Origin of the sequence: Streptomyces sp. CAU 1734 (genome assembly GCF_039888735.1) — a bacterium.
Taxonomy (GTDB): domain Bacteria; phylum Actinomycetota; class Actinomycetes; order Streptomycetales; family Streptomycetaceae; genus Streptomyces.
The window spans coordinates 57672-115342 of record NZ_JBDQQP010000014.1 but is presented as its reverse complement, the minus strand read 5'-3'; the positions used below and the strand labels follow the sequence as shown (position 1 = coordinate 115342).

Below are 57671 nucleotides of genomic sequence, written 5' to 3'. Positions count from 1 at the left end.
CCAGCCGGTGGGGCTTGACGACCGCGGTGATGAGTTTCATGCGTCCACCTTCGTGTTCCGGGCCGGTGCCGCCGCGGTCTCGCCGGAGAGCGGCGCGGCCTTGCGGGAGCCGGTGCCGCCGCCCGCGCCGCTGAAGTCGTAGGCGGTCTCGGCGTGCTCTTCCCGGTCGATGCCGGAGATCTCGGTGTCCTCGTCGACCCGCATCCCCATGGTCCTGTCGAGCAGGAAGGCGAGGGCGGCGGAGACCACCAGAGAGTAGGCGAACACCGCGCCGACACCGATGGCCTGCTTGCCGAGCTGTTCGAGTCCGCCGCCGTAGAAGAGGCCCCTGGCCTCGGACTGGACGCCGCCGGTGGCGAAGAAGCCGACGAGGAGGGAGCCCACGACACCGCCGACCAGATGGACGCCGACCACGTCGAGGGAGTCGTCGTAGCCGAAGCGGAACTTCAGTCCCACGGCCATGGCGCAGAGGACTCCGGCGATCGCGCCGATGGCGATGGCGCCGAGCGGGGAGCAGGAGCCGCCGGCGGGGGTGATGGCGACCAGGCCGGCGACGGCGCCGGACGCGGCGCCCAGGGTGGTGAAGGCGCCGTGCCGGATCTTCTCGTACGCCAGCCAGGCGAGCATGGCGGCGGCGGTGGCGACCTGGGTGTTGACGAACATGACCGCGCCGACGCCGTCGTCGTTGCCGAGCCAGGATCCGGCGTTGAAGCCGAACCAGCCGAACCAGAGGAGTCCGGCGCCGAGCATGACCAGGGGAAGGCTGTGCGGGCGCATCGGGTCCTTCTTGAAGCCGACGCGCTTGCCGATGACGAGGATCACGCCGAGGGCGGCGGCGCCGGCGTTGATGTGGACGGCGGTGCCGCCCGCGAAGTCGATGACGCCCATCTCGAAGAGCCAGCCGCCGGCGCCCCAGACCCAGTGGGCGACGGGGAAGTAGACGACGGTGGCCCAGAGGGCGATGAACAGGGCCCAGGCGGAGAATTTGACCCGGTCGGCGAGGGCGCCGCTGATCAGGGCCGGGGTGATGACGGCGAACATCAGCTGGAAGACGGCGAAGACATAGACGGGGATGGTGTAGCCGTCCCAGAGCTCGGTGAGGCCGATCCCGCTGAGGCCGGCGTAGTCGGACGACCATCCGATGACGGAGCCGTAGTCGGTGCCGAAGGCGATGCCGAAGCCGTAGAGCACCCAGAGGATGGTGACGATGCCGAGGCTGATGAAGCTCATCATCAGCATGTTGAGGGTCGATTTGACCCGGACCATGCCTCCGTAGAAGAAGGCCAGGGCCGGTGTCATCAGCATCACCAGGGCGGAGCAGATGAGCATGAAGCCGGTGTTGGCGGCGGACAGGGCGGGGGCTTCCGCGGCTAGCGTCGAGATGCCTGGGGGCATCGGCGTCTCCTCGTCGTCGGTGCGGCCTCGTGCGGGTGGAGCCTGAGCGGATCGGGCGGGGCCTGAGGGTTTCGGGCGGAAGCCTGAGCGGATCGGGCGGCGGGCCGGTTATGCGCCATGAGATTGGCGGAGCGCGGTTTCGGCCAGTGCCGCCCCGTGTTTCGCGCCGGTGACGAAGACATCGCGTGTGTTACGCGGCCATGAACCGGGGGCGCGGCGGGCGGGGCCGGTCATATCGTCCGTCCGCCGCGCGGAGGGCGGTACGGGAACCGGCCGTGACGCCACCCGGCTGACCTGGCTGGGGGAGCCGAGTCGGACGTGTTGGGGTGGGCGTCACGGCCGGGGTACGGGGTGGCCGGCGGGCGGCCGGGGTGGCCGGTTCCGAGCGGATCCGCGGGCCGGGCGCGGAGAGGGATTCAGCGGTGCCGGGCCCTGGCGCGCGGGGTCAGACGGCCTCCGCGGTCTCGGGAAGCTGCGCGGTGAGCAGATCGGTGAACCGTACGACCTCGGCCACATCGCCGAAGTCGCGGGCCGCGGTGTCGACGGTCTTGCGGAGCCGGGTGTTGACCCGCTCGGAGCGGACCCGCTGGGCCACGACGAGGGCCTTGGACGCCAGGGTGGTGGCGGGCACCGGCTCGCGCTTGAGCAGATGGACGGTGGCCATGCCGATGAGGTTGAGCGCATACGACCGCTGGTGCACCTCGTCGGTGCGGAAGAGCTCCACGGCCCTCGCCATCACCGGCTCGGCGAGGGAGGCGTAGGTGGGGCTGCGGCCGGCGACATAGGCGAGGTCGCGGTAGGAGTGGGCGTTCTCGCCGTTCAGTTCCGCCTCGGAGAAGAAGCGGATCCAGTCGGGCTCGGGCTCGCCGTCGATCCCGATGTCCTCGAAGGTGTCCTCGGCCATCCTGACCGCCCGCTTGCACTTGCTGGGGTGGCCCATGTTGGCGTAGGCGCGCGCCTCCATCGCGTACAGCATCGACTGGGTGCGCGGGGTGGCGCAGTCCCGGCTGCCGTACTGGGCGAGATGGATCAGCTCCAGGGCGTCCTCGGGCCGGCCGAGATGGATCATCTGGCGGCTCATGGAGGAGAGGATGTAGGAGCCGAGCGGCTTGTCCCCCGACTCCTTGGCGGCGTGGAGGGCGAGGACGAAATACTTCTGCGCGGTGGGCTGGAGGCCGACGTCGTAGCTCATCCAGCCGGCGAGCTGGGAGAGCTCGGCGGCGCAGGTGAAGAGGCGGCGGCGGGTGGCCGGGGGGTGGTTCTCCTGGAGCAGGTCGGTGACCTCGTGGAGCTGGCCGACCACCGCCTTGCGCCGCAGCCCGCCGCCGCATTGGGCGTCCCACTGGCGGAACATGGCGGTGGTGGACTCCAGGAGGTCCAGTTCGATCGGGGAGAGCCGGGCGGGCCGCTGCGCGCCGGCCGGGGCGGTGTGGTCGGCGGGGCCCGGCGCGGGCGGTTCGCCGCCGGGGGCGGGCACCAGCCAGCGCTGCATGGGCTCGACGAGGGCCGGTCCGGCGGCCAGCGCCAGCGAGCTGCCGAGGAATCCGCGCCGGGCGAGCATCAGATCGCTGCGGGAGAACTCGCTGATCATGGTGACGGTCTGCGGACCCGCCCAGGGGAGGTCGACCCCGGTGAGGGAGGGGGACTGGTGCGCGCTGCGCAGCCCCAGGTCCTCGATGGCGATGACACTGCCGAAACGTTCCGAGAAGAGCTCGGAGAGGATGCGCGGGATGGGCTCGCGGGGCTGTTCGCCGTCGAGCCAGCGCCGTACCCGTGAGGTGTCGGTGCTGATGTGGTGCGCGCCCAGCTCCCGGGCGCGGCGGTTGACCTGACGCGCCAGCTCGCCCTTGGACCAGCCACTGCGCACGAACCACGAAGTCAGCCGGTCGTTCGGGCGCTTGCCGGTATTCGCACCGGCGCCGCTGCCGTCCACTGGAACGCCCCCATCCATCAGAACCTGACGCTCGAACCCTTATCAGAATGCCGTGAGTTGAGGCCATCCGTCCCCCGGGACGCGCGCCCGTGACGAACACGAATCCCCGCACAGGAATACGAGTTGCCTCCGGCATACCCATGAGTGCGGAGAAACTCACCGGGCTCACACACCGAAAGTAATCCTACGATCACCCATCCAGGGTGGCGGATTCAGGAAACGCCACCATTCGCCACCCCTTCGGATGAACTCCCCGGTGGCCGGGCGCGATTCACTTGACACACAACGATCAGGAGGGCGGCGGAGCGGTGTTCGCACAGGCGCGCAACGCCACCCGCACTCCCCCTCGCGCCACCGTGCGCCATCGGACCTTCACCGATAGCGACACTCCGTCACGAGGAGACTTCGGGTCGTAACCACCGGCGAACACGACCCGTTGGAGGGGGCATGGGCATGGGCTTCACAATCGGCGGCAGTCGGGGGATCAGGGACATCCGGTCCGGCTCACGGCGCCGCAACCGTACCGCGGAACGCACCGTGGTGGCCGAGTACACCGGGCTGTGGGGGTGGGCCGTGGTACCGGGAGCGCGGGCGGCGTCCGGCGGCCACTCCTGCTCCTGCGGGAAGGCGGGGTGCGCGGCACCGGGGGCGCACCCGCTCCCGGGCGCGGCGGAGATCCCGGCGGGGGCGACCCTGGAGCAGGTCTCCAAGGCGTGGGCGGAGGTGCCGGGGGCGGCGCTGCTGCTGCCCGCCGGGCGGACCTTCGACATCCTGGACGTGGCGGCCCCGGCCGGGCGCCGGGCGCTGGTGCGGCTGGAGCGGATGGGGCTGCCGCTCGGCCCGGTCTCGGCGACGCCGGAGGGCCGCTGCCAGTTCTTCGTGGCGCCGGGCGCCACCGCCGACCTGCCGCGGCTCCTCTACCGGATGGGATGGGACGACGCCGATCTCGATCTGCGCTGTCTGGGACCGGGCGACCACATCACGGCGCCGCCGTCGGACCGCGGCGGGCTGGGGCCGGTGAGCTGGCTGCGGCCGCCCTCCCTGGACACGGCGACGGCACCGCCGGAGGCCCGGCTGCTGCTGGGGACGCTGGCGTACATCTGCCACCGTTCCGCCGCGTAGGGGTCCCGGACACGGAAGCGCCCGGTCGCGCCGCTGGGGCGCGCCGGGCACTTTCCGGTCCGCGGGGGGCGGGGCGGGGGCTCAGTCCCCGATCAGCGCGTCCACGAACGCATCCGGCTCGAACGGAGCCAGATCGTCCGGGCCCTCGCCGAGACCGACCAGTTTCACCGGTACGCCGAGCTCCCGCTGGACGGCGATGACGATGCCGCCCTTGGCGGTGCCGTCCAGCTTGGTGAGGACGATGCCGGTGATGTCCACGACCTCCGCGAAGACCCGCGCCTGGACCAGGCCGTTCTGGCCGGTGGTGGCGTCCAGGACCAGCAGGACCTCGTCGAGCGGGCCGTGCTTCTCGACCACCCGCTTGACCTTGCCCAGCTCGTCCATGAGGCCGGTCTTGGTGTGGAGCCGGCCCGCGGTGTCGATGAGCACCACATCGGCGCCCTCCGCGATGCCCTCCTTGACCGCGTCGAAGGCGATCGACGCCGGGTCGCCGCCCTCGGGTCCGCGCACCGTGCGCGCGCCGACCCGGTCGCCCCAGGTCTGGAGCTGATCGGCGGCGGCGGCCCGGAAGGTGTCCGCGGCGCCGAGCACGACCGAGCGGCCGTCGGCGACCAGGACCCGGGCGAGCTTGCCGGTGGTGGTGGTCTTGCCGGTGCCGTTGACGCCGACGACCATCACGACGCCGGGCGTGTCCAGGCCGCTCTCGGTCTTCACGGCGCGGTCGGCGTCGGTGCCGATGAGGGCGAGCAGTTCCTCCCGGAGAAGGGCGCGCAGCTCGTCCGGGGTACGGGTGCCGAGGACCCGGACCCGCTCGCGCAGCCGCTCCACCAGCTCCTGGGTGGGGGCGACGCCGACATCGGCGGTGAGGAGGATCTCCTCGATCTCCTCCCAGGTGTCCTCGTCGAGGTGTTCCCGGGACAGCAGGGTGAGCAGCCCCTTGCCGAGGGTGTTCTGTGAACGGGCGAGCCGGGCACGGAGCCGGACGAGCCGGCCCGCGGTGGGTTCCGGCACCTCGATCGCGGGCGCCTCGGGCGCGGCGACGACGGGATCCTCGACAGCGACCGGGGAGGCGGCGGCCTCGTCCGCGGCCGGGAGACCGACCTCCTCGATGGTGCGGCGCGGTTCGTCCCGCGGGGTCTCCGCCTCGTCGCCGACATGCGGCTCGGCGGGCGGAGCGGTGATGGTCGGCGCGGACGGCGGGGCCGTGGGCGGCAGCTGCTTCTTTCTGCGGCCGCTGATCACGAGCCCGCTGATCGCGCCGACGGCGACCAGGGCGATGACTACAGCAAGAATGAGGATTTCCATAACGGACCCAGTATCGGTCACGTCCCCGGGGGGCCGGCGGCCCGTGCCCCGGACGACACGCGGCGGCGCGGTGAAAGGCCGGGGAACTCCCGGCGGGAACGGCGCGCGAACGGAACGGGAACACCGCGGGAACACGGCCGGGAACACCTCGGTGGTGACGCGGTCCGGAACACGGTGAGAATCCGGGAGCGCCGCACGGAATCCGCCGGAGATCATGCGGAGAAGAAGAAAGGATTTCGTGAAAAACGGGCGGCGTCATCGATCCGGTGCGTGCCGGGAACTCTCCGGTAACCGTCCGGGAATGACTTCCGGCGGCACCCGGGGAGAACCGCCGGGAAGCGGGCCGCACGGCTCCGCGAGGCCGTTGGAAAGAGCACCGAAAGGCCGTGGCGGAGTGGCCGGCGGGAGTGCCGGGGATCCGGCGGCCGATACCGGAAAACCCGGATGACGCGCGCCCGGGGTGCGGGCTAGCGTCGCGATCATGACCGTTGTGGAATTTCGGACCATCCCCGAGGCGCATCTGGACCGCGCTCTTGACCTGCACTATCTCGTATTCCTGGACAAGGACTGCGAGGACGGGACACGGAAGCGGCATCGGGAGATCCTGACGCACTGCGACCGGATCGGCGCCTATCAGGGAGACCGGCTCGTCGGCCTGCTGGCCGCGCATCCGCTGTCGCTGTCGGTGCCCGGCGGCGAGCTGCCCTGCGCGGGGGTGACCTTCGTCTCCGTGGCGCCGACCCACCGGCGGCGCGGGGTGCTGACGGGCATGATCACCGAGCTGTACCGCCGGTGCGCGGCGGCCGGGCAGCCGCTCGCGGCGCTCTGGGTGTCGGAGGCGGCGATCTACGGCCGCTTCGGCTTCGAGCCGGCGACCCACTCGTACACGGTGACGATCGACACGGACCGCCCGCTGGGGCTGCGGATCGCCCCCGACGGGCGCCCGCTGCGGCTGGTCGATCCCGAGGAGGCCCCGGAGGTCATCGGCGCCTCGCACGCGGCGGCCCGCGCCGGGCGCGCCGGGCGGGTGGCCCGGGACGGCTTCTGGTGGCGTACGCACATCCTGCCCGAGGAGAACGAGGAGGACGAGGACCACAGCGCGCCCCGGGTGGTGGTGATCGGGGACGAGGGCGAGGACCCCGCGGGGTATGTCCTCTACCGCACGGCGTCCGACAGCGAGGGGCGCGGCACGGTCCATCTCCAGGAGCTGGAGGCGGACTCCCCCGCCGTGGCGGCGGCCCTCTGGGAGTACGTGACCTCGATCGATCTGGTCGACCGGGTACGCGCCTGGGGCCGGCCGCCGGACGATCCGCTGCTGCGGTTCGCCGCCGACCGCGACCAGGTGCGGGTCACCCAGGAGTTCCCCGCGCTCTGGCTGCGGCTGGTCGACGTGCCGGGCGCGCTCGCGGGGCGGCTCTGGTCGGCCCCGGTCGACCTGGTGGTGCGGGTGACCGACACCCTGCTGCCGGAGAACGACGGGCGGTACCGGCTGACCACGGAGCCCGCTCCGGGCGGTCACCGGATGACGGTCACCCCGACCGGGCGGGCGCCCGACCTCACCTTCGGCGCGGCGGAGCTGGCCGGCTGTTATCTGGGCGGGTCGGACCCGGCCGGGCAGGTGCGGGCGGGGCTGGCCGCCGAGCACACCCCGGGCGCTGCCCGGCTGCTCGGCGACGCCCTGCGCACGGAGCTGCTGCCGCACACCACGGACGAGTTCTAGGACCTCTCGGTGCGGCCGTCCGCCCCCGCGGCGGGCGGCGGCGCCGGAAAACGGTTCGACGGCCTCTCCGTGCCCTGGCACAGTGGCGCTCCATGACCGACGCCGAACCGATGACCGACGCGGAGCTGGAACTGATGCAGGGGCTGGCGCTGCGTGTCACCGCCATCCGCCCGGAGCTGGTCAACGGCGACGCCTCATACGGCGAACTGGCCTGGAACCTGGGCAGGGAACGCCCCGGCCGGGACGCGTCCCGGCCGCACCGGTTCTGGTTCCGCGGCGGAGAGCTCGCGGCATGGGGCCGGGCCCGCCGCCGGCACCGGACCGGACCGGCCGGCGGGCCGGTGCGGGAGATCACCGGCGCCTCTCTCGCGTATCAGGTCCACCCCGGTCACGCCGGGCTGCTCGACGAGGTGATCGGCTGGTACGAGGGTGTCGCGGCGGGCGTCGACCGCACGGTGGTGCCGAGCGCCGCCGACACGTTCGCCCTGGAGCGCTGGGCCGCGCACGGCTACCGGACCGACCCGGCCTCGCTCGGCGACACCGGTTCCTGGATGCGGATCAATGTGCGGTCCCTCACCGATGTGGAACAGCCGGTGCTGCCGGACGGATTCCGCTTCCGCACCGCCGGCGAGGCGGGCCCGGAGGCAGCCGTACGGGCCCATCTGGACGCCTGGAGCTCCTCGGCGTACACGGCCGAGAGCTACCGGGGCGTCAGACGGACGGCGGCGTACCGGGATGACCTGCACATTCTCGTGGAGGCCCCGGACGGGACGATGGCGTCCTCCACCGTCATATGGCTCGACGAGGTGAACCGGACGGCTCAGTTCGAACCGGTGGGGACCCATCGGGCGTACCGGCGGCAGGGGCTGGCGAGGGCGATGCTGCTGTCCGGGATGCACCGGGTGCGGGCGGCGGGGGCCACTCGGGTGACGGTCGCCTGTCTGGGCGCGCCGGGGCATCCCGGGGCGCGCGGGCTCTATGACAGCGTCGGTTTCCGGGAGTTCGCCCGGGACGCGCCGCTCATCAGGACCGCGGTCGCCGGCTGAGGGCCGCTCCGGCACTCCGAGCCGCACACCGCACACCGCACGGCGGACGGCCGGCCCGGGCCGCCGTCGCCTCCCGCCGCGCTCTCCGCCCGAGCCGGAGAGGTACCACCGCGCACCGGCACCCGCAGGGCCGCCGGTGTTCAGCCCATCTCCTCCAGCGCCTTGCCCTTGGTCTCCTTCACGAAGAGCAGGACGAAGGGGATCGAGAGCACCGCGAAGGACGCGTAGATGACATAGGTGGCCGAGAGATTCCAGTCCGAGAGGGTCGGGAAGGTCACGGTGATGGCCCAGTTGGCGATCCACTGCGCGGAGGCGGCGACGCCCAGCGCGGCGGCCCTGATCCGGTTGGGGAACATCTCGCCGAGGAAGACCCAGACCACCACACCCCAGGAGAGGGCGAAGAAGAGCACGAAGACATGGGCGGCGATCAGCGCCACCGTGCCCTCGGTGCTGGGCAGTTTGCCGTCCACCAGATCGGCCGAGAAGGCCCACGCCTCGAAGGCGAGGGCGATCGCCATGCCCGCCGAGCCGATCAGCGCCAGCGGCCTGCGGCCGACCCGGTCCACCAGCACCATCGCGATCACGGTGCCGATGATGTTCACGATCGACGTGGTGAAGGAGTAGAAGAACGAGCTGCTCGGGTCGATGCCGACGGACTGCCAGAGCGTGGAGGAGTAGTAGAACGCCACATTGATGCCGACGAGCTGCTGGAAGAGGGAGAGTCCGATACCCACCCAGACGATGGGGATGAAGCCGAACTTGCTGCCGAGCAGGTCCTTGAAGGTCGACTTGTGCTCCCGGCGCATCGCGAGATCGATCTCGGCGACCCGGGCGTCCAGATCGGCGTGCTCGCCCTCGACCTCGGCCAGTACCTTCTTCGCCCGGCCGACCTTGCCGACGGAGATCAGATAGCGGGGCGACTCGGGGATCGCGAAGGAGAGCACCCCGTACAGCACCGCCGGTACGACCATCACACCGAGCATCCACTGCCATGCCTCCAGGCCGGCGATCTCACCGCGCTGGTCGCCGTCGGCGATCTGGAGAATGCCGAAGTTCACCAGCTGCGAGACGGCGATGCCGATGACGATCGCGGCCTGCTGGAAGGAGGCGAGGCGGCCCCGGTAGGCGGGCGGGGAGACCTCGGCGATGTAGGCGGGGCCGATGACCGAGGCCATGCCGATGGCGAAGCCGCCGACGATCCGCCACATGGCCAGATCCCAGAGGGCGAACGGCAGCGCGGACCCGATCGCGCTGACGGTGAAGAGCACGGAGGCGATGCGCATGCAGGCGATGCGGCCGATCCGGTCCGCGATCCGGCCCGCCGTGGCGGCGCCGATGGCGCAGCCGATCAGGGCGATGGCGATGACCTGGGCGAGTTCACCCGAGCCGATGCCGTAGCGGGACCGGATGGCCTCGACGGCGCCGTTGATGACGGAGCTGTCGTAGCCGAAGAGGAATCCGCCCATCGCGGCCGAGGCCGTGATGAAGATGACATGGCCGAGATGGTCGGGGTGGGCCTCGCGGGCGCCCGGCGCCGGCGGCTGGGACGTACTGCTCACATCTGACTCCTCGGGCCGTGACTCGGGCCGTGACTCGGGCCGCCGCTCGTGGGACCGCCGTTCCGGCGCGCTCCGCCGGCCCGCGCGAGGGGAGACGAGCACGGTGAGTCCTTCAAGTGGGGCACGCTTTCCCCCGGCGGACCATCCGGCGGGGGCCGTTCGGGCTCAACGCCCCGGCTGCCCCGGCCCGGGCGGAGTACGCCTCAGCGCAGCCGCTGGCCGATCACCTTCGACACACCGTCACCCTGCATGGAGACCCCGTACAGCGCGTCCGCGACCTCCATCGTCCGCTTCTGGTGGGTGATCACGATCAGCTGTGAGGACTCCTGGAGCTCGCGCATGATGCCGATGAGCCGCTGGAGATTGGTGTCGTCCAGCGCCGCCTCGACCTCGTCCATCACATAGAACGGGCTCGGCCGGGCCTTGAAGATCGACACCAGCAGGGCCACCGCGGTCAGCGAGCGCTCGCCGCCGGAGAGCAGCGACAGCCGCTTGACCTTCTTCCCCGGCGGCCGGGCCTCGACATCGACGCCGGTGGTGAGCATGTTGCCGGGGTCGGTCAGGATCAGCCGGCCCTCGCCACCCGGGAAGAGACGCGAGAAGACCCCCTCGAACTCCCGGGCCGTGTCCCGGTAGGCGTCCGTGAAGACCTGTTCGACGCGTACGTCGACCTCCCTGATCACCTGGAGCAGACCGGTCCTGGTCCGCTTCAGGTCCTCCAGCTGCTCCGAGAGGAACTGGTGGCGCTCCTCCAGGGCCGCGAACTCCTCCAGCGCCAGCGGATTCACCTTTCCGAGCCGCTGATGCGCCCGTTCGGCCGACTTCAGGCGTCTCTCCTGCTCCGCGCGGACAAAACGCACCGGCTGGTTGCGGGGGTGCTCCGGATCGTCCGGGACCTCCTCCCCCTCGGCCGGGGGCGACGGCGGTACGGGCTGATCGGGGCCGTACTCGGAGACCAAGCCGGCCGGCTCCACACCCAGCTCCTCCAGCGCCCGGGTCTCCAGCTGCTCGATCCGCAGCCGTTTCTCCGCGCCGAGCACCTCGCCCCGGTGGACCGAGTCGGTGAGCTTGTCCAGCTCGTCCTTGAGCTCCCGGCCCCGGGTCCGGGCGGCGCCGAGTTCCCGCTCCCGGCCCTCCCCGGCGGATTCCGCGGCGGTCTGTTCCGCCCCGGCCCGGGCCAGGGAGACCTCCACATGAGCCAGCAGCTGCCGGGCTCCGGCGGCCACCGCCGAGGCCACCGCGGCCTCGTGGCGCAGCCGGGCGCGCCGCTGTTCCGCCCGCGCCCGCGCCTCCCGTTCCTCGCGCGCCGCCCGGTCCAGCGCGTCCGCCCGTCCCGCGAGCCCCTTCACGCGCTCCTCGTGCGTACGGACCTGGAGCCGGGCCTCCATCTCGGTCTGGCGGGCGTTGGCGCCGTCGGCCGCGAGCCGGTCGCGGGCCTGGGTGTCGGGCTCCTCGTCCACCGGGATCTCCTCGGCGGCCAGCAGCCTCTCGGCCAGCACCTCGGCCTCCTCACGGGCCCGGTCCAGCCCCTCGCGCGCCCGGGCGACGGCGGCGGCGGTCCGCTCGGCCTCGCCCTGGGCGGCGCGCGCCTGCCCGGCGAGCCGGCCGAGCCGCCCGGAGACCGCGGACTTCTCCCGCTCGGCGGTGCGCCGGAGCTCACCCGTCTCCTCGACGAGGGCCGCGCACTCGGCCCGGCGGCCGGCGGCGGCGCGCTGCTCGCCGGCGAGCGCGGCACAGCGCACGGCCAGTTCGTCCAGCTCGGCGGCGGCCTCGTCCACGGACGCCCGCACCTCCAGCAGGCTGGGCGCGCCGGCGGAGCCGCCGTGGGCGAAGTGGGCCGCGAGGACATCGCCGTCGGCGGTCACGGCGGTGAGCCCGGGCCGGGCCCGGACCAGATCCTCGGCGTCCTCCAGCGTCCCGACGACCACGGTGTCGCGCAGCAGCCGGCGCACCGGGGCCAGCAGTTCCTCGGGCCCCCGCACCAGGTCGGCCGCGTGCGGATGGCCCGGCCCCGCGACGGCCGCCCGCTCCCCCCGGCGGCCGGGCCGGCCGTCGCCCCGGTCCCGTGGACCGAAACGGTTCTGCGCTGTTACGGGAGTCTCCGCACCGGTCCCCGCCGCCGTCCCGCTCCCGGGCCCGGTCTCCGGGGAGGCGTACGGTCCGCGCCGGTCCCCCGGCCCCGGCGGGCACGGAAGGTCCGGGACCGGTCCCCCGGTCAGCAGCATCGCGGCACGGCCCGCCTCCGACTTGCGCAGCAGCCGCAGCGCCTCGGCGGCCGTCGCCGGGGTGGTCACGGCCACCGCGTCGGCCGCGGCCCCCAGCGCCGCCGCCACCGGGATCTCGTATCCCGGGGCCACCGTCAGCAGCTCGGAGGCCGGGCCGAGCAGCCCGCTCAGCCGGTCCCCGGCGGCGAGCAGCGCCCCCGTGCCGTCCTTGCGGCGCAGTCCGAGCGCCAGCGCCTCCCGGCGCGCGGCGACGGCGGCCCGCTCCCGCTCGGCCGCCGTGAGAGCCTCCCGCGCGGCGCCGAGCGCCGATTCCGCTTCCGCCAGCGCACGGCGCGCGGCGGCATACCGCTCGCCCAGCGCGGTGTCATCGGCGTCGAGGCCGGCGACCTCCGCCCCGAGCTCCTCGTACTCCTCCTGAGCCGCCGCGGCGCGTTCCCGGGCCTCGTCATGCGCGGCGGTCAGCCGTTCGATCTCGGCCTGGGCGGAGGCGGCACGGCCACGGGCCGCGCTGACCTGCCCGTGCAGCCGGGCGAGCCCTTCACGGCGGTCGGCGATGGCGCGCGCGGCGTCCCGGAGACGGCGCTCCTCCGCGGCGAGTTCGCGCTCCAGCTCGGCGCGGTGGGCGACGGTGTCCTCCAGGGCGTGCTCCGCCGCCTCCATCGCGGCCGTCAGTTCCGCTTCCTGCTCACGGATGCGCGCCGCCCGGTGCTCCAGATGCTCGGGGTCCTCCGGCGGGCGGCCGAGGCGCTCCTCGGCGGGCCGCGCGGCGGCGCTCGTGACCCGGGCGTCGGCGAGCGACACGGTGCCGCGCACCCGCTCGGCGAGCCGGGAGAGCTCCTGCCAGCACTGCCGGGCGCTCCGGAGCCGGGGCGCGAGCCGCCGCAGCTCCTCCTCCAGCGCCGCCTCCCGGGCGAGGGCGGTCCTCAGCCCGGCCTCGGTGGTCTCCTTCCGCTCCTTGAGCGCGGCCTCGTCGGCGATCTCCGCGCCGAGCGCCGCCCGCAGGCGTACGAGATCGTCGGCGAGCAGCCGGAGCCGGGCATCGCGCAGATCGGCCTGGATGACAGCGGCCCGGCGGGCCACGGCGGCCTGTTTGCCCAGTGGCTGGAGTTGGCGGCGGAGTTCGTCGGTGAGGTCCTGGACCCTGGCGAGATTGGCCTGCATCGCGTCGAGTTTCCGCAGCGCCTTCTCCTTGCGCTTGCGGTGCTTGAGAACACCCGCGGCCTCCTCGATGAAGGCCCGGCGCCCCATGGGGTCGGCATGCAGCACCGAATCGAGCTGCCCCTGGCCGACGATGACATGCATCTCACGGCCGATACCGGAGTCGGAGAGCAGTTCCTGAATGTCGAGCAGCCGGCAGGTGTCGCCATTGATCTGGTACTCGCTGCCGCCATTGCGGAACATGATCCGCGTAATGGTGACTTCCGCGTACTCGATGGGGAGCGCGCCGTCGGAGTTGTCGATGGTGAGGGAGACCTCGGCCCGGCCCAGCGGGGGGCGGCCGGTCGTCCCGGCGAAGATGACGTCCTCCATCTTCCCGCCGCGCAGCGACTTGGCGCCCTGTTCGCCCATGACCCAGGAGAGCGCGTCCACCACATTGGATTTACCGGAGCCATTGGGGCCCACGACACACGTGATGCCCGGCTCGAACCGCAGGGTGGTGGCGGAGGCGAAGGATTTGAACCCGCGCAGGGTCATGGCCTTGAGGTGCACGCAGCCGGACTCTACCTTTCCCGGGCGGTTTCACCCATGAAGGCGGGGGGCACATCAGACGGTAGAAGAGGGGTCGAAGCGGGCTTTCGGCGGAGTGGGGGAAAGAAAGAAGGGACGCCGAGGCGTCCCTTGCATATCTTGCGCGATGGATCCAAGCGGATCCCCGGGCTCAGGTGAGCGCGGGCTCCGCCTGCGGTACGTCGATGTCGATGCTGTCGAGCAGCGACTCTCCCGGGTGGTGAGCGACGGCGGCGCTGAGCGCGTCATTCTCGGACTGAATCCGAACCAGCTCGGATTCGAGGTCCTGGACGCGCTGCTGAAGCCGTCGCATCTCGGCGAGAAGTCGCGGGTCGGAACCGCCGACGTAACCGAGAAGCGCCTTTGCCATGATGGATGGTCCTCCACAATGAGTGACCGACCGATGCGGTGTGGGTCGTGAGGGATTCGCACCCGCGGTGCTCGGCAGTGATCTCTGTACTGCTCAAAATCGCTGCGGTTCTTACTGCCAAACAGCTAAGGTGCGCGGGGATTCCAGAGTCTCACCAAAAAGTTTGACGGTCAACACGATCACACCCCGTATCGGGGGGCCGACACGGAGGGCACACCGCCGCGGACACGCGGGGCGGCCTCTGCTCCGGGGCCCCCGGGGGATCGGGATCATCCTTCTCGCGGCAGCGTCGCACGGTGGGTCAAATCTGGCAACCACCTGCTCGTTTCCCCTCCAGCGGGGCTTCAGCGGCGGGCCCGCGCGAGTGGCACGGAGTGCCCCGTACGGCGAACACCGGCGGTCCGCTCAGCGGATCGCGAACCCCTCGTAACCGCCCCGCGGCGTGTCCCAGATCTCAGTCACTCCGTCGACGCGGCCGGGTGTGTCGTCGGAGTTCAGCCACTCCAGCAGACGGTGGCAATTCTCACGCGGCCCCTCCGCCACGACCTGCACCCGGCCGTCGTCGAGATTGAGGGCGAATCCGGTGAGGCCGCCGATCTCCAGTGCATTTGCCCTGGTGAACCAGCGGAAGCCCACTCCCTGTACTCGACCGCGTACCCAGGCGGTCAATCGCGCGACGTCGTTCATGAGAGCACCGTAACCAAGTGCGCGGAGCCCAATTACCCGCGGGGCACTTCCGGCCGCGTACTCATGGCGTACAGTCCGGTCGCAATGAAACTCACCCGTTCGGGTGAGCCGGTCTTCAGTTCATCCGGCGTGCGGCCGGTGAGCTGCCGGTTCGGGCCGCTCAGCGGGCCCGGAGCCGGAGGGATTTCGGCCGGGCGCGGACGGCACCACGCCGGAACCCGGGCCGGGTTGTCCAGCCGTCGAGTACGAGGAAGGCACAGCAGATGGGACGCCATCGACGCTCCACCAAGCGTGCGGGTAAGCCGGTACGGACGGGGCTTCTCGGAGTCTCCGCGGCCATGGCCGTGGGTACCGTCGCCGTGGCGTCCGGGCTGCTGCCCGGCGGCAAGACCTTCGTCGTGGGGGGCGAGAGCTCCCCGGGCGGCCAGCTGCGGTCCGGCGGTTCGGCCACCCTCCAGACCCAGGGCGAGTCGTCCGGCCGGCCGGCCGGCGACACCCCGAGCACCGCTCCGGCGCCGGCCCACGCGCCGTCGAAGACCCCTTCCCCCAAGCCGTCGGTGAAGCAGGAGAAGACGAAGCCCGCCGAGAGCACCCCGGAGCGGACGGCGCGGAGCACGCCATCGGCCGAGGAGCGCACCAAGGCCCCGGCCCGCGAGAAGCCCCGCGAGGCCGACCGGACCAAGGAGCGTCCGACGCCTCCGGCCGGCGGTCCCTCCTCGCCCACGGAGAAGGGCGCCGAGGCGCAGGTGCTCGCCCTGGTCAATCAGGAGCGGGCCAAGGTCGGCTGCGCGCCGGTGCGGTTCGACTCCTCGCTCGCCGCCCTGGCCGGTGCCTTCAGCAGCGACATGGCGGCCCGCGGCTTCTTCTCGCACACCGACCCGGACGGCGACTCGCCCTGGGACCGGGCGGAGCAGGCCGGGGTGAAGAATCTGGGCGGCGAGAACATAGCCAGGGGTCAGATGGACGCCGCGGCGGTGATGAACTCCTGGATGAACAGCGAGGGCCACCGTGCGAACATCCTCAACTGCGACTACAAGACCCTGGGAGTCGGCGTCGACATGAGCGCCGGCGGCCCCTGGTGGACTCAGAACTTCGGATTCTGAGACCGGCGTCCCGCTCTTCGGGACCTGTGTCCCGCAAGCCCCCATAACCGGGGCCGGGACCCGCGTCCTGTCGGCAACCGCGCGCCCGTCTCTCCGGCCGGCCTCCGGCCCGCTACCGTACCGAGTGCGCTTTCCGCTGGTCAGCGCTGTGCCATCGTAAGGTGGTTGTCATGGACAACGCCCTCGCCGCCGAGCTGCCCGGCGGTGCGCCCGACCGGCCGGACGGCTCCGGCGGCGCCTCGGTCCACTCCGTCTTCTCGGTCTTCTCCAGGAACTGCCCCTCGCGCGGCACGCTGGAGCACATGACCGGACGCTGGGGCGCGCTCACCCTCACCGCGCTCCACGAGGGCAGTCTCCGCTTCAATGAGCTGCGGCGGCGGGTCGACGGTGTCAGCGAGAAGATGCTCTCCCAGACCCTGCACGCACTGGAGCGGGACGGTCTGGTGCACCGCGAGGCGCAGCCGGTGAATCCGCCCCGGGTGGATTACGAACTCACCCCGCTGGGCCGTGCCGCCGCCGGGCAGCTGCTCGTCCTCATCCGGCTGCTGGAGGGCCGGATGCCCGAGGTGCTGTCCGCCCGTGAGCGCTACGACGAGAGGCACGGCCGCCCCTGAGATCACCGGGCCGGCCGCGCCGGCCGCAGGTCACAGGGGTCGCGAGGCCGGGCGCGGCGGTCGCTGGCAGCGCGGGCAGAAGTAGCTGGACCGATTCATCCACGGCCGCCGCCGCATCGGTGTGCCGCAGCGGCGGCAGGGCTCGTCCTCGCGTCCATAAGCGTCCAGCGAACGGTCGAAGTACCCGGATTCGCCGTTCACATTCACATAGAGACTGTCGAAGCTGGTGCCCCCGGCGGCCAGGGCCGCGTTCATCACGTCCCGGACGTGTCCGAGCAGCTCGGCCGACCGGGAGCGGGTGAGACCGGAGGTCGGCCGCTCGTAGTGGAGCCGGGCGCGCCAGAGCGCCTCGTCCGCGTAGATGTTGCCGACCCCGCTGATCAGCGACTGGTCGAGCAGGGCCCGCTTGACCGTGGTGCGCCGCAGCCGCAGGGCGGTGTGGAAGGCGTCGTCGTCGAAGGCCGGGTCGAGGGGGTCGCGGGCGATGTGCGCGATGACATCGGGCAGCCCGTCGGGGGTGTTGTCGTGCAGCGAGAGCCCGCCGAAGGTGCGCTGGTCGACAAAGCGCAGCTCGGTGCCGAGGGAGTCGTCGAAGCTGATCCGGATCCGCAGATGCTTCTCGTCGGCGGCGTCCTCCGGCTGGACGAGCAGCTGACCGCTCATCCCGAGATGGCCGAGAATCGATGAGTCGGTGTCGGCGAGGGGCAGCCACAGGTACTTGCCGCGGCGGCGGGCGATGCCGACACTGTGTCCCTTGAGCCGGGCGGCGAAATCCTCGCCCCCGGCGAGATGGCGGCGAACCGCCCGCGGATGGAGGACCCGTACCTCGGAGATGGTCCGTCCGCTGACCCAGCGCTGGAGTCCTCGGCGTACGACCTCGACCTCGGGCAGCTCTGGCACGGGGCTCCTCCGGGAAACACTCGCGGTGACGCCCGCAGCGTACCGTTCCGCCGGGCGGTGAAAGACGCCGAGACCCCTCACTCCCGGGGGAGCGAGGGGCTTCGGTGAGATCGAATGGCCGGATCAGGCCGTGGCCCGGTCCGCCTTCCCCGTATGGGCGGAGTCAGTGATTCCGCCGGATTCCGCTTCGCCCGGGGCAGCCTCGGAATGCGCGGCCGGTGCGGCTTCCGCGGCGGTGTCGTCCGCCCCGGTGACGGGGGTGTCCGTACCGGCGTCCTCCGGGGAGGTCTCCGCCGGCTTCTCGGCGGCGGCCTTCTCCTCGGCCGCGCGCTTCTCGCCCGCGGCCTTCTCCTCGGCCACCCGCTGGTCGGCCGCGGCCCGGATCTCCCGCCAGGCGGATTCCGCCGCCTGCTGCTCCGCTTCCTTCTTGCTGCGGCCGGTGCCGGTGCCGTACGAGACACCACCGACGCGGGCGGCAGCAGTGAAGGTCTTCTCGTGGTCCGGACCGGTCTCGGTGACGAGATACTCCGGCACTCCGAGCCCCTCGGCGGCGGTCAGTTCCTGGAGACTGGTCTTCCAGTCCAGGCCCGCGCCCAGGTTCGAGGACTTCTCGATCAGCGGGTCGAAAAGGCGGTGCACCAGTTCGGAGGCCGCTTCGAGACCCTGATCGAGATAGACGGCGCCGATCACCGCTTCAAGGGTGTCGGCGAGAATGGAAGCCTTGTCCCGGCCGCCCGTGCCCTCTTCGCCCCGGCCGAGCCGGATGAAGAGTCCGAGTTCCAGCCCGCGTCCCACTTCGGCCAGCGCACGAGAGTTGACCACCGCGGCCCGCAATTTGGCCAGCTGGCCTTCGGGCAGGTCGGGGTGGGTGCGGTACAGCGTGTCCGTGACCACCAGACCGAGGACGGAGTCTCCGAGGAACTCCAGCCGCTCATTGGTGGGCAGACCGCCGTTCTCGTACGCGTACGAACGATGGGTCAGCGCACGTACCAGAAGGGCGGACTCGAGTTGATACCCGAGCCGCCCTTCCAGAAGCGTGTGGGACGAGGCCGCGTTGACGTTGTCCGCCTTCTTGGCATTGGACAGCTCAGACATCGTGCCTCTCACCAGCCACTCAGACCGCGAGGACCTGGCGCTTGTTGTAGGTGCCGCAGCTCGGGCACGCAATGTGCTGCAGCTTGGGCTCCTGGCAACGCTCGCACGAAACCAGGTTGGGGACCGCAGCCTTCCACTGCGACCGGCGGTGGCGCGTGTTGCTGCGCGACATCTTCCGCTTCGGAACAGCCACGGCTACTTCTCCTGCTTCTCGTCGACGCCTGCTTCGGCGCCGCCCATGTTGTCCTTCTCGCCGTCCGTGCTGGTTTCGACGAGTCCTTGCAATGCCGCCCAGCGAATGTCGACGGCATCGTGGTGGTGGTCCGGTTCGTCATCGAGCCTGATCCCGCACTGAGCGCAGAGACCGGCACAATCCTCCCGGCACACCGGCTGCATCGGCAGGGCGAGAACCACCGCGTCACGCAGCACCGGTTCGAGGTCGAACAAGCCGTCCTCGAGGTGGAGGGTGTCCTCGTCCTCGGCGTCGTCGCCGGGTTCCGCGTTACGGCCGCGGTTCCGGTCATCGGCGTCGGGGTACGTGAACATCTCCTGGAAGTCCGCGGCGACATCCTGCCGCAGCGGCTCCAGACACCTTACGCACTCCCCCTCGGCGACGGCACGGGCGGTGCCTGTGACAAGCACCCCTTCCATGACCGATTCGAGGCGGAGCTTCAGCTGCACGTCCGCGCCCTGCGGCACGACGATGACCCCTTCGACACCGAGTGCCGCCGACATGTCGGCCGTCGACACGGTGCGGGAGACCCGCTGGAGCGCGCCGGGACGCCGGCCCAGCTCGTGCGTGTCGAACACGAGGGGGTTGCGGTGGTCGAGGCGGGCGTTCAGGGTTCTTCCTGCTTTCGTGCTGTCGGGGAGTGGGCCGCCGTCCCGTGTGACGGGATGCGAGCAGCGCGAATCGCCACAGTATGGGCGACCGAAGAGCCAGGATACTGGACGGGCCGCCGTGGGCCCAATCCGGTCCCCCGGGGTCCGCGCCCGGGGGCTCCGGGGCGCCGGACTGATGTGCCTGCTCAGTGCCCCTGCTCGTAGCGGCGCAGCTGGTCGAGATCGATCATTCCGGTGTCGAAGAAGCTGGTCTCGTCCAGGGCGGCGGCGGGATCCCGGGGCTGCTGCTGCGGGGAGCCGTGGCCGTAGCCGTCGTGCGCCGGGGGCGCGTACGGGTCCTGCGCGCCGTACGGGGCCCCGTACCCGGGCTGCTCCTGCCCCTGGGGGTGGCCGTATGTCCGCGGTGCCTGCGGTGCCTGCGGCTCGTAGCCCTGGCCGGCGTACTGCTCGTACCCCTGCTGCTGATAGCCCGGGTCCTGGTAGGCGTCCTGCCGCGGGTACCCCTCGTACGCCGCCTGCTGCGGCTGGTACCCGGCGAAGGGGTCGTGGGCCGGGGCCTGCGGCACCTCGGCCGCGGCGGGCGGGAGCTGCGCGGGCAGCGGCACCGACAGGGGCGGCGGAGGGGGCGGCCCGGCGGGGGACCGGGGGTCGGCGGGGGGTGTGGTGTCCACCGCCCGCCACGGGTCGGCGGCCTGCTGCCGGGAAGCGGCGCCCGCGCCCGCCCGGACGCCGCCGGAGCGGCGCGGCTCGGGGTCGGCGAGCTCCGCCAGCCCGGCGAGGTAGTCGGCGTCCGTGGAGTGCCGGCGGGAGCCCCCGGCGGCGTCCTGGGCGGCCATGTGCTCGCCGAGGGCGTCGCTGGTGGTGCGGCCCAGCAGGGTCTGGCGGCCCCGGCCGACCGCCTCCAGCGTCTTGGAGAGCACCGCCTCGAAGGCGCCGAGCTTGGCGTCCACATAGGCGTCCGCCCGGTGGATCAGGGTCTGCGGGTCCGAGCTGTGCTCGGGGGCGTCCGCGTCGGCGAAGCCGTCCGCGTCGAGCCCCGGACCCCGGCCGAGCAGCTTCTCGCGCCCCCGGTCGACCGAGCCGATGGTCTTGGTGAGGACGACCTCGAAATTGGCGAGCTTGGAGTCGACGTAGTCGTCGGCCTCCGCCCGGATCTCCTCGGCCTCCCGCCGGGCGTCGGCGAGGATGCGGTCCGCCTCGTCCTGGGACTGGCGGGCGACCTGGCTGCCGGCGATCAGCGAACCGCGCTCGGCATGGGCGCTCTCGATGATCCGGTCCGCCTCCCGGCGGGCCCGCGCGACCATCTCCTCCTGCCCGCCGATCAGCTCCTGGGCCTGGGCCAGGGAGCCGGGCAGCGCCTGGCGCACCTCTTCGAGCATGGACAGCAGCTCGGAGCGGTTGACCACACAGGAGGCCGACATGGGCATGGAACGGGCGCTCCCGATCGCCCGGACGATGTCATCGAGTCTCTGCTGCACGTCCACCGTGGTCCGCCACTCTCTGCGCCGATACGTCTGAGCCGCGTCCGCCTCGGCCGAGCCGGACGGGAAAGACTGTACGGCGCCGGGCCCCCGGCGCGACAGCGGATGACGGACCGTCACCCGTCCTGGGCGGTCACTGTTCCGCGAGCCGGGCGACGAGAGCCCGGTGGACCACGGGGGGCAGCAGATGGGAGACGTCACCGCCCCACGCGGCGACCTCCTTGACCAGGCTGGAGGAGAGGAAGCTGTAGGTGGGGTTGGTGGGGACGAAGAGGGTCTCCACACCGGAGAGGCCGTTGTTCATCTGGGCCATCTGGAGCTCGTAGTCGAAGTCGCTGACCGCGCGGAGCCCCTTGACGATGGCGGGGATGTCCCGGGCCTTGCAGAAGTCGACGAGGAGCCCGTGGTGGGACTCGACGGAGACGTTTCCGTACTCGGTGGTCACCGAGCGGATCAGATCCATCCGCTCGTCGACCGTGAACAGTCCTTTCTTGGACTGGTTGATCATCACCGCGACGTGTACGACGTCGTACAGCTTCGAGGCGCGGGCGATGATGTCGAGGTGTCCGTTGGTAATGGGGTCGAATGACCCCGGACAGACTGCGCGGCGCACTGGGAGTACCTCGCTCTCCGGTCCGGTCATGGGATGTTCTCGCAGGTGGATGCCGCTTCGTACGAGGTGTACGAAGAGGCCGCGCGACCGTACCAAAGCGTCCCCTCGCCGTAACGACGGGCCCGCACCGGTTCGAAACCCTCCGGCCATTGGAACGTGCCACCTCTGGTGCTGCGCTCAACGGTGGCGAGAGCGTCCTCCGCGAGCCAGCCCCCGGTGCGGAGTGTGAGCAGGATCTCCCGAAGATCGTCGTCGGTGACCGCGTACGGCGGGTCGAGGAAGACCACGTCATAGGGGGTGGCCGGAGCGGGGCCCGCCACCACCTGCTCGGCCCGGCCGGTGCGCACCTCGGCGCCGGGGAGAGCGAGCACCCGGACGTTCTCCCGTACGGTACGGGCCGCGCGGGCGTCGGCCTCGACCAGCAGGGCGTGTGCGGCACCCCGGGAGAGCGCCTCCAGGCCGACCGCGCCGGAACCCGCGTAGAGATCGGCCACCCGGGTCCCGGCGAGGGTCCCGAGCAGGGACTCCCAGCTGGAGAAGAGGCCCTCACGGGCCCGGTCGGAGGTGGGGCGGGTGCCGGTGCCGGGGGGGACGGCGAGGCGGCGGCCACCGGCGGTACCGGCGATCACGCGGGTCATCTCGGTCCTTACGGGAGGAGGTCGGGGTCGGGAGCGGGCCGGGCGGGCCCCGGCGGCGGCCGGGATCCGCGGCCCGTGGACACGCGGCCGGGAACCGCTGTCCCGGCCAGTCTCTCAGCCCTTGTCGAGATACTGCTCCCGGTCCTCGTCCAGCAGGGCCTCCAGCGCGATCCGCAGCCCGGGGGTGCGCTCCAGCTCCGGATCGTCCCGGACGACGGCCATGGCCTCCTCGCGGGCGGCGGCGATGACCTCCTCGTCCTCGATGACGGCGAGCATGCGGAGCGAGGAGCGGGCACCGGACTGGGCCTGGCCGAGCACATCGCCCTCCCGGCGCTGCTCCAGATCGATCCGGGAGAGCTCGAAGCCGTCGAGGGTGGCGGCGACGGCGGCGAGGCGCTGCCGCGCGGGGCTCGCCTCGGGCATCTCGGAGACCAGCAGACAGAGCCCGGGGGCGGAGCCCCGGCCCACCCGGCCGCGGAGCTGGTGGAGCTGGGAGACCCCGAAGCGGTCGGCGTCCAGGATCACCATGGCGGTGGCATTGGGCACATTGACGCCGACCTCGATGACGGTGGTGGCGACCAGGACATCGACCTCGCCAGCGGTGAACCGGCGCATCACCGCGTCCTTGTCGTCGGGGTGCATCCTGCCGTGCAGCGGTTCGACCCGCAGCCCGCCGAGCGGCCCGCCGGCGAGCTGTGCGGCCGTGTCGAGCACGGCGAGCGGCGGCCGCTTCTCCTCCTCGGACGGTGCCCCGCTCGCCTCGCTTCCCGTGTCCTCCTTCCCCTTCCCCTTCGCCGGCTTCCGGTCCTTCTCGTCCTCCTCGTCGCCGATCCGGGGGCAGACCACATACGCCTGATGCCCCTTGGCGACCTCCTCGCGCACCCGCTCCCAGGCACGGGCGAGGAAATGCGGCTTGTCCCGGGCCGGGACCACATGGCTGGCGATCGGGGAGCGCCCGGCCGGCAGCTGGTCCAGGACGGAGGTCTCCAGATCGCCGAAGACGGTCATCGCGACCGTCCGGGGAATGGGGGTGGCGGTCATCACCAGGAGATGGGGCGGTGTGCTGCCCTTGGAGCGCAGGGCGTCGCGCTGCTCCACGCCGAAACGGTGCTGTTCGTCGACGACCACCAGCCCCAGATCGTGGAACCGGACCTTGTCCTCGATCAGTGCGTGGGTCCCGATCACCAGACCCGCCTCGCCGGTCACCAGATCGAGCAGCGCCTGCCGCCGCGCGGCCGTCCCCATCGACCCGGTCAGCAGGACGACCCGGGTGGCGTGCTCCACCCCGCCGAGCATGCCGCCCTCGGCCAGCTCGCCCATCATCTCCACGATCGAGCGGTGGTGCTGCTGGGCCAGCACCTCGGTCGGCGCCAGCATCGCCGCCTGGCCGCCCGCGTCCACCACCGCGAGCATCGCGCGCAGCGCCACCAGGGTCTTGCCGGAACCGACCTCGCCCTGAAGGAGGCGGTGCATCGGGTGCTCGGTGGCCAGATCGGTGAAGATCTCCTCGGTGACCTTGCGCTGGCCGTCGGTGAGGGTGAACGGCAGCTTGGCGTCGAAGGCGTCCAGAATGCCGCCCCGGCCCGGCCTGCGCGGCACCGCGGCGAGCCGGGTCTCCGCGTGACGGCGCCGGGCCAGCGCCACTTGCAGCACAAACGCCTCGTCCCATTTGAGCCGCTGCCGGGCGTCCTCGATGTCCGCCCTGGTCTGCGGGCGGTGGACCTTGAGCAGCGCCTCGGGGAGCGGGACGAACCCCCGCCCCTCCCGGAGCCCCGGCGGCAGCGGATCCACCGCGTCCGAGGCGCGCGGCAGCACCGCGTCCATCGCCTTGGAGATCTTCCAGGACTCCATGCCCTTGCACGCGGGATAGATCGGGATCAGTGCCCCGGCCCAGGACTCGATGTCGAGGGCGTCCTCGTCGCCGGGGCCGGAGGAGCCGCCGAGCTTGGCATAGCTGGGGTGGGCCAGCTGCGGCTTGCGGTTGAAGACCGAGACCCGGCCGGCGAACATCGCACGGCTGCCCGGCAGCAGATCCTGCTGCGGCTTGTGCACCCCGCGCCCGAAGAAGACCAGCTGGAGCCGCCCGCTGCCGTCGGTGATGGTCACCTCCAGCCGCTTGCCCCGGCCGCCGTTGAAGGTGTGCACCCTGGCGTCGGCGACCTGCGCGACCACCGTCACGTCCTCGTCGAGGGGCAGATCGGCGAGCCGGGTCAGCCGCCCCCGCTCCTCGTATCTGCGGGGATAGTGGTGCAGCAGATCACCGACGGTGTGCAGACCGAGCTGCCCGGCCAGCACCTTCGCGGTGGCTGCGCCGAGCGTGCTCTTGAGATTCTCTTCGAACGCGGACACGGATCCATTGCACACCACACCGCCGACAACCGTCGGCACCTGTGGATAACCCCTGGTCACGTCTGTGCGGCGGCCCCTAGGATGACGACCCTCCCGAAACCCCCGCCACCGCGCCCCGAACGCCCGCCGGTTCACCGGCCCGCACACCGCTCCCGCCACGGTTCCCACGCCGCGATCACCCTCCGGGGGATCGCCCGACCCCGCGCCGTACCCACTCCCCGGCGGCGCAGTGACGATGACTTCTGAGATCTCCTCGCACCCGGCCGCCCCCGCACCGCACACCTTCCAGGTCGATCTGCGCGGCCTGGTGGATCTGCTCTCCCACCATCTCTACTCGAGTCCGCGGGTCTATCTGCGCGAACTGCTCCAGAACGCCGTCGACGCGATCACGGCCCGCCGCGCCGGGGAACCCGGCGCGCCCGCCCGCGTACGGCTGCTGGCCTCCGACGGGGTGCTGCGGGTGGAGGATTCCGGCGTCGGACTGACCGAGCGGGATGTGCACAGCCTGCTCGCCACCATCGGCCGCAGTTCCAAGCGGGACGGGCTGGAGACGGCCCGCTCCGAGTTCCTGGGCCAGTTCGGCATCGGGCTGCTGGCCTGTTTCGTGGTCGCCGCGGAGATCCGGGTGGTCAGCCGGTCCGCGCTGACCCCGGACGCCCCGCCGGTCGAGTGGCTGGCCCGGGACGACGGCTCGTACACCGTGCGCACCCTCCCGGCCGGCGCCCGCACCGAGCCGGGCACCACCGTGGAGCTGACCGCCCGCCCCGGTGCCGCGGAGTGGCTCACGAAGGAGCGGGTCACCGCCCTGGCCAGGGATTTCGGCTCGCTCCTCCCCCACGACATACGGGTCGGGGAGACCCCGGTCACCGAACTCCCCGCCCCCTGGGACCGCGACCGCTCGAACCCGCCCGCCCGGCGGGTGGCGCTGGCGCTCCACTGCCACGAGCTCTTCGGATTCACCCCGCTCGACTCGCTCGATCTGGAGGTGCCGCTCGCCGGGGTCCGGGGCGTGGCGTATGTCCTGCCGTCGGCCGTCGGTCCGTCCCGGAGCTCCGGCCACCGGGTGCATCTCAAGGGCATGCTGCTCACCGACCGGGCGGAGACCCTGCTGCCCGAATGGGCCTTCTTCGTACGGTGTGTGATCGACACCGACTCGCTGCGGCCCACCGCCTCCCGGGAGTCGCTGTACGAGGACGAGACGCTGGCGGCCGTGCGCGAGGCCCTCGGCGCGCAGGTGCGGCAGTGGCTCACCGGCCTGGCCGCGGGCGATCCGGAGCGGCTGCGGCGGTTTCTCGCCGTGCACCATCTCGGGGTGAAGTCGCTCGCCCGGCAGGACACGGAGATGCTCCGCACCATGCTGCCGTGGCTGCCGTTCGAGACCACGGACGGGCAGATCTCACTGGAGGAATTCGCCCGCCGGCACCCGGTGGTGCACTTCACCCGCACCGTGGAGGAGTTCCGCCAGGTCGGCCCGATCGCCGCGGCCCAGGGCATCGGCGTGGTCAACGGCGGCTACACCTACGACAGCGAGCTGGTCGAACGGCTCCCCCTGGTGCTGCCCGGCACCCCGGTGGCCGAACTGGACGCGGACACCGTCACCGCGCATCTCGATGCCGTCGACCCCGCCGAGGAACTCGCCCTCGCGGGCTTTCTGACGGCGGCCCGCGCCCGGCTCGACCCCCTCGACTGCGATGTGGTGCTCCGTTCCTTCCACCCGCTGAGCGTGCCCGCGCTCCATCTCGACGACCGCGACACCCGGCACGAACGGGCCCGCGCGGACGCCGAGGAGCGGGCCGACGACCTCTGGGCCGGCATCCTCGGCTCACTGCGCGGCACGGCGCCGCGGGCCCGGCTGGTGCTCAACCACCTCAATCCGCTGGTCCGCCGGATCAGTGCCCTCGGCGGCGGGGAGCCCGGCGGGACGGCGGTCGAGGCGCTGTACGGGCAGGCCCTGCTGATGTCCCGGCGTCCGCTGCGGCCCGCCGACTCGGCCCTGCTCAACCGCGCCTTCCTCGGCCTGCTGGAGTGGGCCGCCCCCGACCGGGAGAACGGCCGATGACCTCCGGATCCCACGCCCTGTGGCAGGCCCTGCGGGAGAACTACGCGGAACCCGAGGGGCCCGCGCGCAACGCCCGCGCGGAGCGGATCTTCGCCGAGATCGAGCAGTCGGGCGAGACCGGGCTGCTGATCGACGGCCTCAACCATCTGATGCAGGTCTACAACTACAGCTCCGAGACGGACAAGATGTTCGTCCCCTTCGCCCGGCTGCTGCGGCTCTGGGAGGAGCGGCCCGGGGAGTTCGACAGCCGGCGCGCGCACAGCCTCTTCTGGATGTTCAAGTGGGTCTCCAGCGGCATGATCGACCAGCCGCACATCCCGCTCGCCTCCATCGAGAGGTGGCAGGACGAGATGGCGCGCCGCTACCGGCTGGCCGGACACTCCGAACGGGCGGTGCGCCAGGGCGAGCTGCGGATCGCCCGCCACATCGGGGACATGGAGCGGGCGGCCCGGGCGTACGCCGCCTGGCAGGCCGCCGAGCGGGACGACAAGAGCGACTGCCGGGCCTGTGAACTGCACACCCAGGGCGCGTGGCTGGCCCGCCGCGGGGACGACGCGGGAGCGCTGGAGAGCTGGCGGCCGGTGCTGACGGGCGAGCTGACCTGCGCCCACGAACCGCACGAGGTGCTGGCCGCCTCGCTGCTGCCGCTGCTGCGGCTCGGCCGCGCCGGCGACGCCCGCGCCCACCATCTGCGCGGCTACCGGCTGGTGCGGCCCATGGAGTCGATGCGCGGGGCGGTCGCCCGGCATGTGGAGTTCTGCGCGCTCACCGGGAACGAGGCGCGGGGCCTGGAGATTCTGGCCGAGCGCCCCGCGTACTTCACCGACACCGGCGAGCCGGGCAGCCTGCTCGACCATCTGGCCGTGACCGCGCTGCTGACCGGCCGGCTGACCGCGCTGGGCCACGGCGAGCACGCGGTCACCGGGCCCCCGGACCGCTCCTGGACGGTACGCGAACTGGCCGGGCACGCCCGCGCGGAGGCGCTGGCGCTGGCCGGGCGGTTCGACCTGCGCAACGGCACCACAGCGGTGAGCGACCGGATCCGGGAGCGCATGGACCGCGCGCCCCTGCTGGAGCGGCTGCCGCTCGGGCTCAGCGCCGGGCGGCCCGCGACGGCCGCCGCCGTCACGCCCGCTCCGGCGCCCCCGGCGGGCGCCGCCGTCGGCGAGCTGATCGCCGCCGCCCGTGAACTCTCCGAGGCACAGCGGCCCGGCGCCCTCGCCGCGTGGGCGGCGGTGTCCGCCGCGGCCGGCCGGGAGGGCACCGATCTCGATCCGCTCGTCCGGGCCGAGATCGCCGAACACCGTGCCATGGAACAGCGGGTGGACTCCGCCGAGGCCGCCCGGCTCTTCGACACCGCGGCCGGACTGCACGAGTCGGCGGGCGATCCCGGCCGGGCACTCGCCGCCCGGGCCCGGGCCGCGTACGCCCGGATCGACGACGGCTCCGGCCCCGGCGTCGAAGAGGCGGCGGCGGCGGACAGCGCCCGCTCCGAGATCCTCGTCCTGCTCGCCGAGGGCCGGGCCCGGCCCCGCGAGGCGGCCCGGGTGCTGCTCTCCCGCTGCCGGATCCGCCAGGCGGGCGTCGTCGCCGCGGCCGGGGAGCCCGAGGCGGCGATGGCCGCGCTGGAGGAGGCCGCGGCGGAGCTGACCGCGCGCATGGAGCCGCATCTCGCGGACGGCGCGGTGGGGGCGGCGGTCGCCGAGGCGCTCGGTCTGCTGGGGAACATCAGCGCCTTCCGGGGCCGGGACGGGGAGGCGGCGGAGCTGTACGCGAGGGCCGCGGCCGGGTACGAGGCGGCGGGCCGCCCCTGGTTCTCCGTGGAGGTCCACTCCCAGCTCGCGGCGGTGCGCGGCCGGCTCGGCGACCCGGCGGCGGCGGTGCGGGCGGCCCGCGCGGCCCTGGAGCACGCCCGCGCCCACACCGGCGCCGGCGGGCTGTGCGGGCTGCACCTCCAGCTCATGGAGTACCTGGCGGAGACGGGCGAGCACGCCGAGGCCGCCGAGCACGCCCTCCAGGCGTCGCACTGGGCCGACGAGGCCGGCGGGAACACGGCGCACGGCGGGTACGCGCGCCACCGGCTGGGCGGTCTGCTGCTGGCACAGGGCCGGGCGGACGAGGCGGCGACGGTCCTGGAGACGGTCCTGCCCGAGCTGACGGCGGACGAGCACGGCGAGGGCATGATCGTGCAGACCCTGTGGTGGCTGGGTGACTGTCTGACCGCGCTGGACTCCCCGCGCACGGCGGCGGAGCACTGGCTGCGGGCCGCCGACATCGCCAGGGGCTGGCCGGACCAGCGCGACCACGCGATGCTCGCGAATCTCGCGGGTGAGGCGCTCTACCGGGCGGAGCTGAACCCGGAGGCCGAGTCGGCCTTCCGCCGGGCCGGCGAGCTGTGGCGCGGGCTGGGCGACGGCCCCGCCCTGGTGCGCACGCTGCGGGTACGGGCCTGGCTGGCCCTGCGCGAGGGCCGGGAGGGGCCGGCGGCGGCGCGGGAGCTGATGCGGGCGGCGGAGGAGGAGGCCGAGCGGGCGCTCCGTGCGGGGGCGCCGTCCGGCGAGGCGCTCGGCCGGCTCCGCGCCGAGCTCGCGGACACCCACCGGCAGACCGGTGAGCTGATCGCCAACACGGTGGAGGGCCGGCCGGACCCGGGCGACACGGACGGCCCGGTCCGGGCCGCCTACGACGAGGCGCTGGCGTACACGGAACGCGCCGTGGCGGGCTTCACGGCGCTGGGCCCGGCGGGCGCGCGGGACCGGGCGCGGGCGGAGCTGCTGGCGGGCTGGCTGGCGGCGGACCTCGCGGACCCGGCGGGGGCGGAGGCGCGGGCGCGGGGGGTGCTGGCGGGGTTCGCGTCGGACGAGGCGCTGCGGACGGAGGCGGAGGCGCTGCTGCGGTACGCGCGGGGCTGAGGGGGGTGCGGGTTCCTGCGGGGCGCGGGGCGCGGGGCGCTCGCGGGGTGCGGGTCCTTGCGGGGCTCCGCCCCTGCCCCGCGCCCCGATCTCCCCCAGGGTTTCGCCCGGGAGGTACCCCGGGCGGGGCTGAATTCCGGCCGCTGTCGCTCGCAGGTGCGGGCACGGGGCCGGCCGCGCCGGGCAACGCGGACAAGACCGGGCGGACGCCGGATCAAGCCTCGCCGACGTTTGAGGCGCGGGTCCGGGACGGTCCCCCCGGCAGGCGCGGGGGCCGGGACGGAGCCCCGGTACGGGTGCGGTCGGGCGGGCTACTCGACGCCGATGAGGAGGGCTCCCCCGCGGCCCCCGTCGTAGATCACCGTGTCCACCGCCAGGTGCCCCTCCCGCACATGGCGTTCGAGCGCCGCCGACACCGACTCCCGCTCCGGCACGTCGTCGCCGAGCACCAGCGTGACCAGTTCCCCGCCGGCCGCGAGCATCCGGTCCAGTACCGCGGTCGCCGTCGCCGTCAGACGGGTGCCGATGACGGCGACGTCGCCGTCTATCAGGCCGAGGATGTCGCCGGCCTGGCAGACGCCCGCCGAGGTCCAGGACTGGTGCTCGGCGACGGTGAGCTCGGCGCAGCGGGTCGCTCCCGCCGCCGCGGTCATGGCGACGACGTCCTCGTCGAAGCGGCGGCCGGGTTCGTGGACGGCGAGGGCGGCGAGGCCCTGGACGGCGGCGCGGGTGGGGACGAGGGCGACCCGGATGCCCTCGGTGCGGGCCTGCTCGGCCGCCGCGGCGGCGGTGTGGCGGAGGTCGGCGGAGTTGGGGAGGAGGACGACCTCACGGGCGTGCGCGCGGCGGATCGCGTCGACGAGTTCGCCGCTGGCGGGAGGCTCGCCGGGGCGGGCGAGGACGGTGGTCGCGCCGGCCTCGGCGCAGAGGCCGGCCAGGCCCTCGCCGGGGACGACGACGACCACGGCCCGCTGCGCGGGCTCGCGGTCGGGGACGGCCGCGGGCGCGGAGGCGAAGTGGGTGATGCGGATCCGGTACGGCCGGCCCGCCTCCACGCCCGCCTCGACCGCCGCGCCGGCGTCGTCGACATGGACGTGGACATTCCACAGGCCGTCGCCGCCGACGACGACGAGGGAGTCGCCGAGACGGTCGAGCCGGGTGCGGAGCCGCGCGACGGCGGAGTCGTCGGCCTCCAGGAGATAGATGACCTCGAAGGCGGGTCCGGAGCCGGCGCAGCCGTCCTCGGGGGCGGCGAGCGCGGCGGTGAGGGCGGCGGAGGCACCCGCGCGGACCGGGTCCCCCACCCGGGGATGCGCGCCCGCCCGGACGGCCGGGGCGGGCGCGCCCCCGAGGGCCCGGACCAGGGCGTCCAGCACGGCGACAAGACCGAGGCCGCCCGCGTCCACGACTCCCGCGCGGCCGAGGACCGCGAGCTGCCCGGGGGTGGCGTCGAGTGCGGCGCGGGCGCCCTCCCGGGCGGCGCGGGCCGCGTCGCCCGGGGCCGTGCGGGCCGCCTCGGCCGCGGCGGAGGCGACGGTGAGGATGGTGCCCTCGACAGGGTGGGCGACCGCCTCCCGGGCGAGCTCGGCGGCCCGCCGCAGCGCCCCCGCGAGGTCGTCCCCGGCGGCGATGCGCTCGGCCATGCCCCGCAGGAGCTGCGCGAGGATGGTTCCGGAGTTGCCGCGGGCCCCGATGAGCGCGCCGTGCGCCATGGCGCGCATGGCGTCGGCGGCGGCGGGCGCGGAGGAGCCGGTCTCATGGGCGGCGAAGACGGCTTCGACGGCCTGGGCGGCGGACTCGACGGTCAGATACAGATTGGTGCCGGTGTCACCGTCCGCGACGGGGTAGACATTGATCGCGTCGATGGCGGCGCGTTCCCGGCCCAGTGACTCCAGTGCCTGTGCGCACCAGCTCCGTACCGCTGCGGCGTCGAGATTCTGCGGCACCTGGTGGTCCTCCTCGGTCGGCCGGTCGGGCCGTGGGCAGCGGGTCGCACCGCAGGGTAGACCCCGTTCCGCGGCAGGCGGAGGGGTGGGGGCGGGAGAACCCATGGTAGTTTCGTACTGCGGATGCAGTCGTTGTATGCTGCTCCGGTTGCCCGATGAGAGTCGGGCCATTCCCCCGGCAAAGCCACCGAATCAGCTCACTGATTTCCGGCGCGCCGGAATTCACTGTAAGTGCATCTGAAGTCTTTGGAGTGACCCGTGGCTGCCAACTGCGACGTCTGCGGCAAGGGGCCGGGCTTCGGCAACAGCATTTCGCACTCGCACCGCCGTACGTCCCGTCGCTGGAACCCGAACATCCAGCGCGTGCGTGCCGTGGTCGGTCGAACGCCGAAGCGGCTCAACGTCTGCACCTCGTGCATCAAGGCCGGCAAGGTCTCGCGCTAAGGTGGTCGCCCCCCATGCGTGGGGTCGATTCAGTCGTAGCGCAGCCCTCGCCGGTTGCCTTGCAGAAAGCCGGTCCACCTCGGTGGGCCGGCTTTCTGCCATGCCCTGAGGCGGTGGCTCCGGGGCCGTGACCCCGGAGCCGTGCCGCCGCGTCAGATCCTCCCGGGGCCGAGCCGCCAGCCGTGGTCGACCGGGCCGATGCCGCCGCCGAGGGCGAAGCCGGCTTCGATGGCCCCGGTCACGTACTCCTTCGCCGCCGTCACCGCCTCCGGGACGGTGTGCCCCTTCGCGAGCCCCGCGGCGATCGCGGACGCGAGGGTGCAGCCGGTGCCGTGGGTGTGCCGGTTGTCGTGCCGGGGGGCGCGCAGCCAGTGCTCGGCGGTGCCGTCGGTGAGCAGGTCGACCGCGTCGCCCGCCAGATGACCGCCCTTGATCAGGGCCCAGCGCGGTCCGAGGGCGAGTATCGCGTCGGCGGCGCGGCGCAGCCCGTTCTCGTCGGTCACGGTCACACCGGTGAGCTGGGCGACCTCGTCCAGATTGGGGGTGGCGACGGTCGCGACGGGCAGCAGTTTCCGGCGTACGGATTCGAGCGCGGACGGTGCCAGCAGGGAGTCCCCGTGCTTGGAGACGCCGACCGGGTCGACCACCACGGGTGCGGTGGAGCCGGCGAGGAGTTCGGCGACGGTCTCCACCAGGAGGGCCGAGGCGAGCATGCCGGTCTTCACGGCCTGTACGCCGATGTCGTCGACGACGCTGCGGTACTGGGCCCGTACCGCCTCGGCCGGCAGCTCCCAGTAGCCCTGGACGCCGAGGGAGTTCTGGGCGGTGACCGCGGCTATCACGCTCATGCCGTGGGTGCCCAGCGCCAGCATGGTCTTGAGGTCGGCCTGAATACCCGCGCCGCCGCCGGAGTCGGATCCGGCCACGGTGAGGACCCGGGGCGGGATCCCGTGTATCGCCTCCGGTGCGGTGCTCACGCGCCCTCCCCGGGGCCGAAGTGGTCCCAGCCGCCGGTGCTGTGCCAGGACGCGCCGTCGACGGTGACCTGGGGCAGTGCGGAGGGGTTGAGCACCTCGCCGATGATCTTCCAGCGGGCGGGGAGTTTGGTGTCCGGCGGGAAGGTGGCGACGATGGCGTGGTCCTCCCCGCCGGTCAGGACCCATTGCAGCGGGTCGACACCGACGGCCTGGCCGATGTCGTGCATCTGGCTGGGGATGTCGATGGTGCCGGAGCGCAGATCGATCCGGACCTTGCTGGCCTCGGCGATGTGACCGAGGTCGGCGACGAGCCCGTCGCTGATGTCGCACATGGCGGTGGCGCCGAGCCCGGCGGCGGCGGGGCCCGCGTGGTACGGGGGTTCCGGGCGCCGGTGGGCCTCGACGAAGGCGCGCGGGGAGCGGAATCCGCGGGAGAGCACCGCGTGGCCGGCGGCGGACCAGCCGAGCCAGCCGGTGTAGGCGACGACATCGCCGGGGCGGGCCCCGGCCCGGGTGACGGGTTCGTGGTTGCGCAGATCGCCGAGCGCGGTGATGGCGAGGGTGATCAGTTCGCCGCGCACGACATCGCCGCCGACCACGGCGGCGCCCGCGACCTGGCATTCGTCACGGATGCCGTCCATGAGCTCGGTGGCCCAGGTGACGGGGAGTTCGGCCGGGACGACCAGGCCGAGGAGGAGTGCGGTGGGGACCGCGCCCATGGCGGCGATATCGGCCAGGTTCTGGGCGGCGGCCTTGCGGCCGACGTCGTACGCCGTCGACCAGTCGCGCCGGAAGTGCCGGCCCTCAAGAAGAATGTCCGTGCTCGCCACGACCCTGCGGTCGGGGGCGGAGACGACCGCGGCGTCGTCGCCGGGGCCGATCCGGACCGCGGGGGTGGAGGTGAGCCGGGAGGTCAGTTCTCTGATGAGCCCGAACTCCCCCAACTCGCCCACAGTGCCCTTCACCCGAGTCTCACCTCTCCGTCGTCCCGCCGGACCATCCGGCGGACAGCAGATACCAGCAGCGGCACCGTCCGGCGCGGGCCGGACGGATCCGTACACACCGGTGCGGCCACCTCGGACCGTACCGGTCGCGCCGTCCCGTCCGGCCGCCGGACGGGGTACGCGGCCGGGCGGGCCGCCGGACTCCCCCGCACCGCGCGGGCCCGGCCCCGGGCGCGTCCCGGGGCGCGTTCGCGATCGGAGAGTGCCACGGGTACCGTCGGAGCACGCGTCAAGAGATGGCCAACTTCTGTTTTCCGGGTGCCGCACCACGTACACCGCCCGGCGCTCAGGTCTCCCCCCGGCGCGCGGCGACGCGATACCGTGGCGTCCCTTTCTCTCCCCCGGGGCCTTCCCACCGACGGCTGGGGAAATGATTCCCGGGTCGCCCTGGAGGTTCCGTGGTACAGGCGTACATCCTGATTCAGACCGAGGTGGGCAAGGCGTCGATCGTCGCCGAGGCCATCGCGAAGATCCCGGGGGTGATCCAGGCCGAGGACGTGACCGGCCCTTATGACGTGATCGTGCGTGCGCAGGCGGACACGGTCGACGCCCTGGGCAGGCTGGTGGTCGCCAAGGTCCAGCAGGTGGACGGCATCACCAGAACCCTGACCTGTCCGGTCGTGCATCTCTAGCCCCCGTCTACGCTGGGCCGGTGACTTCCGCCAACCGGTCCGTCTCTCTCTTCGCCGCCGCCGTGGCGCTGCTCGCTGTGGCGGGCTGCACCGCCGCGGACGCGGCGCGGGTCGCGGTTCCCAGTCCCCCGCCCGAGCAGGCCGCTCTCTGTGCCGCGTTGCACAGGGAACTGCCGCGCACCGTCGACGGCCGGGAACGCACCGATCCCGATCCGTCGTCCGAACTGACCGCCGGCTGGGGCGACGCCGCGATCGTACTGCGCTGTGGCGTCGCCCGGCCGGAGAAGATGAACGACGTCCAGTCGCAGGGGGTGGAGGCGGACGGGGTGACCTGGCTGCTGGAGCAGGGTGCGGAGGGGCCGCGTTTCACCACCGCCTACCGCGAGGCGTATGTCGAGGTACAGATGGACCAGCGGTACCGGCACGACATCACACCGCTCTCCGAGCTGGCCGGCGCGGTCCTGGAGACCGTGCCGGCCTCGCTCTGATCCGGGTGCGGTCTACCGCAGTCCGGTCGAGCGGCGCAGCGCCGCCTGGATGAGCCGGTCCACCAGCTCGGGGTAGCCGACGCCGGTCTCCTGCCACATCCGCGGGTACATCGAGATCGGGGTGAAGCCCGGCATGGTGTTGATCTCGTTGATGACGAAGGTGCCGTCCTCGGTGAGGAAGAAGTCGGCGCGCACCAGCCCCTCGCAGGAGGCGGCGTCGAAGGCGTCGACGGCGAGCCGGCGGACCTCGGCGGTCTGCTCCTCGGTCAGCGGGGCGGGCACGATCCCGGACGCCGAGTCGATGTACTTGGCCTCGAAGTCGTAGAAGTCGTGGGACTGCACGGGCGGGATCTCGGCGGGCACGCTGGCGCGCGGGCCGTCCTCGAACTCCAGCACGCCGCATTCGATCTCGCGGCCCCGCAGCAGCGCCTCCACCAGGATCTTGGGGTCGTGCCGCCGGGCCTCCGCGACGGCCGCGTCGAGACCGTCGGCGGAGTCGACCTTGGTGATGCCGATGGAGGATCCGGCGCGGGCGGGCTTGATGAAGAGCGGCCAGCCGTGCTCGTCCGCGAAGCCGATGATCTTCTTGCGGGCGGCGCCGGGGTCGAGCTCCCACTCACGGGGGCGGACGACCTCGTACGGGCCGACCGGCAGTCCGAAGGAGATGAAGACGCGCTTCATGTACTCCTTGTCCTGCCCGACGGCGGAGGCGAGGACGCCGGAGCCGACATAGGGGACTCCGGCCAGCTCCAGCAGGCCCTGGATGGTGCCGTCCTCGCCGTACGGCCCGTGCAGTACGGGGAAGACCACATCGACCTCGCCGAGCGCCTTGGGCACGGCGCCGGGCTCGGTGTACACGACCTCGCGGACCCCGGGGTCGACCGAGAGCACCACGCCGCCGCCGGCGGATTCGGCGAGCTGCTCGACATCGGGGGTGCGGCGGTCGGTGATCGCCATCCGGTCGGGTTCGTCCGCGGTGAGCGCCCAGCGGCCGTCGGTGGTGATGCCGATCGGCAGGACGTCGTACTTGGTGCGGTCGATGGCCCGCAGCACGGCGCCGGCGGTGACCACGGAGATCCCGTGTTCGGAGCTGCGCCCGCCGAAGACGACGGCCACGCGCGGCTTGCGGGCCGGCTGCCCGCCGCTCTCCCGGCCGGGAGTCCGGAGCGCAGGACTCTGCTGCTCAGGGCTCTGCTGCTCAGGGCTCTGGGGAAGGTTCTCGGTGCTCATATCGCGTTGAGCGTACCTGTTGGTACCCCCGGAGTCAGTGCCCGGCGGCCCCGGAGCGCGTCAGCGGCGTTCGGGCTTCGCGCTGCGCGACATCAGCTCCTTGAGCGCGACCACCGGAGGCTTGCCGTCGTGGACGATTCCGACCACCGTCTCCGTGATGGGCATGTCGACACCGTGCCTGCGGGCCAGATCGAGCACCGACTCACAGGACTTGACGCCCTCGGCGGTCTGCCGGGTGACGGCGATGGTCTCCTGGAGCGTCATGCCCTTGCCGAGGTTCACGCCGAAGGTGTGGTTGCGGGAGAGGGGGGAGGAGCAGGTGGCGACGAGGTCGCCGAGGCCGGCCAGTCCGGAGAAGGTCAGCGGGTCGGCGCCCATGGCGAGACCGAGGCGGGTGGTCTCGGCGAGGCCGCGGGTGATGAGCGATCCCTTGGCGTTGTCGCCCAGTCCCATGCCGTCGGCGATGCCCACCGCGAGCCCGATGACATTCTTCACCGCGCCGCCGAGTTCGCAGCCGACGACATCGGTGTTGGTGTAGGGGCGGAAGTAGGGGGTGTGACAGGCGGACTGGAGCCGCCGGGCCACGGACTCCTCGGAGCAGGCGACGACCGCGGCGGCGGGCCTGCGCTGTGCGATCTCCCGGGCCAGATTGGGGCCGGTGACCACGGCGACCCGCTCGGCGGGCACCCCCACGACCTCCTGGACGACCTCGCTCATCCGCTTGGCGGTGCCGAGTTCGACGCCCTTCATCAGGGAGACCAGCACGGTGCCGGCCGGGATCTCGGGTGCCCAGGCGGCGAGATTGCCGCGCAGGGTCTGGGAGGGGACGGCGAGTACGGCGAAGTCCGCGCCGCGCAGCGCCTCGGCGGGGTCGGTGGTGGCCCGCAGCCCGGCCGGGAGCTCGATTCCGGGGAGATAGTCGGGGTTGGTCCGGGTGGTGTTGACGGCTTCCGCGAGTTCCGCGCGGCGGCCCCAGAGGGTCACCTCGCAGCCCGCGTCGGCGAGCACCATGCCGAAGGCCGTCCCCCATGAGCCCGTACCGAAGACGGCCACTTTGGCGGCGTGTGTCACAGCGTTCCTTCCCCTGCGGCCCTGCGCCGCTGTTCTGCCCGTGCGGTGCGGTGGTCGTAGGGGCGGGGCGGAGCCTTCTCGCCCCGTACGTCCTCCAGCAGCGCGGTGATCTCGGCCATGATGACCTCGGTCGCCTCGCGCAGCACCTCGGGTGTGGGTTCCCGATCGTAGAACCGGCTGAGGTCGACAGGCGGCCCGGCCTGCACAATCAGGGTCTTCCGGGGGAACAGCCGGAGCTTCTTCTCCTTGGCGTACGGCGGCATGGCGAGGTTGGCGCCCCACTGGGCGACCGGGATGACCGGCACCCTCGTCTGGAGCGCGATCCTGGCCGCTCCCGTCTTTCCGGCCATCGGCCACATGTCGGGGTCGCGGGTGATGGTGCCCTCGGGGTAGAACGCCACACACTCGCCGCGCTCGATCGCCGCGACGGCGGCCCGGAAGGCGTCGAGCGCGTCGGTCGTCTCGCGGTAGACGGGGATCTGGCCGGTGCCGCGGAGCATCATCCCGACAAAGGGGGTCCGGAAGAGCGCCGCTTTCGCGAGCAGCCGCGGGACGCGTCCGGTGTTGTACTGGAAGTGGGCATACGAAAGAGGGTCGAGATACGAGTTGTGATTGACCGCGGTGATGAATCCGCCGTCGGCCGGAATGTGTTCCATTCCCCGCCAGTCCCGCTTGAACAGAAGCAGCAGCGGTGGTTTGGCGATGACCGCCGCCAGGCGGTACCAGAAGCCGATTCTGCGGCGGGACACTCGGACACCCTTCCTCTCTGCCCGGGCACCTCGGCCCGGATGCCGGGGGTCAAGTGTCGCCCCGGGCCCCTGGTCTGTCGAGCACACCGTACGCCCCGGTCACCGCACTGGCCCCGGAATGCTCCCCGGACCGGGACACAATGGGGGCGGACGCGCATGGATGGAGAGCTGCCACGAACACCGACCCGATGGCCCACTGGTCCCTGGTGGTCCCGTTGAAACCGCTCGTACTGGCCAAGAGCCGGCTCGCTCCGGCAGCCGGCGACCGGCTGCGTCCACACCTCGCGCTGGCCTTCGCGCTGGACACCGTCGCAGCGGCGCTGGCCTGCCCTGTTGTACGGGATGTGGCAGTTGTCACGGACGATCCGGTGGCCGGTTCGGAACTGGCGGCACTGGGCGCCCGCATCGTCGCCGACCGTCCGGCGGCCGGGCTCAACGCCGCTCTGGCCCATGGCGCGCGCACGGTGCGCCGGGCCAGGCCGGCGGCGGCGGTGGCCGCGCTCAACGCCGATCTGCCCGCACTGCGGCCCTGGGAATTGGCGCGGGTCCTGGGGTATGCGCGGGTATTTCCCCGCGCATTTCTGCCGGATGCGGCCGGTATCGGTACGACATTGCTGGCCGCGGGCCCGGGCACGGAATTGCTCCCGGGATTCGGCGGCCGGTCGCGCCATCGGCATTCCGCGTCGGGGGCGGCGGAAATTCCGCTCACCGGTGTGGATTCGGTCCGCCAGGATGTGGACACCGGGGACGATCTGATGGCGGCGATGGCATTGGGGGTCGGTCCGCGAACGGCGGCCCGGCTGGATTCCGCGGCCCGCACTCCGGACCGCTGAGCGGGCCCCGCCGGGGATAGGGTGGGAGCCATGCAGGCGACTTCGTACACGTACGACTCCGAGACCCGCAGCGGCAGTGTGCTGCTCGACGACGGCACCCCGGTGGAGTTCGGCTCGGCGGCCTTCGACGCCGGCGGGCTGCGGCTGCTGCGGCCCGGGCAGCGGGTGCGGATCGAGACGGAGGGCGAGGGCGCGGCCCGCCGGATCACCCTGGTGACGCTCCAGACCTTCTGACCCGTCCGCGGGCGGGGGGCGGGGCGCACACCGCCTCCGGTTGCCCAGCAGCCCTGATTCCGGTTGAGGGCCCGTCCGCGGCCCTTGTCTCCGCTTCCCGGCTCGGTTTCGGCTTCCGGGCCGGTCACCGTCTCCGGGCCTGCCCCCGCATCAGTGACCGCTTCCGGGTCCGTTTCCGCTTCCCGGCCTGCTTCCGCTTCCGGCTCTTGTGCTCCTCTCCGGCGGTCTCCCGTCACCGGGCGCCCCCATGCCGGCCCTTCCGTGCCGATTCCCGCTCCCACCAGGGCTTTCCCCGTACGGAGAGGGCATCCGGGCCCGCGGCGGCTCCGGCGGCCCCGTCACACGCCGCGGGCCGGGCTCCCCCGAGGGGAGCCCGGCCCGGCGCGAGTGAGTGGCCCGGTGGTCCGGAGCCGCTTACCTCTTCCTGGCGGTCGCGGTCTTCTTGACGGCGGTCTTGCGAGCCGTCGCCTTCTTGGCCGGTGCCTTCTTCGCGGTGGCCTTCTTGGCCGGCGCGGTCTTCTTGGCGACCGTCTTCTTGGCGGTCGTGGCCTTCTTCGCCGGAGCCGCCTTCTTGGCGGTGGCGGCCTTCTTCGCCGCCGTGGCCGTGGTGGCCTTCTTGGCGGTGGTGGCCTTCTTGGCCGTGGTCGCCTTCTTCGCCGGAGTCGCCTTCTTGGCGGCAACCGTCTTCTTGGCGGTGGTGGCCTTCTTGGCGGTGGCCTTCTTGGCCGCGGCCTTGGTGGTCGTACGGGTGGAAGCACCGCCCGAGAGGCTGCCCTTGGGCGCCTTCTTGACCGAGACCTCGCCGCCGCGCGGGAGCTTCTTCGAGCCGCTGACCAGGTCCTTGAAGCCCTGGCCCGCACGGAAGCGCGGTACCGAGGTCTTCTTGACCCGGACCCGCTCACCCGTCTGCGGGTTGCGGGCGTAGCGGGCGGGACGGTCGACCTTCTCGAACGAGCCGAAGCCGGTGACCGAAACCCGGTCTCCGGCGACAACCGCGCGGACGATCGCGTCAAGCACCGCGTCGACAGCGTCCGCGGCCTGCTGACGGCCGCCGAGCTTGTCGGCAATCGCTTCTACGAGCTGCGCCTTGTTCACGTCTTCCCCTTCGGAGACATTGCCAGAACGAATGCGTCCAGGCTCTTTTCGCACGTTAGGCAGATATATACCGCAAATCAAACACGAAACGGTCTAATCACCCTAGTGCCGCAACGAAGTCGACTGCGGAAGTCGGTCTTCGCGGAGTTCGGGTGTCAGTCGCCTTCAGGGAATCGACCCACATCGAGGTCCTTCATCAAGCGGTCCAGACGCCGTGCGGCATCCGGGAGATCGTGCTTCGCCGCGGCCGTGATGACCAGCAGCTTCCGGATCAGCGCCTTCCTTGCGCTCTCCGGGACTTGCAGTGCGCGCACAGTTGCGTGCGCTTCCTTCAATCTGGCCGCGACAGTCTCATAGAGCTCGAGTTGGCTGTCGCGTTCCATGCACCGATTGTGCCATCTGGGGCGAGTTGTCGCCCGGCAGGGTCTCAACAAACGACTGTGCCCCCCACCGGAGGGTGGGGGGCACAGTCGGGGAAAAGCGCTGATCAGACCTTGAGCGTACGCGGTTTGAAGGCCGGGCGGGACGCCTCATAGGCCGAGATGTCCGCTTCGTTCTGAAGGGTGAGGCTGATGTCATCCAGCCCGTTCAGCAGTCGCCAGCGGGCGTTCTCGTCAAGCTCGAATTCGGCCGTGATTTCGGCCGCCCGGACCTCGCGGGCCTCCAGGTCGACGGTGATCTCGACCGCGGGGTCGGCCTCCGTCAGGGTCTGGAGCCGGTCCACGGTCTCCTGCGGGAGAACGACGGTCAGCAGGCCGTTCTTCAGGGAGTTCCCGCGGAAGATATCGGCGAACCGGGCCGAGATCACGGCCCTGAAGCCGTAGTTCTGGAGCGCCCACACGGCGTGCTCACGGGAGGAGCCGGTACCGAAGTCCGGGCCCGCGACCAGCACGGACGCACCCTGGCGCTCGGGCCGGTTGAGCACGAACCCGGGGTCCTTGCGCCAGGCCTCGAAGAGCCCGTCCTCGAAGCCGTCCCGGGTGACCTTCTTCAGCCAGTGGGCGGGGATGATCTGGTCGGTGTCGACATTGCTGCGGCGCAGCGGGACGGCCCGGCCGGTGTGCGTGGTGAAAGCTTCCATGGGTTATCGGACTCCGGCGGTGGCGGTGACTTCGGAGGAACCGGCCGGACCTGACAGATCCGTCGGGGAGGCCAGATGGCCCAGTACGGCGGTGGCGGCGGCGACCTGGGGCGAGACCAGATGGGTGCGTCCGCCCTTGCCCTGGCGCCCCTCGAAGTTGCGGTTCGAGGTGGACGCGGAACGCTCACCGGGAGCCAGTTGGTCGGGGTTCATGCCCAGACACATCGAACAGCCGGCGTGCCGCCATTCGGCGCCGGACCGGGTGAAGACCTTGTCCAGCCCCTCCTCGATGGCCTGGAGGGCCACCCGGACGGACCCGGGAACAACCAGCATCCGTACCCCGTCGGCGACTTTGCGGCCGTTCAGGATGTCCGCCGCCGAGCGCAGGTCCTCGATGCGGCCGTTGGTGCACGAGCCTACGAAGACGGTGTCCACCTTGATGTCCCGCAGCCGCTGTCCGGCGGTCAAACCCATGTACTCCAGGGCCTTTTCGGCGGCGAGCCGCTCCGAAGCGTCCTCGTACGAAGCCGGGTCGGGGACGGTGGAGGAGAGCGGCGCGCCCTGCCCCGGGTTGGTGCCCCAGGTGACGAAGGGCGCCAGCTCGGCCCCGTCGAAGACCACCTCGGCGTCGAAGACCGCGTCGTCGTCCGTCCGCAGGGTCTTCCAGTACTCGACCGCGGCGTCCCAGTCCTCGCCCTCCGGGGCGTGGTCCCGGCCGCGCAGATAGTCGAAGGTGGTCTGGTCGGGGGCGATCATGCCGGCCCGCGCGCCCGCCTCGATGGACATGTTGCAGATCGTCATCCGGGCCTCCATCGAGAGCTTCTCGATGGCCTCACCGCGGTACTCCAGGATGTAGCCCTGGCCGCCGCCGGTGCCGATCCGGGCGATGACCGCCAGGATGAGGTCCTTGGCGGTGACACCGTCGGGCAGCTCGCCCTCGATGGTGATCGCCATGGTCTTCGGGCGGGCCAGCGGCAGCGTCTGGGTGGCCAGCACATGCTCGACCTGCGAGGTGCCGATGCCGAAGGCCAGCGCGCCGAAGGCGCCGTGGGTGGAGGTGTGCGAGTCGCCGCAGACCACGGTGGTGCCGGGCTGGGTCAGCCCCAGCTGCGGGCCCACGACATGGACAACGCCCTGCTCGACATCGCCCAGCGAGTGCAGCCGCACGCCGAAGTCGGCGCAGTTCTTGCGCAGCGTCTCCAACTGGGCGCGGGAGACCGGGTCCGCGATCGGCTTGTCGATGTCGATCGTGGGGGTGTTGTGGTCCTCGGTCGCGATGGTGAGGTCGAGACGGCGCACCGGACGGCCGTTCTGACGGAGTCCGTCGAACGCCTGGGGACTGGTCACCTCGTGCAGCAGGTGCAGATCGATGAAGAGGAGGTCGGGCTCGCCCTCCGCGCGCCGGACGACATGGTCGTCCCAGACCTTCTCAGCGAGTGTCCTACCCATCGCTTTCCCTCCGGCCGGCCACGGTGCCGGCACTGCTAGAGATCTTGTGCGGGCCCATGGATCCGCGGGCCGCCTCTACAGACTGGCGGGTTCTCCGGAAAATTGAACTTGCGTTTCACAGTGTGAGACGCGAATATCGTTGCATGGACAACTCTAGCGGCGTCGGCGTTCTCGACAAGGCGGCTCTGGTTCTGAGCGCACTGGAGTCCGGTCCGGCCACCCTCGCCGGGCTGGTCGCGGCGACCGGGCTCGCACGGCCCACTGCTCACCGGCTGGCCGTGGCACTGGAACACCACCGGATGGTGGCGAGGGACATGCAGGGCCGGTTCATTCTGGGGCCGAGGCTGGCGGAGCTGGCGGCGGCGGCGGGCGAGGACCGGCTGCTGGCCACGGCGGGGCCGGTGCTGACGCATCTGCGCGATGTGACGGGCGAGAGCGCCCAGCTCTATCGGCGCCAGGGCGACATGCGGATCTGTGTGGCGGCGGCGGAGCGGCTCTCGGGCCTGCGGGACACCGTGCCGGTCGGCTCCACGCTGACGATGAAGGCGGGATCCTCCGCGCAGATCCTGATGGCCTGGGAGGAGCCGGAGCGGCTGCACCGGGGCCTCCAGGGGGCGCGCTTCACCGCCACCGCGCTCTCCGGCGTACGGCGCCGGGGGTGGGCCCAGTCCATCGGCGAGCGCGAGCCGGGCGTGGCCTCGGTCTCCGCGCCGGTACGGGGTCCGTCGAACCGCGTGGTGGCCGCGGTGTCGGTCTCCGGACCGATCGAGCGGCTGACCCGGCACCCGGGCCGGATGCACGCCCAGGCGGTGATCGACTCGGCCGCCCGGCTGAGCGAGGCGCTGCGCCGCGGCGCCTGACACCTCCCCCTCGCGTCCCGCCGGTGCGGAACTCTCCCCGAGCGGCCCCAACCGGGCCGTGCGCGGGGAGAGTTCCGCACCGGCGGGCACTCCCCCGGCCGGCCAGGCACTCTTCCCGGCAACACGAAGGAAGCCCTTCGCGCTGAGCGCGAAGGGCTTCCTTCTTTCTGTACCCCCGACCGGATTCGAACCGGCGCTACCGCCTTGAGAGGGCGGCGTGCTAGGCCGCTACACAACGGGGGCAAGATCTGACGATCTGCTGGCCTACCAGGACTCGAACCTAGACTAACTGAACCAGAATCAGTCGTGCTGCCAATTACACCATAGGCCAATGGTGGTTTAGACCAGTACCCCCGACCGGATTCGAACCGGCGCTACCGCCTTGAGAGGGCGGCGTGCTAGGCCGCTACACAACGGGGGCCCTAGCGATCCCACCCGGCGATGCCGGGTGATGTCACTGCGCGATCACCGGGAGCGACCGTGATGATCAGCAGGATGGATCTGTACCCCCGACCGGATTCGAACCGGCGCTACTGCCTTGAGAGGGCAGCGTGCTAGGCCGCTACACAACGGGGGCTTTGCAGATAAGCTCTGCGAGCTGGCCTACCAGGACTCGAACCTAGACTAACTGAACCAGAATCAGTCGTGCTGCCAATTACACCATAGGCCACCAAACCGCAACCCCCCAAGTGGAGGGTTTTATTTGGTCTTGCGCTTTTCGTTCCGGCTTTTCGGCCTTCCCGGGCGGCGCAGAAAGAACATTACCCGAAGGTGGACGGCGCTCCAAAACGGGTATCGGCCCGGAGCAGACCGGGGAGCTGCCCGAGGTCGTTGATGGTGATCAGATCGGGCCGGCCGCCGATGCCCCGGCGGTCCAGCCAGACCCCGACGAGCCCCGCCTCGGTCGCCCCGCGGGCGTCCAGATCGGGCTCGTCACCGACGTACACGACCTCTCCGGGGGGCAGTCCGAGCGCCCGGCAGGCGATGTGGAAAGCCTCGGCGGCGGGCTTGGAGACCCCCAGATCCGCACCGCAGAGAATCGTCTCGAAGCGGTCGTGCACACCGAGCACCCGCAGCTTGTGGTCCTGGACCTCCAGCGAGGCATTGGAGAGCACCGCGTGGCGGTACGCCCCCGCCAGCTCGTCCAGGACCGGAACGGTGTCCGGGAAGAGGCTCCAGCCGGCCTCGTAGTGGACCAGATAGCGGCCGTACCAGGCATCGGCCCCGTCATCGCTCAGCTCCGGCAGCCCGGTGAAATCGCGCACCCTGGCCCGCCGCTGCGTCTCCCAGTCGATCTCCCCGGCGGAGAACCGGACCCAGTGCGCCGCCGTCACCTCGCGCCAGTACCCGAGCGCCTCCTCGGCCGACGCGTACCGGCCGGCCAGCCCCTCGGCCCGCAGATGCCCGAGCATCCCGGCCCGGTCGGCGCGGTGATAGTCGAACAGGGTGTCGTCGACGTCCCAGAGGATGGCGCGGATCGGCATGCCCCGACCGTACCCGCGCACCACCCCCACTGCTGGGGGTTCGGGGGTTATCCCCCGGCGGGCACAGTGTCGACGTCCCAGAGGATGGCGCGGATCGGCATACCCCGACCGTACCCGCGCACCACCTCCGCCGCCGGGCGTTCGGGCCGATCCGGGCCGGGGCGCGGTGTTCCGGGCCCGTACGCCCCCGGAACACGGGAGGGGGGCAGCCGCTGATGTCAGCGGCTGCCCCCCTCCCGTACAACAGGGCTACGGCACGGCTACCCGGCCAGCTTCGCCAGCGCCGCGTCAATGCGGGCCAGGGTCTTCTCCCGGCCCAGGATCTCCAGGGACTCGAAGAGCGGCAGTCCGACCGTGCGGCCGGTGACCGCGACGCGGACCGGGGCCTGGGCCTTGCCCAGCTTGAGGCCGTGGGCCTCGCCCGCCGCGAGGACGGCCTCCTTGAGGGAGTCGGCGCTGTGCCAGTTCGCCGCTTCCAGCTTCTCGCGGGCGGTGATCAGCAGCGCGTCCGCGCCCGGCTTCATCGCCTTCGCCCAGGACGCCTCGTCCTCGACCGGGGCCTCCAGGAAGAGGAAGTCGACATTGGCGGTGATGTCGGAGAGGACGGTGAGACGGGTCTGCGCGTGGGGCGCGATGGCCTCCCAGGCGGCCGTGTCGAACCCTTCCGGCGCCCAGTTCGCGAACGGGGCCCGGAGCCAGGGGGCGCATGCCTGGGTGAACGTCTCCACATCGAGCCGGCGGATGTGGTCGGCGTTGATCGCCTCGGCCTTCTTGAGGTCGAAGCGGGCCGGGTTGGCGTTGACGTCCGCGATGTCGAACTTCTCGATCAGTTCGGCGACGGAGAAGACGTCCTGGTCGGCGGAGAAGGACCAGCCGAGCAGCGAGAGGTAGTTCAGCAGGCCCTCGGGCAGGAAGCCGCGCTCGCGGTAGAGGTTGAGGGATGCCTCGGGGTCGCGCTTGGAGAGCTTCTTGTTGCCCTCGCCCATGACGTACGGCAGATGCCCGAAGGCGGGAATCTCCTTGGCGATGCCCAGCTCGATCAGCGCCTTGTAGAGCGCGACCTGGCGCGGGGTGGAGGAGAGCAGGTCCTCGCCGCGCAGGACGTGGGTGATCTCCATCAGCGCGTCGTCGACCGGGTTGACCAGGGTGTAGAGCGGGGCGCCATTGGCCCGGACGATGCCGTAGTCGGGCACGTTCTCCGGGGTGAAGGTGAGCTCGCCGCGGACCAGGTCGGTGAAGGTGATGGTCTCGTCGGGCATGCGGAAGCGGACGATCGCCGGGCGGCCCTCGGCCCGGTACGCGGCCACCTGCTCGTCGGTCAGCTCTCGGCAGTGGCCGTCGTAGCCGGAGGGGCGGCCGGCGGCGCGGGCGGCGTCGCGGCGGGCCTCCAGCTCCTGGGCGGAGCAGTAGCAGTGGTACGCGTACCCGCCGGCCAGCAGCTTCTCGGCGATCTCCCGGTAGATGTCCATCCGCTCGGACTGGCGGTACGGCGCGTGCGGGCCGCCCGCCTCGGGGCCCTCGTCCCAGTCGAGACCGAGCCAGCGCAGCGAGTCGAGCAGCTGCCGGTAGGACTCCTCGGAGTCGCGGGCGGCGTCGGTGTCCTCGATGCGGAAGACCATGGTGCCGCCGTTGTGCCGGGCGAAGGCCCAGTTGAACAGGGCGGTGCGGACCAGACCCACATGGGGGTTGCCGGTCGGCGAGGGACAGAAACGTACGCGGACGTTCGCGTTAGCCACGCTTGATCACCTTGTTGGTGAGAGTGCCGATGCCTTGAATGGTGACGGCGACCTCGTCGCCGACGTTGAGGGGACCGACTCCGGCGGGGGTGCCCGTGAGGATCACGTCGCCCGGGAGCAGGGTCATCGCCTCGGAGATGTTGACGATCAGGTCCTCGATGGAATTGATCATCTGGCTGGTGCTGCCGAGCTGGCGCTGTTCACCGTTGACGGTGCACTGGACGGCGAGATCGGACGGGTCCAGCTCGGTCTCGATCCAGGGGCCGAGGGGGCAGGAGGTGTCGAAGCCCTTCGCCCGCGCCCACTGCTTCTCGCGACGCTGCACATCGCGCGCGGTCACGTCATTGGCGCAGGTGTAACCGAGGATGACGTCCTTCACGCGCTCGCGCGGGACCTCGCGGCACAGCCGGCCGATGACCACGGCGAGCTCGGCCTCGTGGTGCAGCTCCCGGGAGAAGGAGGGGTACACGATGGCGTCGCCGGAGCCGATGACGGAGGTGGCGGGCTTGAAGAAGGCGAACGGCGCGTCGGGGACCTCGTGTCCCAGCTCCGCCGCGTGTTCCGCGTAGTTGCGGCCGAAGGCCACGACCTTGTTGGGGAGCACGGGCGGCAGCAGCCTGACCTTGCTCAGTGGGACCTTGGTGCCGGAGAGCTCGAAGTCCGCGAACGGGATGCCCTTGATGATGTCGAGGACGAGCCCGTCGGGGGCGTCGCCCTCGACCGCGCCGAAGGCGACATTGCCGTCGATGGAGAACCTGGCGATGCGCACGGGATGCGAGTGCCCCTCTACTACTGCTGACGCTGCTGGAGTCTGACGCTCCAGGCTAACGCGGCGGGACGGTCTCATCTCGCGCGACGGCCGGCGGCGGCCCCGGGGGTGCCGGGGCGCTCGGCGGTGCTACGAGGCGGGGGCGTCCATCAGGACCGTGCGGCGGGGGTTCGCCGTCTGGGCGGGGAGATCGAGCGAGTGCTCCGGCCGCTCCGGCACCTGGAGCTGTTCGGCGTCCTCGAGATGGGCGAGGGTGGTGCGCCGGGGGTTCGCTATGGTGCGGAGCGTCATGGTGGTCTTCATCGTCGTATGCATCAGGGCGTTCCGACCTTATCGGGGTACGGCCGCTCGGGGAGGGCGGCGGTTGACAGGATGGCCAATGCTGTAAAGCGCCAGGCTAAACATCGGATTACCCGGAAATCCGCTCGACAGCCGATGCCCGACGTGTGAGTTTGCTCACGAATTGCGCGACATTTCAGCCATTTCGGACTGCCCACTGACCCCCAGGAATCGGACATTGGTCGCTGAAGCAATCATTCCGCTCCTGACCGTGGCGACTGGGACAGTGCCCACCGGTCGCGAACCGGCAGGGATATGCCCGATTCCTCCCCGAACTGGATCTACGCGCGGTGATTCGCCGCTCACACCGCGTCATCCAGGTCACAGCACGGTACACGGCTCTTGTTGGAGATCCGGCACTGTGCTGGAATTCCCGCACCGCCGCGGTTTCAGTCCGGCGCGCAAGGGCGCAACGCTGCGCCGAGCGGCGGCGGGAAAGGGGGAGCAGCGCCGGTCACTCCAGACCACCACCGAGGCGCTCACCGCGCCTCAATCAACGCCGACACCGTCACTCCGTAGCCATACGGAGGACGCCTGGTCCAGAGGTTGCGACGCTAGTGCAGGGACGTTTCAAGAGGGATGGCAGCGCTGCGGCCGAACAGGAGCCGCGCGGCGGGACCGACCGCGGCTCCTCGCCCCAGCACACCCAGAACCAGGGACCGGCATCGGCCGGCGACAGCGGTGAACGTGCCGCTCGCCCCGGCGCGGCCCCGCTCCCCGGAGGTCCGAGGTCCGCCTCGGCTCCTTCCGGAGGTCCGGGCGGTCCCGGCGGCCCGGGTGGCCAGGGTGGCTCCGGCGGTCCGGGCGGACAGGGCGGCTCCGGCGGGCAGAACGGCCCGGGTGCGCCGAACGGACCCGGTGGTCCGGGCGGTGCCGGCGGTCCGGCGAGCCCTGCGGCCGACACCCCCAAGGCCCTCCCCAGAGCCAAGAAACCGTCGGACACCGGCTCCCGCATGGCGCTGCGCAACTGGCGCATCAGCACCCGCCTCGTCTCGCTGCTGACCCTCCCCGTCGTCGCGGCGACGGCGCTGGGCGGTCTGCGCATCAACGAGTCCCTGGAACGGATGCAGCAGCTCGACCACATGGAGCTGCTCACCGACATGACCCGGGAGGCGACCAAGCTCGCGATCGCCCTCCAGAACGAGCGCGACCTCACCGCCGGTCCGCTCGCCAACAAGGTCCCGGTCGGCGACTTCAAGATCACCGACCACCGGCAGAAGACGGACCGGGCGAAGACGGCCTTCCTCGACACGACCCGCGACATCCCCAATACGGATGACGAGGACTCGCTCGAGTCGATCCGCGCCAACGCCAACGGCATCGCCAACCAGCTGAGCACCCTGGGCGCCATCCGCAAGGAGGCGTACGAGGCCGACCACATCAGCTCGCTGACGGTGGACAGCTACCACCGCCTGATCCAGTCGCTGCTGAGCCTCTCCCAGGACATGGCGCAGGCGACCAGCAACCCGGACATGATCAAGCGCACCCGGGCGCTGGCGGCCTTCTCCTCCGCCAAGGAGTACGCCTCCATGCAGCGGGCGATCATCGCCGCCGCGCTGCCCGGCGGCGCCGGTTCGAAGGGGCCCGGCCTCCAGGAGCCCGACCGCCGGTACGGCGAGGCGCAGCTGAAGAACGGCGAGCACGAGCTCCGCCGGTTCAAGCAGATCTACACCTCGTCCGGCGGCAACCCGGAGCTGACCTCCGAGCTGGACAGCAACAACCCGACGATCGCCGCCGCGGAGGAGTTCGCCAATCTGGCCCTCGGCCAGGAGAACGGGCTCGCCAAGCGCGAACAGCGTTCCTATCTGGACTGGACCGACGACTACGGCGTCCGCATCACCACGATGCAGACCATCGAGGCCACCCTCCTCGGCGAGATGGAGACCAAGGCGCGGGAGCTCCGGGAGGAGTCCCAGCAGGACGCGATCATCAACGGTGCGCTGATCCTGATCGTCCTCGGCGTCTCCCTCGTCGGCGCCTTCGTGGTGGCCCGCTCCATGATCCGCTCGCTGCGCCGGCTCCAGGACACGGCCACCAAGGTCGCCCAGGAACGCCTGCCCGAGCTGGTCAAGCAGCTCTCCGAGTCGGACCCGCAGGATGTCGACACCTCCGTCGAGTCGGTCGGTGTGCACTCCCGGGACGAGATCGGCAAGGTGGCCGCGGCCTTCGACGACGTGCACCGCGAGGCGGTCCGCCTCGCCGCCGAGCAGGCGCTGCTGCGGGGCAACGTCAACGCGATGTTCACCAACCTCTCGCGCCGCAGCCAGGGCCTCATCCAGCGGCAGCTCTCGCTCATCTCCGAGCTGGAGTCCCGCGAGGCCGACCCGGACCAGCTCTCCTCGCTCTTCAAGCTCGACCACCTCGCGACCCGTATGCGCCGGAACGGCGAGAACCTCCTCGTCCTCGCCGGTGAGGAGCCGGGCCGCCGCTGGACCCGCCCCGTCCCGCTGGTCGACGTGCTCCGCGCCGCCGCCTCCGAGGTGGAGCAGTACGAGCGGATCGAACTCTCCGCCGTCCCCGCGACCGAGGTCGCCGGCCGGGTCGTCAACGACCTCGTGCACCTCCTCGCCGAGCTGCTGGAGAACGCCACCTCGTTCTCCTCCCCGCAGACCAAGGTCAAGGTCACCGGTCACGCCCTGCCCGACGGGCGGGTGCTGGTCGAGATCCACGACACCGGTATCGGCCTCTCCCCGGAGGACCTGGCCGCGATCAACGAGCGGCTGGCGTCGCCGCCCACCGTGGACGTCTCGGTCTCGCGCCGCATGGGTCTGTTCGTGGTCGGCCGTCTGTCGCTGCGGCACGGCATCCGGATCCAGCTCCGTCCCTCCGACTCCGGCGGTACGACGGCACTCGTCATGCTCCCGGTCGATGTCGCCCAGGGCGGCCGCAAGGCACCCGCCGGGCCCGGCGCGGCGGGTATGCCGCCGGGCGTCCAGCCCCCCGCGGGCGCGGCCGGCCGGCCGGCCGGTCCCGGCGGCCCCGGTGCCGCTCCGCTCGGCCCGGGCGCCCAGCCGCGCGGCCAGGTCGGCGCGGGTCCCGGCGGACAGCGCGCCGCGCTGCCGAGCCGTGACGGCGCCCCCTCCCAGGGCGGCCGGACGGGCGGCGGTCTCGCCGGCGCCTTCGGCAACCGCGGTGCGGCGAGCGCACCCACCGCTGACCGCGCCAACCAGCTGCCCCCGTCGGGCGGCCCGCGTCCCGAGCTGCCCGGTGGCGGCTCGCAGCGTCCGCAGAGCCCCGGCTGGGCCGGCGAGCAGCAGGACCGGCGTCCGGTCGACGCGCCGCGCGGTCACGAGGAGACGGAGAACGCGCACGGCCCGGCCGCGACGGCGGAATTCGCCCGTCCCGACTTCGGCAAGCCCGCGCCCCAGGCGGGCGGGCCCGCGACCGAGCAGTTCCCCCGCCCGGACTTCGACGGCCCCCGTCCCGGCTTCGACGCCGGCTCCGCCCCCGCGGCGGGGCAGGCTCCCGCGGACGGTACGCACCAGGGCCAGGGCACGCACTCCGGCCAGTACGGTCCGCCCGGCGGCCAGGGGCAGCAGGGTCAGGGGCAGCAGGGCCAGTTCGTCCGCCCGGATGTCTTCGGACCGCCGGCCTCCGCCGGTTCGCCCGGCCGGCCGGTGCCCGGTCAGGGCGGCTACCAGGACCAGAACCCGGCCGACACCGGCCAGTTCCAGCGGCCCGGCCGGCAGGACCAGGACTCCGCGCAGGCGGACCGGGACCGGCGGCCCGACCACCAGGACCAGTCAACCGGCGGACTCCCCGTCCGGGCCGACTACCAGCAGAACCCGGCCGACACCGGCCAGTTCCGCCAGCCCGGATACCAGGACCGGAACTCCGGCCAGTTCCAGCAGCCCGGATACCAGGACCCCAACTCGGGTCAGTACCCGCAGCCCGGATACCAGGACCAGAACTCCGGCGAGTACCGGCAGCCCGGTTTCCACGACCCCAACTCGGGTCAGTACCCGCAGCCCGGATACCAGGACCGGAACCCGGCCGACACCGGCCAGTTCCAGCGGCCCGGCCGGCAGGACCAGGACTCCGCGCAGGCGGACCGGGACCGGCGGCCCGACCACCAGGACCAGTCGACCGGCGGACTCCCCGTCCGGGCCGACTACCAGCAGAACCCGGCCGACACCGGCCAGTTCCGCCGGCCCGACCACCAGGACCCGGCGACGGGGCAGTTCCCGAGGCCCGACCTCGGTGCCCCGCAGCCCCCCGCCCCCGGACAGGCACCCGCCCCGCGCGGGTACGAGGGGCAGCAGCCCGCCCTGCCGGCGCAGTCGCAGCCCGAGGCGCTGCCGCACGCCGGTCCGGGAGACGGCCGCACTCCCCTGTTCGACACCCTGGAGACGGACTGGTTCCACACCCAGGGCAGGGGCCGGGCGCCTCAGCCCGGCCGGCCCGACGAGACCTCCGCGCCGTCCGGGGCCAGTGCCCCGCCGGCCGAGCGTCCGGCACAGCCATCGCTGCCGCAGGGCGGTCCGTCCGAACAGACGGGCGGCCAGGACACCAGCGGCAGCGGCTGGCGCACCTCCCCCAATGACGAGCTGGTGCGCCAGGCCGAGCGGGTGCGCAAGCCCGCCGCGGGCGGCGTCACCACTTCAGGTCTCCCGCGCCGGGTACCGCGTGCCAATCTGGTCGCGGGCACGGCACAGGAGCAGAGCACCCAGAGCGGTCCGCAGGTATCCCGAGCGCCGGACGACGTTCGTGGCCGGCTGACCAACCTCCGCCGTGGCATTCAGCAGGGCCGTCAGCAGAACAGCTCGACGACCGGCAGCTTCAACCTCGGCCCCAATCACCCGCAGGAGCGTTAGTTGAGCCCGATGAGCCAGGCGGCGCAGAATCTGAACTGGTTGATCACCAATTTCGTGGACAACACCCCCGGGGTGTCCCACACTGTGGTGGTCTCCGCCGACGGACTCCTGCTGGCGATGTCCGAAGGATTCCCGCGCGACCGCGCCGATCAGCTGGCGGCCGTCGCCTCCGGCCTGACGTCGCTGACCGCGGGAGCCTCCCGGATTTTCGAAGGCGGTCCGGTCAGTCAGACCGTGGTGGAGATGGAGCGCGGCTTCCTCTTCCTGATGTGCATTTCCGACGGCTCCTCACTGGCCGTGCTGGCGCACCCCGAGTGCGACATCGGCCTCGTCGGATATGAGATGGCCCTTCTGGTGGACCGGGCGGGCGGGGTCCTGACCCCGGACCTCCGGGCCGAGCTCCAGGGAAGTCTCCTCCATTGATCCAGCGGACCCGGCTGCTCCAGCCGATCCGGCCGAACGAACCGCTCCGGCGGCCCGGACCGATCCAGCGGTCCGGGCCGGCCCCGAACCCCATCCGATAGCGCGCCAATCGCGCCGTCACCGTCAGGTCGCCCAACCGGCCCCCACCGGCCCGCTCCGACGGCACGCCGACCACTTGCTGTCCCGCCCGGAGGACTCATGACCCCGCCACCCGCCTCTCACGATCCGTACGGCAGTCAAGCCGACTACGGTTACGAGGGCGACCAGCCGCTGGTGCGTCCGTACGCCATGACCGGCGGCCGGACCCGGCCCCGCTACCAGCTCGCCATCGAGGCGCTGGTCAGCACCACGGCCGACCCAGCGCTCCTCGCCGGGCTGCTCCCCGAGCACCAGCGGATCTGCCACCTGTGCCGTGAGGTCAAGTCGGTGGCGGAGGTCTCGGCCCTGCTGTCCATGCCGCTCGGTGTGGCCCGGATCCTCGTGGCCGACCTGGCCGAGGCGGGCATGGTGGCGATCCACCAGCCGGGCAACGGAGATGCCGGCGGCACGCCGGATGTGACACTGCTCGAAAGGGTGCTCAGTGGACTTCGCAAGCTCTAGCGGCGGTTCGGCTGCCCGGTCGACCACCAGCGCGAAGATCGTGGTGGCGGGCGGATTCGGCGTGGGCAAGACCACGTTCGTCGGCGCCGTCTCGGAGATCAACCCGCTGCGTACCGAAGCCGTCATGACGTCCGCGTCCGCCGGCATCGACGACCTCACGCACACGGGCGACAAAACCACCACCACGGTGGCCATGGACTTCGGCCGAATCACCCTCGACCAGGACCTCATCCTCTACCTGTTCGGCACCCCCGGACAGGACCGCTTCTGGTTCATGTGGGACGACCTCGTACGCGGCGCCATCGGCGCCGTCGTCCTCGTCGACACCCGACGCCTCGCCGACTGCTTCCCCGCCGTCGACTACTTCGAGAACAGCGGCCTCCCCTTCGTCATCGCCCTCAACGGCTTCGACGGACACCAGCCCTACAACCCCGAAGAAGTACGCGAAGCACTCCAGATCGGCCCCGACACCCCCATCATCACCACCGACGCACGCCACCGCGCCGACGCCAAAAGCGCCCTCATCACCCTCGTCGAACACGCACTCATGGCACGGCTCAAGTAGCCCTGTGCCCAAGTAGACGATGAAGTACGGCAGTTGTCGTACTTATGCATGGGCGGACTGTGTCCTTTGACACGGTCCGCCCATGCTTTCATAACGTTTCGACAGAGAATTGAACCCGCCCGGACACCCGATGCATACGGCCGGTACCGCTGCGCTCACATATTCATCGGCATTTGAAAGGGCTCGCTCTTTATGCCCGTTTTATCTGCCGACGCGATCCCATGGAATGGCTGATTCCAACTGTTTGGAACGTACCCGCTCCACATGCTGAAATTCGATTGAACTCCCGAGTAGTACGGCTCCGAACGAAACACGGCACACCGCAGGTGCCGGTGCCGAGAGGTTGTTGGTCGAGTGAGGCGAAGCATGACGGGCTCCGCAGAGCAGCAGGCACGGGGCAATTTCACCCCGCCGCCGCCGCGCGCCGCGGCATCGCCTGTGGACGAGCCGGGACCACCGCCTCCGCCGGCCGCCCCCCAGAAGGCCGCCGGCAGGTTCTCGCCGCGCAACTGGCGGGTCCAGACCCGGCTCAACGCCATTCTGCTGATTCCCGTGGCCGTCGGTCTGGTCATGGGCGGTTTCCAGGTCAAGGGCTCGATCGACACCTGGAGCGAGGCCCAGGACGCCGAGCGGACCGCGCTGATCGTGCGCGCCGCCGCCGAATACGGACAGGCGCTGCTCAATGAGCGCGACATCACCGCGCAGCCGCTGCTCAGCGCCACCAGCGAGGCCGACCGCGAGGCCGAGTCCGTGCAGAGCGCCTACGCGGTCACCGACGCGGCGAAGAAGAAGTTCGACGAGGCCGTGCGGGAGCTGCCCGCGGGACAGGGGCTGGAACGCCGCCTGACGCTCTTCCGCGAGGAGGAGCCGGGCCTCGCCAAACTCCGCGAGGCCGCTTACACCACCAGTCTCGACCCGGTCGCCACCGAAGAGGGTTACGTACAGGTACAGCACACGCTCATGGAGTTCTCCAATGAGCTGGGACTGGGCACCGGAAATATCACCAGCTACGGCCGCATGGTCTATGCCATTCAGCTCGCGAAGGCCGCCGAATCGCTTCAGCGCTCCATTGGCATGCACCTGCTGGTGCGGCCGAGCAAGAAGCCGGATGTCTTCAGCAAGCAGACCATCGCCTTCAACTCCTACAACTACCTCGAACAGATCGCCATTGCCGAGTTCGTCTCCGGCGGCACCAAATCCGACACGGACCGGCTCCAGGCGGCGCTGGCCACCCGGGCGGCGAGCAGCGCCAAGAAGCTCCAGGCCGCCGGGCTCGCGCCGCCCGAGGAGAAGAACTCCCTCTTCACCGGGATGGCGCTCCGGATCGGCACCGGCGCCGAACCGTCCGAGCTGCGGAAGGAGGACATCACCCCGGAGACCTGGATGGCGGTGTCCACCGCCCAGTTCGACGCGTACAGCGAAATCGAGACGGATCTCGTCGACCGCGCGGTGAACGAGGCGTCCTCCATCGCGAGCGACGCCCGGCGCGACGCCTTCGTCAACGGCCTGATCACCGTGATCGCCCTGCTCGTGGCCTTCGCCCTGGCCGGCGCCGTGGCCCGGCAGATGAGCCGCTCGATGCAGCGGCTGCGCACCGCCGCCTTCCAGATCGCCGAGCAGCGGCTGCCGATGCTGGTCGACCAGCTCTCCCGGACCGAGCCCGGCCGGGTCGACACCCGGGTGCGGCCGATCCCGATCGACACCCAGGACGAGATCGGCGAGGTCGCCCGCGCCTTCGACCAGGTCCACCGGGAAGCGGTCCGGCTCGCCGCCGAGCAGGCCATGCTCCGGGGCAATGTCAACGCGATCTTCACCAATCTCTCCCGCCGCAACCAGTCCCTCATCGAGGGTCAGCTCACCCTGATCAGCGATCTGGAGAACAACGAGGCCGACCCGGACCAGCTCTCCTCGCTCTTCCGGCTGGACCATCTGGCCACCCGGATGCGCCGCAACGGCGAGAACCTCCTCGTCCTCGCCGGTGAGGAGCCCGGACGCCGCTGGAACCAGCCGGTCCCGCTGGTGGACGTGCTCCGCGCGGCCTCCTCCGAGGTGGAGCAGTACGAGCGGATCGAGCTCAGCGGCGTACCGGAGACGGAGATCCACGGCCAGTCCGTGACCGACCTGGTCCATCTCCTCGCGGAGCTGCTGGAGAACGCCACGGCCTTCTCCTCGCCGCAGACCAGGGTCCGGGTGACCGCCACCCGGCTGCCCGACGGCCGGCTCATGATCGAGATCCACGACAAGGGCATCGGCCTGACCGCCGAGGACTTCGCCGACATCAACAACAAGCTGGCCAACCCGCCGACCGTGGACGCCGCCGTCTCGCAGCGGATGGGCCTCTTCGTGGTCGGCCGGCTCTCCGACCGGCACGGCATCCGGGTCCAGCTGCGCCCCTCGGGCGAGCAGGCGGGCACCACCTCACTGGTGATGCTCCCGGAGCGGATCACCCACGGCGGCGGCGGCGAACCGCTGCCGGCGGACGACTTCACCGTCTCCCAGATCATCCCCGAGCAGAAGCCGTACAACGAGACACCGATCCTCACCGCGGCGGACCTCGGCTTCGACGACTCCCGGTACGACCAGCCCGCGGGCGGCGCGCCCAAGCTCGACCCGGTGGGCCGCTCACTGAAGCGCGAGGAGCGCAGGGCGGCCCTGGAGGCGCAGTCCCCGGACGCCGGGGGCACTCCGTACCACCAGGAGCAGCCGTACGCGCCGGCGCCGCAGCCGCAGGCGTACGCGCCCGATCACACCGGCCAGGAGTACTCCCCCGAGTACTCCCCGGGCACCGGCGGGGACCAGGGTTACGCCCCGGCCCCGCAGCAGCCCCACGACCCGCTCACCGGCGGTTACGGGGACGGGAGCTGGGCGGGGTCCCCGTCGCATCCCTCCCCCGCGCCGTACGACGCACAGCCCCCGCAGGGCGACTGGACCGACCGGGCCGCGTACCCCAGCGCCTTCGACACCGGTTTCCGGACCGAACCCGACTCCGGCCCGATGATCTCCGGGACCCCCGCGGAGAGCTCCGAGCGCGTAGGCTTCGACCGTCCGGGGCCGTCCTCGGGCAGCAGTCACGAGCTGACCGACGCGGGTCTGCCGCGGCGCGGCAGCCAGAAGGCCCAGCAGGACCGGCAGCAGCCCCAGCAGCAGTGGC

At 71.8% G+C, this 57671-nt stretch carries 48 protein-coding genes and 5 tRNA genes (2 of these 53 cut by a window edge); 18 read left to right on the top strand and 35 right to left on the bottom strand.

Annotated features, from left to right (window positions below; genetic code table 11):
• The 3 genes from AAFN69_RS25990 to AAFN69_RS25980 all read right to left on the bottom strand — a co-directional run.
• Positions 1-40, bottom strand: the start of a protein-coding gene (locus AAFN69_RS25990) for a P-II family nitrogen regulator (RefSeq protein ID WP_347731179.1). Its footprint begins 299 nt before the window's first position; the window shows 40 of its 339 coding nt (coding positions 1-40); the start codon lies at positions 38-40; the stop codon falls past the left edge of the window.
• A complete protein-coding gene (locus AAFN69_RS25985; RefSeq protein WP_347731178.1) occupies positions 37-1395 on the bottom strand; it encodes an ammonium transporter in 1359 nt (452 codons plus the stop codon). Before AAFN69_RS25985 ends, AAFN69_RS25990 begins: the two co-directional genes overlap by 4 nt.
• 445 nt (positions 1396-1840) lie before the next feature.
• Positions 1841-3328: a hypothetical protein gene (locus tag AAFN69_RS25980; protein WP_347731177.1), complete on the bottom strand. Its 1488-nt coding sequence runs from the start codon at positions 3326-3328 to the stop codon at positions 1841-1843.
• Positions 3329-3781: 453 nt separating this feature from the next.
• Between AAFN69_RS25980 and AAFN69_RS25975 the strand changes: the two genes are divergently transcribed.
• Positions 3782-4450, top strand: coding sequence for a bifunctional DNA primase/polymerase (locus AAFN69_RS25975; RefSeq protein ID WP_347731176.1), 669 nt, complete (start codon positions 3782-3784; stop codon positions 4448-4450).
• A gap of 81 nt (positions 4451-4531) precedes the next feature.
• Here the strand turns inward: AAFN69_RS25975 and ftsY are convergent, their stop codons facing one another.
• Positions 4532-5755 carry a signal recognition particle-docking protein FtsY gene (ftsY, locus tag AAFN69_RS25970; protein ID WP_347731175.1) on the bottom strand — a complete coding sequence of 408 codons (1224 nt, stop codon included), beginning with the start codon at positions 5753-5755 and terminating at the stop codon, positions 4532-4534.
• A 481-nt stretch (positions 5756-6236) separates the two neighbouring features.
• Here ftsY and AAFN69_RS25965 point away from each other — a divergent pair, with 481 nt between their 5' ends.
• Positions 6237-7475, top strand: coding sequence for a GNAT family N-acetyltransferase (locus AAFN69_RS25965; RefSeq protein ID WP_347731174.1), 1239 nt, complete (start codon positions 6237-6239; stop codon positions 7473-7475).
• Between the two features lie 92 nt (positions 7476-7567).
• A complete protein-coding gene (locus AAFN69_RS25960; protein ID WP_347731173.1) occupies positions 7568-8521 on the top strand; it encodes a GNAT family N-acetyltransferase in 954 nt (317 codons plus the stop codon).
• A 140-nt stretch (positions 8522-8661) separates the two neighbouring features.
• Here AAFN69_RS25960 and AAFN69_RS25955 read toward each other — a convergent pair whose 3' ends face one another.
• The 4 genes from AAFN69_RS25955 to AAFN69_RS25940 all read right to left on the bottom strand — a co-directional run bounded on the left by AAFN69_RS25955 (position 8662) and on the right by AAFN69_RS25940 (position 15090).
• Positions 8662-10080, bottom strand: coding sequence for a sugar porter family MFS transporter (locus AAFN69_RS25955; RefSeq protein ID WP_347731172.1), 1419 nt, complete (start codon positions 10078-10080; stop codon positions 8662-8664).
• Positions 10081-10283: 203 nt separating this feature from the next.
• Positions 10284-14015: an AAA family ATPase gene (locus AAFN69_RS25950; RefSeq protein ID WP_347731171.1), complete on the bottom strand. Its 3732-nt coding sequence runs from the start codon at positions 14013-14015 to the stop codon at positions 10284-10286.
• Between the two features lie 169 nt (positions 14016-14184).
• Complete coding sequence (locus AAFN69_RS25945; protein WP_347731170.1) at positions 14185-14403, bottom strand: hypothetical protein; 219 nt, start codon at positions 14401-14403, stop codon at positions 14185-14187.
• A gap of 405 nt (positions 14404-14808) precedes the next feature.
• Positions 14809-15090 carry an acylphosphatase gene (locus AAFN69_RS25940; RefSeq protein WP_347731169.1) on the bottom strand — a complete coding sequence of 94 codons (282 nt, stop codon included), beginning with the start codon at positions 15088-15090 and terminating at the stop codon, positions 14809-14811.
• Between the two features lie 338 nt (positions 15091-15428).
• On the opposite strand from AAFN69_RS25940, the gene AAFN69_RS25935 reads away from it, so the two are divergent.
• Together AAFN69_RS25935 and AAFN69_RS25930 are read left to right on the top strand one after the other, a co-directional pair.
• Complete coding sequence (locus AAFN69_RS25935; RefSeq protein WP_347731168.1) at positions 15429-16193, top strand: CAP domain-containing protein; 765 nt, start codon at positions 15429-15431, stop codon at positions 16191-16193.
• Between the two features lie 170 nt (positions 16194-16363).
• Positions 16364-16807, top strand: a complete 444-nt coding sequence (locus tag AAFN69_RS25930) for a helix-turn-helix domain-containing protein (protein ID WP_347731167.1) — start codon at positions 16364-16366, stop codon at positions 16805-16807.
• A gap of 30 nt (positions 16808-16837) precedes the next feature.
• Here AAFN69_RS25930 and mutM read toward each other — a convergent pair whose 3' ends face one another.
• The 8 genes from mutM to recG all read right to left on the bottom strand — a co-directional run bounded on the left by mutM (position 16838) and on the right by recG (position 24726).
• Positions 16838-17707, bottom strand: a complete 870-nt coding sequence (gene mutM, locus AAFN69_RS25925; RefSeq protein ID WP_347731166.1) for a bifunctional DNA-formamidopyrimidine glycosylase/DNA-(apurinic or apyrimidinic site) lyase — start codon at positions 17705-17707, stop codon at positions 16838-16840.
• A 123-nt stretch (positions 17708-17830) separates the two neighbouring features.
• The gene (gene rnc, locus AAFN69_RS25920; protein ID WP_347731165.1) at positions 17831-18802 is read right to left on the bottom strand and encodes a ribonuclease III; all 972 of its coding nucleotides are present in this window, start codon (positions 18800-18802) and stop codon (positions 17831-17833) included.
• Positions 18803-18821: 19 nt separating this feature from the next.
• Positions 18822-18995, bottom strand: coding sequence for a 50S ribosomal protein L32 (gene rpmF, locus AAFN69_RS25915; RefSeq protein ID WP_347731164.1), 174 nt, complete (start codon positions 18993-18995; stop codon positions 18822-18824).
• Between the two features lie 2 nt (positions 18996-18997).
• Entirely contained in the window at positions 18998-19645 is a 648-nt protein-coding gene (locus AAFN69_RS25910; RefSeq protein ID WP_347731296.1) for a DUF177 domain-containing protein, read from the bottom strand.
• Positions 19646-19830: 185 nt separating this feature from the next.
• Entirely contained in the window at positions 19831-21129 is a 1299-nt protein-coding gene (locus AAFN69_RS25905; RefSeq protein ID WP_347731163.1) for a cell division initiation protein, read from the bottom strand.
• Between the two features lie 130 nt (positions 21130-21259).
• Positions 21260-21739, bottom strand: coding sequence for a pantetheine-phosphate adenylyltransferase (gene coaD / locus AAFN69_RS25900; RefSeq protein WP_347731162.1), 480 nt, complete (start codon positions 21737-21739; stop codon positions 21260-21262).
• 26 nt (positions 21740-21765) lie between these two features.
• Positions 21766-22377, bottom strand: a complete 612-nt coding sequence (gene rsmD, locus AAFN69_RS25895) for a 16S rRNA (guanine(966)-N(2))-methyltransferase RsmD (protein ID WP_347731161.1) — start codon at positions 22375-22377, stop codon at positions 21766-21768.
• A gap of 114 nt (positions 22378-22491) precedes the next feature.
• Entirely contained in the window at positions 22492-24726 is a 2235-nt protein-coding gene (gene recG, locus AAFN69_RS25890) for an ATP-dependent DNA helicase RecG (protein WP_347731160.1), read from the bottom strand.
• Positions 24727-24961: 235 nt separating this feature from the next.
• On the opposite strand from recG, the gene AAFN69_RS25885 reads away from it, so the two are divergent.
• Positions 24962-26785 (top strand): HSP90 family protein, encoded by a 1824-nt coding sequence (locus AAFN69_RS25885; protein WP_347731159.1) that lies wholly within the window; start codon positions 24962-24964, stop codon positions 26783-26785.
• Positions 26782-29697, top strand: coding sequence for a tetratricopeptide repeat protein (locus AAFN69_RS25880; RefSeq protein ID WP_347731158.1), 2916 nt, complete (start codon positions 26782-26784; stop codon positions 29695-29697). Before AAFN69_RS25885 ends, AAFN69_RS25880 begins: the two co-directional genes overlap by 4 nt.
• A 311-nt stretch (positions 29698-30008) precedes the next feature.
• Here AAFN69_RS25880 and AAFN69_RS25875 read toward each other — a convergent pair whose 3' ends face one another.
• Entirely contained in the window at positions 30009-31643 is a 1635-nt protein-coding gene (locus tag AAFN69_RS25875; protein ID WP_347731157.1) for a DAK2 domain-containing protein, read from the bottom strand.
• A 258-nt stretch (positions 31644-31901) separates the two neighbouring features.
• Between AAFN69_RS25875 and rpmB the strand changes: the two genes are divergently transcribed.
• Positions 31902-32087 (top strand): 50S ribosomal protein L28, encoded by a 186-nt coding sequence (gene rpmB, locus AAFN69_RS25870; RefSeq protein ID WP_078877327.1) that lies wholly within the window; start codon positions 31902-31904, stop codon positions 32085-32087.
• Between the two features lie 152 nt (positions 32088-32239).
• Here the strand turns inward: rpmB and thiD are convergent, their stop codons facing one another.
• Both thiD and AAFN69_RS25860 read right to left on the bottom strand, forming a co-directional pair.
• Positions 32240-33034 carry a bifunctional hydroxymethylpyrimidine kinase/phosphomethylpyrimidine kinase gene (gene thiD / locus AAFN69_RS25865; protein ID WP_347731295.1) on the bottom strand — a complete coding sequence of 265 codons (795 nt, stop codon included), beginning with the start codon at positions 33032-33034 and terminating at the stop codon, positions 32240-32242.
• Positions 33035-33060: 26 nt separating this feature from the next.
• Complete coding sequence (locus AAFN69_RS25860; protein WP_347731156.1) at positions 33061-34029, bottom strand: thiamine-phosphate kinase; 969 nt, start codon at positions 34027-34029, stop codon at positions 33061-33063.
• 437 nt (positions 34030-34466) lie between these two features.
• Between AAFN69_RS25860 and AAFN69_RS25855 the strand changes: the two genes are divergently transcribed.
• Positions 34467-34700 (top strand): Lrp/AsnC ligand binding domain-containing protein, encoded by a 234-nt coding sequence (locus tag AAFN69_RS25855; RefSeq protein WP_347731154.1) that lies wholly within the window; start codon positions 34467-34469, stop codon positions 34698-34700.
• Between the two features lie 20 nt (positions 34701-34720).
• The gene (locus tag AAFN69_RS25850) at positions 34721-35188 is read left to right on the top strand and encodes a DUF3515 domain-containing protein (protein WP_347731152.1); all 468 of its coding nucleotides are present in this window, start codon (positions 34721-34723) and stop codon (positions 35186-35188) included.
• A 12-nt stretch (positions 35189-35200) separates the two neighbouring features.
• Here the strand turns inward: AAFN69_RS25850 and AAFN69_RS25845 are convergent, their stop codons facing one another.
• Genes AAFN69_RS25845 through AAFN69_RS25835 form a run of 3 tightly spaced genes read right to left on the bottom strand, consistent with a single transcriptional unit; the run spans position 35201 to position 38238 of the window.
• Positions 35201-36418, bottom strand: coding sequence for a D-alanine--D-alanine ligase family protein (locus tag AAFN69_RS25845; protein WP_347731151.1), 1218 nt, complete (start codon positions 36416-36418; stop codon positions 35201-35203).
• A gap of 60 nt (positions 36419-36478) precedes the next feature.
• A complete protein-coding gene (locus tag AAFN69_RS25840) occupies positions 36479-37489 on the bottom strand; it encodes an NAD(P)H-dependent glycerol-3-phosphate dehydrogenase (protein ID WP_347731150.1) in 1011 nt (336 codons plus the stop codon).
• Positions 37486-38238 (bottom strand): lysophospholipid acyltransferase family protein, encoded by a 753-nt coding sequence (locus tag AAFN69_RS25835; protein WP_347731149.1) that lies wholly within the window; start codon positions 38236-38238, stop codon positions 37486-37488. Before AAFN69_RS25835 ends, AAFN69_RS25840 begins: the two co-directional genes overlap by 4 nt.
• Positions 38239-38426: 188 nt before the next feature.
• Between AAFN69_RS25835 and cofC the strand changes: the two genes are divergently transcribed.
• Together cofC and AAFN69_RS25825 are read left to right on the top strand one after the other, a co-directional pair.
• Positions 38427-39071 carry a 2-phospho-L-lactate guanylyltransferase gene (gene cofC, locus AAFN69_RS25830; RefSeq protein ID WP_347731148.1) on the top strand — a complete coding sequence of 215 codons (645 nt, stop codon included), beginning with the start codon at positions 38427-38429 and terminating at the stop codon, positions 39069-39071.
• 30 nt (positions 39072-39101) lie between these two features.
• A complete protein-coding gene (locus AAFN69_RS25825; protein WP_347731147.1) occupies positions 39102-39305 on the top strand; it encodes a hypothetical protein in 204 nt (67 codons plus the stop codon).
• 414 nt (positions 39306-39719) lie between these two features.
• Here AAFN69_RS25825 and AAFN69_RS25820 read toward each other — a convergent pair whose 3' ends face one another.
• From AAFN69_RS25820 to leuC, 4 genes are all read right to left on the bottom strand, one after another.
• Positions 39720-40400 carry an HU family DNA-binding protein gene (locus AAFN69_RS25820; protein ID WP_347731146.1) on the bottom strand — a complete coding sequence of 227 codons (681 nt, stop codon included), beginning with the start codon at positions 40398-40400 and terminating at the stop codon, positions 39720-39722.
• 155 nt (positions 40401-40555) lie between these two features.
• Positions 40556-40783: a hypothetical protein gene (locus tag AAFN69_RS25815; protein ID WP_347731145.1), complete on the bottom strand. Its 228-nt coding sequence runs from the start codon at positions 40781-40783 to the stop codon at positions 40556-40558.
• Between the two features lie 104 nt (positions 40784-40887).
• A complete protein-coding gene (gene leuD, locus AAFN69_RS25810; RefSeq protein ID WP_347731144.1) occupies positions 40888-41481 on the bottom strand; it encodes a 3-isopropylmalate dehydratase small subunit in 594 nt (197 codons plus the stop codon).
• A 3-nt stretch (positions 41482-41484) separates the two neighbouring features.
• Positions 41485-42930: a 3-isopropylmalate dehydratase large subunit gene (gene leuC / locus AAFN69_RS25805; protein ID WP_347731143.1), complete on the bottom strand. Its 1446-nt coding sequence runs from the start codon at positions 42928-42930 to the stop codon at positions 41485-41487.
• A 143-nt stretch (positions 42931-43073) separates the two neighbouring features.
• Here leuC and ndgR point away from each other — a divergent pair, with 143 nt between their 5' ends.
• Entirely contained in the window at positions 43074-43790 is a 717-nt protein-coding gene (gene ndgR, locus AAFN69_RS25800; protein WP_347731142.1) for an IclR family transcriptional regulator NdgR, read from the top strand.
• 170 nt (positions 43791-43960) lie between these two features.
• Here ndgR and AAFN69_RS25795 read toward each other — a convergent pair.
• The 9 genes from AAFN69_RS25795 to AAFN69_RS25755 form a co-directional block, all read right to left on the bottom strand.
• Positions 43961-44033, bottom strand: a tRNA-Glu gene (locus AAFN69_RS25795).
• A 16-nt stretch (positions 44034-44049) separates the two neighbouring features.
• Positions 44050-44121, bottom strand: a tRNA-Gln gene (locus tag AAFN69_RS25790).
• A gap of 17 nt (positions 44122-44138) precedes the next feature.
• Positions 44139-44211: transfer RNA gene (locus AAFN69_RS25785), tRNA-Glu, on the bottom strand.
• 83 nt (positions 44212-44294) lie between these two features.
• A tRNA-Glu gene (locus AAFN69_RS25780) sits at positions 44295-44367 on the bottom strand.
• A 21-nt stretch (positions 44368-44388) separates the two neighbouring features.
• A tRNA-Gln gene (locus tag AAFN69_RS25775) sits at positions 44389-44460 on the bottom strand.
• Positions 44461-44551: 91 nt separating this feature from the next.
• Complete coding sequence (locus AAFN69_RS25770) at positions 44552-45274, bottom strand: HAD family hydrolase (RefSeq protein ID WP_347731141.1); 723 nt, start codon at positions 45272-45274, stop codon at positions 44552-44554.
• Positions 45275-45534: 260 nt separating this feature from the next.
• The gene (gltX, locus tag AAFN69_RS25765) at positions 45535-47010 is read right to left on the bottom strand and encodes a glutamate--tRNA ligase (protein WP_347731140.1); all 1476 of its coding nucleotides are present in this window, start codon (positions 47008-47010) and stop codon (positions 45535-45537) included.
• Positions 47003-47779: a fumarylacetoacetate hydrolase family protein gene (locus tag AAFN69_RS25760; RefSeq protein WP_347731139.1), complete on the bottom strand. Its 777-nt coding sequence runs from the start codon at positions 47777-47779 to the stop codon at positions 47003-47005. The genes gltX and AAFN69_RS25760 overlap by 8 nt, the downstream gene beginning before the upstream one ends.
• Positions 47780-47908: 129 nt before the next feature.
• Positions 47909-48094, bottom strand: coding sequence for a hypothetical protein (locus tag AAFN69_RS25755; RefSeq protein WP_347731307.1), 186 nt, complete (start codon positions 48092-48094; stop codon positions 47909-47911).
• A gap of 977 nt (positions 48095-49071) precedes the next feature.
• Between AAFN69_RS25755 and AAFN69_RS25750 the strand changes: the two genes are divergently transcribed.
• From AAFN69_RS25750 to AAFN69_RS25730, 5 genes are all read left to right on the top strand, one after another.
• Entirely contained in the window at positions 49072-52932 is a 3861-nt protein-coding gene (locus tag AAFN69_RS25750) for a nitrate- and nitrite sensing domain-containing protein (RefSeq protein ID WP_347731138.1), read from the top strand.
• Between the two features lie 9 nt (positions 52933-52941).
• Positions 52942-53355, top strand: coding sequence for a roadblock/LC7 domain-containing protein (locus AAFN69_RS25745; protein WP_347731294.1), 414 nt, complete (start codon positions 52942-52944; stop codon positions 53353-53355).
• Between the two features lie 198 nt (positions 53356-53553).
• Positions 53554-53955 (top strand): DUF742 domain-containing protein, encoded by a 402-nt coding sequence (locus AAFN69_RS25740; protein WP_347731137.1) that lies wholly within the window; start codon positions 53554-53556, stop codon positions 53953-53955.
• Entirely contained in the window at positions 53936-54520 is a 585-nt protein-coding gene (locus AAFN69_RS25735; RefSeq protein WP_347731135.1) for an ATP/GTP-binding protein, read from the top strand. Before AAFN69_RS25740 ends, AAFN69_RS25735 begins: the two co-directional genes overlap by 20 nt.
• A 354-nt stretch (positions 54521-54874) precedes the next feature.
• Positions 54875-57671, top strand: partial view of a nitrate- and nitrite sensing domain-containing protein gene (locus tag AAFN69_RS25730; protein WP_347731134.1) — the 5' portion only. It continues 392 nt past the right edge of the window; the window shows 2797 of its 3189 coding nt (coding positions 1-2797); the start codon lies at positions 54875-54877; the stop codon falls past the right edge of the window.

Coding starts and splice junctions, on each gene's coding strand:
- AAFN69_RS25985 (WP_347731178.1), bottom strand. CDS start 1,395: ATGCCCCCAGGCATCTCGACGCTAGCCGCGGAAGCCCCCGCCCTGTCC.
- AAFN69_RS25975 (WP_347731176.1), top strand. CDS start 3,782: ATGGGCTTCACAATCGGCGGCAGTCGGGGGATCAGGGACATCCGGTCC.
- ftsY (WP_347731175.1), bottom strand. CDS start 5,755: ATGGAAATCCTCATTCTTGCTGTAGTCATCGCCCTGGTCGCCGTCGGC.
- AAFN69_RS25965 (WP_347731174.1), top strand. CDS start 6,237: ATGACCGTTGTGGAATTTCGGACCATCCCCGAGGCGCATCTGGACCGC.
- AAFN69_RS25960 (WP_347731173.1), top strand. CDS start 7,568: ATGACCGACGCCGAACCGATGACCGACGCGGAGCTGGAACTGATGCAG.
- AAFN69_RS25945 (WP_347731170.1), bottom strand. CDS start 14,403: ATGGCAAAGGCGCTTCTCGGTTACGTCGGCGGTTCCGACCCGCGACTT.
- AAFN69_RS25940 (WP_347731169.1), bottom strand. CDS start 15,090: ATGAACGACGTCGCGCGATTGACCGCCTGGGTACGCGGTCGAGTACAG.
- AAFN69_RS25935 (WP_347731168.1), top strand. CDS start 15,429: ATGGCCGTGGGTACCGTCGCCGTGGCGTCCGGGCTGCTGCCCGGCGGC.
- AAFN69_RS25930 (WP_347731167.1), top strand. CDS start 16,364: ATGGACAACGCCCTCGCCGCCGAGCTGCCCGGCGGTGCGCCCGACCGG.
- rnc (WP_347731165.1), bottom strand. CDS start 18,802: ATGTCTGAGCTGTCCAATGCCAAGAAGGCGGACAACGTCAACGCGGCC.
- rsmD (WP_347731161.1), bottom strand. CDS start 22,377: ATGACCCGCGTGATCGCCGGTACCGCCGGTGGCCGCCGCCTCGCCGTC.
- AAFN69_RS25885 (WP_347731159.1), top strand. CDS start 24,962: ATGACTTCTGAGATCTCCTCGCACCCGGCCGCCCCCGCACCGCACACC.
- AAFN69_RS25880 (WP_347731158.1), top strand. CDS start 26,782: ATGACCTCCGGATCCCACGCCCTGTGGCAGGCCCTGCGGGAGAACTAC.
- AAFN69_RS25845 (WP_347731151.1), bottom strand. CDS start 36,418: ATGAGCACCGAGAACCTTCCCCAGAGCCCTGAGCAGCAGAGCCCTGAG.
- cofC (WP_347731148.1), top strand. CDS start 38,427: ATGGCCCACTGGTCCCTGGTGGTCCCGTTGAAACCGCTCGTACTGGCC.
- AAFN69_RS25825 (WP_347731147.1), top strand. CDS start 39,102: ATGCAGGCGACTTCGTACACGTACGACTCCGAGACCCGCAGCGGCAGT.
- AAFN69_RS25815 (WP_347731145.1), bottom strand. CDS start 40,783: ATGGAACGCGACAGCCAACTCGAGCTCTATGAGACTGTCGCGGCCAGA.
- leuD (WP_347731144.1), bottom strand. CDS start 41,481: ATGGAAGCTTTCACCACGCACACCGGCCGGGCCGTCCCGCTGCGCCGC.
- leuC (WP_347731143.1), bottom strand. CDS start 42,930: ATGGGTAGGACACTCGCTGAGAAGGTCTGGGACGACCATGTCGTCCGG.
- ndgR (WP_347731142.1), top strand. CDS start 43,074: ATGGACAACTCTAGCGGCGTCGGCGTTCTCGACAAGGCGGCTCTGGTT.
- AAFN69_RS25770 (WP_347731141.1), bottom strand. CDS start 45,274: ATGCCGATCCGCGCCATCCTCTGGGACGTCGACGACACCCTGTTCGAC.
- AAFN69_RS25755 (WP_347731307.1), bottom strand. CDS start 48,094: ATGCATACGACGATGAAGACCACCATGACGCTCCGCACCATAGCGAAC.
- AAFN69_RS25750 (WP_347731138.1), top strand. CDS start 49,072: ATGGCGCTGCGCAACTGGCGCATCAGCACCCGCCTCGTCTCGCTGCTG.
- AAFN69_RS25745 (WP_347731294.1), top strand. CDS start 52,942: ATGAGCCAGGCGGCGCAGAATCTGAACTGGTTGATCACCAATTTCGTG.
- AAFN69_RS25740 (WP_347731137.1), top strand. CDS start 53,554: ATGACCCCGCCACCCGCCTCTCACGATCCGTACGGCAGTCAAGCCGAC.